Genomic DNA, 56,227 nt, shown 5'->3' on the forward strand with positions numbered 1-56,227 from the left:
GGTACGTGCCCTTGAACGCGACACCGGGCGCCGTCATGGTCAAGTCGCGGGCCGAATCCGCAGCCGCCACCCCCATCCCCCCGAAGAACAGCCCCGCGGCCACCACCGCCGTAGCGAACTTCCTCATCGATAACCCCTGTTGGATAGTGCCGACTGGTCATCACAGAAAGTATCGGCATCACTACACACCGGTGCCCGCAGTAACGTCCCTCCCTCCCATCACCCCCCGATCCGGTGAACCCGGCGCCGTCAGGTGACCAGCAGCACCACTCCCCGAGCCGGGGCTCAACCAGGACGGCTCGTGGCGGTCCAGCCCGCTCGACCCGGCGTGAGGGCGTCAACCAGCGGCAGGCATCACTCCGGATCCGGATCCGGTCGGGCGACAGGAGTAACCCCCGGTGCGCCTGCGCGAAGGACCCCTCGGCGCCCTCAAAAATTGCGCGCATGCGCTCTCACCCATCCTCATCCCTGCTCCGCCGCGCCCTCGTCCCTTTCGCCGCCGCCGTCGCCCTGCTCGGCACCGCCGGGGTCTCCGTGGCCGGGGCCGTGGAGGCCTGTGGGTCGGTCATCACGGCTCCGCTCGCCCGGCCCGTGGCCGCCGACGACCCCTGTCCCAGTGCCGACCCGGTCGTCTGCCGGATCCGGGTTCTGCCGATGGACGAGAAGGTCGAGGCGCAGCGGACCCGGATGCGGTATCACGGGCTCCTGGAGGACATGCACCGTACGGAGGCCGCCATGCGTGAGGCGGGAGCCACGGACGAGGAGATCGCCCGTGAGCTGGTCGACATGCGGAACCAGGCCAAGGAGATCACCCGCGCCGGCATGACTCCGGAGGAGGTGCGGATCCTGGAGCAGCGGAACATCGCCAAGTACGGCAATCCGCTCGGCCCCACCGCGGACCAGCTCTTCGCCAAGTACGGCACCTGGCAGCAGGTGATCGACGCGTCGATGCGGACCAGTTACGCCGTCGACCGCGAGCTCAGCCTCGAGTACCGCCCGTGCCCCGTGTAGCCGCCGAGGCGCTCGGACGCGTACGCCGGAGGGCCGGACCGCACGATGCGGTCCGGCCCTCCGGCTTATGGCGGTGTCACGGCTGCGGCGTTCAGGCTCACGAGGCCGGGGTCGCGGGGGTGACCCACTCGACGAGCTGGACGACGACCCCGTTCGGGTCGGTCAGCTGGAAGAGGCGCTCGCCCCACGGCTCCTCGCGGAGCGGCATCGTGATGGGGGCGCCCGCCGCCCGCAGGCGGGCCTCCTCCGCCGCGAGGTCGGTGACGGTGAGCGCCAGGATCAGCCCGGCCGCCTGCTCGTCGCGCTGCTCGGGCGGAAGGACGTCGGTGCCGCGGCCGAGCAGCACGATGTCGACGGCGGCGTCGTCGCGGGTCAGCGAGGCGAAGCCGTCGGCGGCCATGGCCACCTGGTAGCCGAGGTGGGTGGTGAGGAACTCCCGCGAGGCGTCCACATCGGCGACGGTGAGGGAGAGGGTGGAGGTAGAGACGTTCACGGCGGCTCCTCGGCGGGTGGACCTTCGGGTGATGGGCGACGGATACGGCGATCCGGTCGTGCGGTGCTGCTCGGTCACGCGAGGCGCAGGGACGCGCACGCGCGGAGCGGCTCCGCCGTGGCCGCATCAGTACGTACGGCGCGGCGCGTGGATCCGGGTGCGGGCGGGCGCCGGGCGGTGGCCGCCGGTGCGCGGCAGCTCGCGGGCCGGGCGCGGGATGACGGGCATCGGGCCGGTCTCCTGGGAGGCGGCGGCGAGCTTGACGGTGGGGAACGGTGCGGCGGGGGCGGTGACGGCGAGGTTCTGCTTTCGCATGCACGATCTCCGATCTCGTCCTACGAGGCGATTTTTGCGACGGACGTAACTTTACGCACGATGGATTGAGTGCGTCAAGCGTAAAGTTGCGTCGAGTGTAAGATTCCCTCATGGCCACCCAGAGCATGGGACTCCGCGAGTCCAAGAAGCAGGAGACCAGGCAGCTGATCTCCGACCACGCCACCCGGCTCTTCATCGAGCAGGGCTTCGAGCGGACGACCATCGCCGAGATCGCCACAGCGGCCCGCGTCGCCAAGAAGACGGTCACCAACTACTTCCCGAGGAAGGAGGACCTGGCCCTCGACCACCACGAGGCGTTCACCGCGAGCCTGGCCTCCGCGGTCGCCGGGCGGGGGGCCGGAGAGTCGGCACTCGCCGCGCTGCGGCGCGAGTTCGCCGCCGCGGTCGAGCAGCGCAACCCGGTCGCGGGCTTCGCCGGCCCGGAGTTCGCGCGCATGATCGCCGAGAGCCCGACCCTCACCGCCCGCCTGCGCGAACTGCACGATCAGCGCGAGGAGGCCCTCGCCGAGGCCCTCGCGGGCATCGCCCCCGCCGACGCGCCGTCCATCGCCCCCCGGGCCGCCGCGGCACTGCTCGGGGCCGCCCACCGGCTGCTCTTCCAGCGCATCCAGGAACTCACCCTCGCCGGCGAGCCCAACGACCTGATCGCCGCCGCGGTGGCCCCGGAGGCCACGTACGTCTTCGACCTCCTCGCCGTCGGCCTCGGCGACGACCCGAAGGACAGCGACTGACCGTCCCCGGGAACGCCGAAGGGCCCCACCGCGAACGGTGGGGCCCTTCAACGAATTGCCCGGTGAGAGCAATGGCGGAGGATACGAGATGCGAACTCGTGAGGGGTTGCCCCCAACACGCTTTCCACATGTTCGTATAGGGGGCCGGCGGGGACCGTGGGTGTCCTGACCTGCGGCGGAGCGTCCAGCCTTGTACGTCCGCACAGCTCTGGACGGGGGCGAACGAGGCCAGGACTGAAACCGTCAGGCCACGTTCATTTACCGGCTTCCGGGCCATACCACTGCATGGCTTGGCCTGTGACGGCGGCGATGCAGTCGAAGTCGTGGTCGCGGTGGAGAAGGGTGAGCCCCTGCAGTTCCGCCGTGGCGGCAACGACGAGGTCCACCGCGCCTGCACCGCGATGCTGTCCACGCTGGGTCAACAACTCCTGGACTCGCCAGGCGCGGTCGTAGGCCCGGTCGTCGACAGGTACCCAGCTGAATACGAGCCGCATGTCCTCGATGCCTCGCGCACGGTCCGCGGCAGAGCGGGCGCTGTAGAAGAACTCCAGCTCGGTGATCGGGCAGGTCGCGATGAGCCCGGCCGCCGCTGCTTGGTCCCAGCCGTACTGTTCGGCGTCGCCGCGCAGGAATCGCGCGAGTGCGCTGGTATCGATCAGGAACTGTGCCGCGCTCACCGCCGGTAGTTCCGCTTGTCCTCGAAGAGGTCCAGGTCGAAGGAGCCGTCTGCGGTGGCAGCCCGCAGTCTGGTGAGCGCCAGGGCCCGCCGCCGGTTCTCCAGTACCTCGCGCAGGGCGGTGTTGACCGTTTCCTTCTTGGTGCTGGTCCCGAGAGCCTGGGCCACGGCGGCCAGCAGCTCGTCATCGAGGTCGATCACGGTTCGACTCATTCAGGCACCTCCTGTGATATCAGCTCGTACGTCAAGTATATCCGGAAGGGTTCCTACGGGGGCATGACGCAGTGGACGCGGGACAGCGTGAAGACACGTTCGGCGTCACGTAGACGGCACCAGGCTTCGAGGTAGGGCGGATCGAGTTGGAGGCGGCGCACGGTGCGGCTTCCCGACGCGGCGACGTATTCGACGGTGATGGCCATACCGGTGTCGATGGCGTGGCCGAGCTGGCGGACGTCCGTGTGCGGCAGCTGCTTCGCGTACCCGGCGACGATCTCCTCGGTATCCGTACCGAAGGGGACCCCGGTGCCGAAGGGATCGGGCTCCGGGCCGGTCGGCGGGGCGGTCAGCAGCCGGGCCACCACGGCGTACCGAGCGGCGGCGGCCGATGCCTCCGCAGCTCGGTACGTCGAGCGTCCGGTGCCGACCTTGGTGGCGGTCTTCCGCGGGGCCGGAACGGCGGCGGCCCGTCGAGGGGGCACCTTCTCGATGCGTACGGTCCCGTCCGGGGCCTCGGCGACGGGGGCACAGCCTTGGTCCCGGAGCGCGGCCAGGGTCTTGTCGGGCGGGCTGTTGCTGACGAGCACCGTCGGGGCGAGCTGCCGTAGCCCGAGCGCGGAGAGTCGGGATCTCGTCCGGAGCGTGGCCGGCGTCCGGTGCGCGGCGCATGCTGTCGGCGCTGAACCGCCATAGCGAGGCCGTGCCGCTGATCTCCCGGTCCGCGGTCGCATCCAAGAACTCCGCGAGGCGTGCCGAGGGCGTGCCGGTGACGACGGCCGTGAGGTCGCCGCCGAGCCGGGCCGTGTCGGTGGCCAGCCCCAGGGGCGTCTCCCACGCCTGCCGCAACGGTGCGGCCAAGTGGAGAAGCCTTCCGTCGCTGTCCGGCCAGACCAGGGCATGATCGGCAGAGTCTCCAGCACGTCGTCCAGTTCCCGAGTGGCAGTGGCTGTCGTCGCTCCCAGCCTCCTCGTCAGGGCGCTGCGCGACATGGGCGTTCCCAAGGCGTCCAGGGCCTCGGCCACCTGGAGGCACGGCAGGGGAAGCTGCGGCAAGGCGGTTCTCCTCTTGCTCGGCGTCCCCGACGTGATCGTGGACGCGATCATGGGATGGGAGCCGGGAGGGTCGGCACGGATGCGCGCCCGGTACATGCACATCACCGGCCCGATGCTCCAGAACGTGGCCAAGCAGATCGGTGACGCGCTCTGGGGCAGAGCCGAAGAGGGGAGCGAGGTCCCCACCGAGACCAACTGAGACGGAAACTGAGACGGACAACGCCGAAGGGCCCCACCGCGAAGGGTGGGGCCCTTCCACGAATTGCCCGGTGAGAGCAATGGCGGAGGATACGAGATGCGAACTCGTGAGGGGTTGCCCCCAACACGCTTTCCACATGTTCGTACGGGCGTCCGGCGGGGGCCGTGGGTGTTCTGACCTGCGGCGGAGCGTTGAGGGTGGTTCCGCCCGGACGGAACTGGACGGGGGGCGAATGAGACCAGAACCGAGACCGGCGGAGTGGCCCGTAGGCCCCACCCGCAACGTGACAGCCCCCTGTGTAGGTCCGGTCATTCGACCGGGTTCCCTCTGGCGCCCGAGGTGATTCAGGCAGTACACACGATGCAGTGAGCCAGTAGTGCCATGGGGGAACGAGGGAACCGTATGGATCCGGAGCTTGCGGGCCTTGCTTCCGTAGCGGCTGCGACAGTGGTGCAACTGCTGACGACGGCCGGTTGGGAGCGGGCACAGACCTCGATGGGTGCGCTGTGGCGTCGCGTGTACCCAGACCGGGCGAACACGGTGGAGTCCGAACTCGAGGAATCCCGTGCGGTGCTGCTCGCTGCCCGGCAGGACGCCGACGATCCGGCCGAGGCCGAACAGGCCGAAGCGGAGCTGGTCAGCGAGTGGCGCGGGCGGCTGCGCAGGCTACTTGCGGCCGAGCCCGAACTTGCCGCGGAACTGCGCAGGATCCTCGCCGACGACCTGGGCCCTGAGCCGCCCGGCAGCGGCCCGGATGAACCGTCAGTGAGGGTGTCCGTGCGGGCCTGGGACAGCAGCCGGGTCTACGTTGCTGGACGCGATCAGCACATCACCGAAGAGGGTGATCGATGAGCCCGGAAGAGCAGCAGGCGGACCGCGGCATCGAACGCTCGGACTCCGCAGACCACCCGGCGGACGGCGCACCGCGCGCTGCGGGCGACGGCATCCATATCCAGGCATACGCCCGCGATCACGCAGGCATCAACGTCGCCGGCCGTGACCAGCACTTCCACTACGTCGATGGGGTGCGCAAACGCCGCCGCACCGAGGCAGGAAGCTCGGTGCCGGACTGCCCCTACCCGGGGCTGGCCGCCTTCGGGCCAGAGCACGAGCGTTGGTTCTTCGGACGAGAGGCGCTCGTCGCCGAGTTGACCGATCGCCTCGACCAGCGCATGGACTCGGGTCGGCTCCAGGCGGTTGTGGCCCCGTCGGGCGCGGGTAAGTCCTCGCTGCTGCGGGCCGGGCTGCTACCGCACCTGGACCAGGCCGCGCTGCCCGACTCCGACCGGTGGCCGAAGCTCTTGCTCACTCCCAGCGCCCACCCGCTCCGTGCCCTGGCTGACCAGATCGTGGCGCTCCGCGGCGTCGGCTCGGAGGCGACGGCCGCAGATCTCGTCGCAGATCCGCCGCGGTGCCTCTCGGTCCTGGCCGAGGCCCTGCGGAATGACCTGCCGGGGCAGCCCGCGCGGGTGGTCATCGTGGTCGATCAGTTCGAGGAGCTCTTCACGCTGTGTACCGACGAACAGGAACGGCGCTCCTTCGTCACACTGCTCGCCCGCCTTGCGGGCGGCCAGACAGACACCGGAACGGCGGGTACCCCGCAGGCCCTCGTGGTTCTGGGTATCCGGTCAGACTTCTACGCCGCGTGCGTCGATTACCCTCCCCTGCGCGCAGCGCTGCAGGACGCCCCGCTGGTCGTCGGCCCCATGACGGACGAGGAGTTGCGCGAGGCCGTCCTGCTGCCCGCCATGGACGTGGGGCTCGACGTAGAGGACGGATTGGTCGAACTGCTCCTGCACGACCTGGGAGCCACCACGGCGATGGGGCCCTCAGGGGAAGCGCGCTACGAGGCAGGGCGCCTGCCGCTGCTCGCACACGCCCTGCGGGTCTGCTGGCAGCAGCGGCACGGCGCCACGCTCACCGTGCGCGGGTACCGCGACACCGGAGGCATCCAAGGTGCCATCGCCTCGACCGCCGACCGCGTCTACATCGGCCTCGACGATGACGAGCGGCGCGTGGCACAGTCGCTCTTCCTGCGGATGGTGCGGGTCGGCGACAGGGCGGAGGACGTCCGCCGGCGCCTGAGCCGCGCCGAGTTGGCGGATGTCAGCGGCGGCCGTGCCGAGCCGGTAGTGGACGCGTTCACCAGGGCCCGGCTGCTCACCTGCGAGCAGGAGACTGTCGAGATCACCCACGAGGCTCTGCTGCGCACGTGGCCCCGGCTGCGCGGCTGGATTGACGCCGACCGGGCCGGGCGCCTCACCCACCAGAACCTGGAGGAGGCGGCGGCCACGTGGGACGAGAGCGGTCGTGACCCGGCGCTCCTCTATCGTGGCAGCCCCCTTGAGGTCGCGCGTACCTGGGCGCTCAACGCTCCCCCAAACAGCCTGAGTTCGGAGGCAAGGGCGTTCCTTGCCGCTGGGGAGCGGGCGCGGCGCCGCACCGCTCGGCTGCGGAACGCGGTCATCGCCGCCCTCGCTGTCCTGACCCTGCTCGCCTCGGGTGCCGCAGGCATAGCGTTCCTGCAGCAGGGCGAGGCATTACACCAGCGGGACCTCGCCGTCTACAACCGGGTCGTCGCCGAAGCCGACCGGCTGCGCGGCACGGACCAGTCGCTGGCCTCCCAGCTCGACCTCGTGGCGCACCGGATGCGGCCTAGCGACGAGACGTACACCCGGCTGCTGAACTCCGGGAACACCCCGCTGTCCAAGCAGCTGCAGGGTCACACCGAACGGGTCTCGTCGGTGGCGTTCAGCCCGGACGGGCGCACTCTGGCCACCGGCAGCGGCGATGCCACGATCCGACTGTGGGACACCTCCGACCCACGCAGCCCCCGTGCTCTGGGACGGCCGCTCACCGGCCATGCCAAGGCTGTGATGGCGGTGGCGTTCAGCCCGGACGGGCGCACTCTGGCCACTGCCGGTGATGACCGTGACCGGTGGGTCAGGCTGTGGGACGTGTCCGACCCGTCGGATCCCGAGCCTCTCGGCCGGCCCCTGACCGGCCATGACGCCGTCATCAGCGGGGTGGCGTTCAGCCCGGACGGCCACCTGCTCGCCAGTAGCTCCGGCGATGCCACGGTCCGGCTGTGGGACGTGTCGGACCCGGCCGATGCCAAGCTCGTGGGTAAACCGCTCAAGGATGGTCCGGGCAGGCTCTGGGCGGTGGCCTTCTCCCCGGACGGCAAGACAATCGCCACCGGGGCCGACGACTTCAAGGCCCGTTTGTGGGATGTGTCCGACCCGAAGGAGCCAAAGCGGCGCGGAGCCCCGCTCACGGGCCACACCAACACTGTCGCGTCCCTGGCGTTCAGCCCCGATAGCCGGACCCTCGCCACTGGCAGCGGCGACTCCACCGTACGGCTGTGGAACGTCGCGGAGCCTGACAAGCCCACGTACGCCAACCAGCTCCTCAAGGGGCGCAGCGCCGTGATCTCCTCGGTGGCGTTCAGCCCGGACGGGCGGATTCTGGCCACCGCCAGTGCGGACGCGACTGTGCAGATGTGGAGCGTCTCCGACCCGGCACGTCCCAAGGCGCTCGGGCAGCCATGGACGGGGCACAGCAACACCGTGTCGTCGGTGGCGTTCAGCCCCGACGGACTCACCCTCGCCTCCGGCAGCTACGACCAGACGGCCCGGCTGTGGGACGTGCCGCGCACGCTGCTGACCGGCCACTTCAACGGTGTGATCGGTGTGGCGTTCAGCCCGGACGGGCGGCTCTTTGCCACCGGTGGTCTGGACGGGGCGGTGCGGCTGTGGGACACGTCGGAGCCTGGCCGTCCGAAACTGCTCGGTCGGGGGTTCCAGGCTCATACCGCCGGCGTCAGGTCCCTGGCGTTCAGCCCGGGCGGGAAGTTCCTCGCGAGTGCCGGGTACGACGGCGTGATTCAGCTGTGGAACATCTCCGATCCGTCCAAACCCAAGTACTTGGGCGATCCTCTGACCGGACACGAGGGCGGCATCTGGACCATGGCGTTCAGCCCGGATGGCAAGACCCTGGCCACCGGCGGCCAGGACGCCACGATCCGCCTGTGGGATGTCACGGACCCGGGCCGCGCAGGGCCGCTCGGCCGTCCGGTGCGGCACCACGAGGGCATGGTGCTCGCCGTGGCGTTCAGCCCGGACGGCGACATGCTGGCCAGCGGCAGCTACGACACCACGGCTCAGCTGTGGGACGTCCGCGACCGGACTGGACCCGAGCGCGTCGGTCGGCCGATGAAGGGCCACATCAATGGTGTCTCCTCCCTGGCGTTCAGCCCGGACGGAAAGACCCTCGCCACCGGCAGCAACGACTTCTCGGTGCGCCTGTGGAACATCTCCTCGCCCAGCCACCCCATCAGCCTTGGCAAGCCGCTGACTGGACACACCGATTCCGTGTTCGCCCTCGCTTTCAGCCCGGACGGCAGCACCCTCGCCACGGGCAGCTACGGTCAGTCGTCGGCGCAGCTGTGGGACGTCCGCACGCCCGCCCGGCCGAGCCGTCGCGGCCTGCCGCTGAACGCCCACACCGACTCCGTGTACGCCGTTGTCTTCAGCCAGGACGGGAAGACGCTGGCCACCGGCAGCCTCGACCAGTCGGCCCGGCTGTGGCAGCTCGACGTGGACACGAGCATCGAGAGAATCTGTGCCGACACCGAGCCCCTCAGCCCCGGGCAATGGCGCCGCTTCGTCGGGGAGGGAGTGGCGTACGCCCCGCCGTGCGCCTGACGTGCAAGGGCCGAGGCGGATCGGAAGGCATGGTCACGTTGTTGGTGGGGCTGGTGAGGCGGCGTGTGAGGGAGTAATCCAGAGCCGGGGTCGTGTCGTTCAGGGAGATCACACACGTCGAAGGGCCCCACCGCGAACGGTGGGGCCCTTCAACGAATTGCCCGGTGAGAGCAATGGCGGAGGATACGAGATTCGAACTCGTGAGGGGTTGCCCCCAACACGCTTTCCAAGCGTGCGCCCTAGGCCTCTAGGCGAATCCTCCGCCGCGAACATTACATGACCGAAGAGGGTGCTCGCGAACTCGATCCAGGTGGGGGTCGGTGCGAGGTCGGTGCGGGGTCCCTGGAGGGGGAGTGGGATGGGGCGGGGGCTGGGATCGGGTACGCTGGGCGGAGCCCCTCACGCGGTGCTATCTGACTGAACTCCCCCAGGGCCGGAAGGCAGCAAGGGTAGGTCGGCTCTGGCAGGTGCGTGGGGGGCGCTTGCGTTCCCGGGGCGAGTGGGCGATTCCGGGGCTGCGGTGGGCTTCCCGTCGCTCACGTTCCTCCCCGCGCCCCCGAGCCCCCGCGCCCCCAGTGTCCCGGCCGCGCCCCCGAGCCCCCGGCGTCCCGCCCCCGCCCCCTGGCGGTTTTTCCCGGGTTGTCGGTGGGCGCCTATAACCTCGTACATGTGTCGTCTCTCGCGCTCTACCGCCGCTATCGTCCCGAGTCCTTCGCCGAGGTCATCGGGCAGGAGCATGTCACCGACCCGTTGCAGCAGGCCCTGCGGAACAACCGGGTCAATCACGCGTACCTGTTCAGCGGGCCCCGTGGGTGTGGCAAGACGACCAGTGCGCGGATCCTGGCGCGGTGTCTGAACTGTGAGCAGGGGCCGACGCCGACCCCCTGCGGGGAGTGTCAGTCCTGCCGCGACCTCGCGCGGAACGGGCCGGGGTCGATCGACGTCATCGAGATCGACGCCGCCTCGCACGGTGGCGTGGACGACGCCCGTGACCTGCGGGAGAAGGCCTTCTTCGGGCCCGCGTCCAGCCGGTACAAGATCTACATCATCGACGAGGCCCACATGGTCACCTCGGCGGGCTTCAACGCCCTGCTGAAGGTGGTCGAGGAGCCGCCGGAGCACCTCAAGTTCATCTTCGCCACCACCGAGCCCGAGAAGGTCATCGGGACGATCCGGTCCCGGACCCACCACTACCCCTTCCGGCTCGTGCCCCCCGGCACCCTCCGGGAGTACCTGGGCGAGGTCTGCGGGCGCGAGGGCATCCCCGTCGAGGACGGCGTGCTGCCGCTCGTCGTGCGGGCCGGCGCCGGGTCCGTGCGTGACTCGATGTCCGTGATGGACCAGCTCCTGGCCGGAGCCGCCGCCGACGGTGTGACGTACGCCATGGCCACCTCCCTGCTCGGCTACACGGACGGCTCGCTGCTCGACTCCGTCGTGGAGGCGTTCGCGGCCGGCGACGGCGCCGCCGCGTTCGAGGTCGTCGACCGGGTCGTCGAGGGCGGCAACGATCCGCGCCGGTTCGTCGCCGACCTCCTGGAGCGGCTGCGGGACCTGGTGATCCTGGCCGCCGTGCCGGACGCCGCCGAGAAGGGCCTCATCGACGCCCCGGTCGACGTGATCGAGCGCATGCAGGCCCAGGCCTCCGTCTTCGGTGCCGCCGAGCTCAGCAGGGCCGCCGACCTCGTCAACAGCGGGCTGACCGAGATGCGGGGCGCCACCTCGCCCCGCCTCCAGCTGGAGCTGATCTGCGCGCGCGTGCTGCTGCCCGCGGCCTTCGACGACGAGCGTTCCGTGCAGGCGCGGCTCGACCGGCTGGAGCGCGGGGCGGCCGCCGCGCCCGCGCCCGTCTTCACGCCCGGACCTCCGGCGCCCACCATGGGGTACGTGCCCGGGCCCGACGCCCACACCCCCATGGCCCCGCCCCCGCCGGCCCCCGCGCCGACCCCGGCCCCCGCCCCCGTACAGGCGCAGCCCACCCCCGCTCCCGTGCACGCGCAGTCCGAGCCCGCTCCTGCTCCCGCCGCTCCCCGGCCCGGTGCCTGGCCGGGTGCCGCCACCCCCGGTGGCGGGGCGCCCGGCGCCTGGCCCGGCGCGTCCGCACCCGCGGCGCCCGCCCCCGCTCCCGCACAGGCGCAGCCCGCGCCGCAGGCCCCCGCCCCGGCGGCCACCGGTGGCGGCGGGGACACGGCCCAGGTGCGCAGCCTCTGGCCGCAGATCCTCGACGCCGTGAAGAACCGGCGCCGCTTCACCTGGATCCTGCTCAGCCAGAACGCGCAGGTCGCGGGCTTCGACGGCACGACCCTCCAGCTCGGCTTCCTCAACGCCGGGGCCCGGGACAACTTCGCGAGCAGCGGCAGCGAGGACGTCCTCAAGCAGGCCCTCGCCGAGCAGTTCAACGTGAACTGGAAGATCGAGGCGATCATCGACCCCTCGGGCGGCGCCTCACCCCCGCCCGCCGCCACCGGCTTCGGCGGCTCGGGCGGGACCGGCGGCTTCGGCGGATCAGGTGGCCCGGGGGGATCCGGCGGCTTCGGCGGTTCGGGCGGTACGGGCGGGTCGGGAGGCTTCGGCGGTGGTCGCCCGCAGGCGCCCGCGCCGTCCTTCCAGCAGGCCCCGCCGGCCGGCCCCGCGCCCTCGCAGGCCCCGTCCGCGCCCGCTTCCGCGTTCCCGCAGCCGTCCGCGCCCGCCGCCTCGGGGCCCTCCGCGCCCGCGTACACACCGCCCGCCCCCCAGCCCGTGGCCCCCGAGGACGACGTACCGGAGGAGGACGATCCGGACCTCGTCGACTCGGCTCTCTCCGGGCACGACCTGATCGTGCGCGAGCTCGGAGCGACCGTTGTGGAGGAATACACGAACGAGTAGGGGCGTCTCGTTCAGTGGCCCGCACAAGGGGCATCCCGCCCCGCGGGCTACCCTGGCTGGCGTGAAGGTCCTCGTCATCGGCGGCGGCGCCCGCGAACACGCCCTGTGCCGCTCTCTCTCCCTCGATCCCGACGTCACCGCTCTGCACTGCGCGCCCGGCAACGCCGGAATCGCGGAGGTCGCCGAGCTGCACCCCGTCGACCAGCTGGACGGCGAAGCCGTCGCGCGCCTCGCCACCGAGCTCGGCGCCGAACTGGTCGTCGTCGGCCCGGAGGCCCCGCTCGTCGCCGGTGTCGCCGACGCCGTCCGCGCGGTCGGCATCCCCGCCTTCGGCCCGTCGCGGGAAGCCGCGCAGCTGGAGGGCTCCAAGGCGTTCGCCAAGGACGTCATGGCCGGCGCCGGCGTGCCCACCGCGCGCAGCTACGTCTGCACGACCGCGGAGGAGATCGACGAGGCGCTCGACGCCTTCGGCGCTCCGTACGTGGTCAAGGACGACGGCCTCGCCGCCGGCAAGGGCGTCGTCGTCACCGACGACCTCGCGCAGGCACGGGCCCACGCGCTCGCGTGCGACCGGGTGGTCATCGAGGAGTACCTCGACGGCCCCGAGGTCTCCCTCTTCGCGATCACCGACGGCGTCACCGTCCTCCCGCTCCGGCCCGCGCAGGACTTCAAGCGCGCGCTCGACGGCGACGAGGGCCCCAACACCGGCGGCATGGGCGCCTACTCGCCGCTGCCGTGGGCCGACCCGAAGCTGGTCGAGGAGGTCCTCGCGACCGTCCTCCAGCCGACGGTCGACGAGCTGCGCCGCCGCGGCACGCCGTTCTCCGGCCTGCTGTACGCGGGTCTGGCGATCACCAGCCGCGGCGTGCGGGTCATCGAGTTCAACGCGCGCTTCGGCGACCCCGAGACGCAGGTGGTCCTGGCCCGGCTCCGGACGCCGCTGGCCGGCGTCCTGCTGAACTCCGCCAACGGCACCCTGGAGGACCAGGCGCCGCTGAGCTGGAGCGACGACGCCGCCGTCACCGTGGTCATCGCCTCCCACAACTACCCGGACACCCCGCGGACGGGCGACCCGATCGAGGGCCTGGACGAGGTCGCCGAGAAGGACGCCCCGCACGCGTACGTGCTCCACGCCGGTACGAAGCGGGACGGCGACGCGATCGTGAGCGCGGGCGGCCGCGTCCTCTCGGTCACCGCCACCGGAACGGACCTGGAGCAGGCCCGCGAGCGCGCGTACGCGGCGGTCGGCCGCATCCGCCTTGACGGCTCCCAGCACCGTACGGACATCGCGCGGAAGGCCGCCGGAGCCTGATTTCTCGCGCGGCCGTGCGGGGGACCGTACGGCCGCGCGAGCGCCATCACCTTTGCCCAAAGCCATTCCATCGAGTGACGACTCGGCCATCCGGATGACGTCCGCCACAGCCCCAACTAGGGTGCGGCGCAGGTGTTCCGGCACTTGGCCCACCGGCATTGCGATGTCAGTGGCGGGTGCCACAGTGGGGGAGTGAGCAACACCGCCACAGGCAGTCCCGACACGGGACGTCCAGACATGGGCGCTCCCGACATGGGCAGAAGGGGGTGATGTACGGCGTGTCCGGTACCGGTTCCGTTGTCGGTGAGGAGTGGGGTGTGCGCGCCGCGCGCTCCCGGGCCCTCGGTGTCCTCCGGGTCCGCGGCAGGGCGCTGGGCCTCGCGATCCTTCCCGCCGCCGTGGCCGTCGTCCTGTACGCGGGCGGGGTCACCGGCCACTTCGCGGGCTCCGGCTGGGACGTGGCCCGCTGGGTGGTGACCGTCCTCGCGCTCCTCGTCGCCCTCGCCGCCACGGCCGTCGCCCTCGTCGTCGCCCGGGCCCGTCCGGCCGCGACGCCGACGGTGGAGCTCTCCGAGACCGCGGCACCCGATCTCTACCGGCTCGTCCGGGACCTGGCCGACCGGCTCGACGTGCCGGCGCCCGCCGCGATAGCTCTGACACCGGACTGCGACAGCTGGCTGGAGGACCGCACCCACCGGGCCCACCGCGCGCGCCGCACGACCGGCGCCGGCGACAAAGACGGCGCCCCCGTCCTCGTCATAGGGTCGCCCTTCCTGTGGTGGATGCGGGTCGGCGAACTGCGGGCGGTCCTCGCCCCCGTCGTCGCCGGCACCGGTCCCGCGGCCCATCCCGACATAGCCGCCGCCCGCCGCTTCGTCCGAGGCCTGGACGCGGCCGTCGCCGTCCCCCGGGCCCCCGGACTCGACCCGCTCCGCAGACTCGGCGCGCACGGCGTCGGGCAGGTCGCCCGCGTCCTGCTGCGCGCCTGCCGAGGGCACGCCGCCGAGATGGAGCGCGGGGTCGCCGTCGCCGGCTCGGAGCGCGCCCAGGACGTGGACTACGGCGTGCGGATCGTCGCGCAGGAGCAGGTCGGCCTGGCCTACGCGGGCTGGGACCGCCTCCTCACCCGGGTCGCGCTGCCCGCCTGGCGGATGGGCCGCTGGCCCTCCCGGCTCGACGCGGGCGTGGTCTCCGCCCTGACCGAGCTCTCCCGCCGGGACCGCCTCGCGGACGGCTTCTCCTCCCGCCTCGGCGAGCGCCCCGCCTGCGACCTCCTGGAAGAGCCGGGAGCGGTCGACGAGGCCACCTCGCTGCTCGCCGCCCGCCTCTTCCACGGCGGCCCGGCCGAAGCGGGCCCCGACTGGTCCCCGGTGGACTGGAGCCGGTACCCCGAGGAGGTCGTCGACCGGAAGTGGCGTACCGACGCGGCCCGACTGCACCAGGTCCTCGACGGCCTCGGCGCGGCCGGCTCCCCGTCCGGGAGCCCGTCCGCCGCCGACGCCCCGACCCTGACCCGGGTGATCGCCCACCTCTCCACGGCTCCCGCGGCGGCCCTCACGACGCCCACGGCTCCCTCGTCCCCCACGACGACCCCCGTAGCCGTACGAAGCGATTCCACGGACCCCACGGACCCCACAGACCCCACGGACCCCACGGACTCCACGGACTCCGCAGGCCCCGCAGACACCACCGATCCCGCCGCCGCCATCGACGCCACGGGCACCACCGACCCCCTCGACATCCACGATGGCGACCTCCACGATGTCGACGACCTCCACGACGTCGACGACGAGATGGAGCCCGTCAACCCGGCCGCCGAGGCGCTCGCCGGGGCGCTCAGCGCGCTCCTCGCGCGCGAGGAGGCCGCGCGGGAGGCGCGGGTGGCCGCCGCCACCGCCAGGACCGCCGAAGCGGCCGCCAGGGGCGGCGGGCAGGACGACCGGTCCGGCGCCGCCGTCGCCGTGAGCGGCCCCGACGGGCCGCTGCCGCTCTTCCCGCTCCAGCCGCCCCGCTCCGGCCGTGATCTGCTCGCGGACCACGTGACCGCGATGGTCTGCTGCGCGGCCGTGGACACCGCCGAGGCCACCCCGGGCCTCGACTGGCTCGACGGGCCCGCGCTCCTGGTCGGAGGCGAGCGGGCGTCGGACCTCGGCCCCCGTGTGCTGGCCCTCGTCGAGGACGGCGATCCGGAGCCGCTGCGGGTCTGGCTGGCCCGTACAGGGGTGCGCCCGGAGAAGCCCGTACGCCTGGTCTGAGAGCCGCTCGGCGGTCCGTTCACGGCGTGACGTCCCGGAGCTAAAAGTTCCACTCTCGCCAATTCGCGACGAACGGTGACGGAGTGCGTGCGTTATGTGATGTGCTGGAGACCGCCACTGACAGAAGCACGATCCAGACGCACACGGCAGAGGCACGACGCTCAGCCAGACGAAACAGCCAGACGAACCAGCCAGACGAACCAGCCAGACGACACACCCAGACGACACAGCCACGACGCGCGACACGTCAGTACGCATCAGAAGGCACTGAACAGCCGACCCGGGGGAGTCGAGGGAGGGGCGCACCATGGGGGCGGACCAGATCAGACGGTGGGAGTCGGGCGCGCTCGCGCACGCCGTCACCGATCCCTTCGGCCAGGGCCCGCTGCCCTGGCTGCGCGGGTCCGAGAACTACTTCGACGACACCGGCCAGGTGGTCCCCTGGTACGCGGACGAGATCCTGGCCCGGGGCGGCCGCGGCGGCCCGCGCACGGCCGACGACGTCCGGCGCCAGATCAAGGGGTTCGCGTCCGACGGGGCCGTGGCGCCGGGCGAGTCGATCGACTTCCACGTCACGGTGGACCCGCCGCAGCAGTTCTCGGTCGACATCTACCGGATCGGCCACTACGGCGGCGACGGCGCCGCGAAGATCACCACCAGCCCGCGTCTCGCCGGGATCGTCCAGCCGCCGCCGCTGACCGCCGACCGTACGGTCTCCTGCCACCACTGGTGGCAGTCGTGGCGGCTCCAGGTCCCCGCGTACTGGTCGATCGGGGCGTACGTCGCCGTCCTCACCACCGTCGACGGCTACCGCTCGCACATCCCGTTCACGGTCCGCGACGACCACCCGGCCGATCTGCTCCTCGTCCTGCCGGACGTGACCTGGCAGGCGTACAACCTCTATCCGGAGGACGGCCGCACCGGCGCCAGCCTCTACCACGCCTGGGACGAGGACGGCCGGCTGCTCGGGGAGGAGGAGGCGGCCGTCACCGTCTCCTTCGACCGTCCCTACGCGGGCGCGGGCCTGCCGCTCCATGTGGGGCACGCGTACGACTTCATCCGCTGGGCCGAGCGCTACGGCTACGACCTGGCGTACGCGGAGACCCGTGACCTGCACGCGGGCCGGGTCGACCCGACCCGCTACCGGGGCCTGGTCTTCCCCGGGCACGACGAGTACTGGTCGGCGCCGATGCGCAGGACCGTCGAACTCGCCCGCGACCAGGGCACGTCGCTGGTCTTCCTCTCCGCCAACACCATGTACTGGCAGGTGGAGCTGGGCCCTTCGCCGTCCGGCGTGCCGGACCGGCTCCTCACCTGCCGCAAGCGGCGCGGGCCCGGCCGCCCGGCGCTCTGGCGCGAGGTCGACCGGCCCGAGCAGCAGCTCCTCGGTATCCAGTACGCGGGCCGGGTGCCCGAGCCGCACCCGCTGGTCGTGCGGAACGCCGAGCACTGGCTCTGGGAGGCCACCGGGGCCGGTGACGGCGACGAGCTGCCCGGCCTGGTGGCGGGCGAGGCCGACCGCTACTTCCCGCGCACGGCGCTCCCGGAGCACGAGGGCCGCATCCTGCTCGCCCACTCGCCCTACCGGGACGGTGACGGGGCGCTGCGCCACCAGGAGACCTCGCTCTACCGGGCGCCCTCGGGGGCGTGGGTCTTCGCCTCGGGTACGTTCGCCTGGTCTCCGGCGCTGGACCGGCCGGGCCATGTCGACTCCAGGGTCCAGCGCGCCACCGCGAACCTTCTCGACCGGATCTGTAAGAGGGACTGACCGGGGCTGACCAGGACTGTCCGGGCCCGCCCGCTGCCGCCCGGCCCCGGTGCGAGAGAATCGAAGCGCTCCTGGATCAACCTACGCGGAGGAACCGTGTCCGGATTCGTAGAAAAGCCCGAACCTGTCCAGGTCCCGGGCCTCACCCATCTCCACACGGGCAAGGTGCGCGACCTGTACCGGAACGAGGCCGGTGACCTCGTGATGGTGGCGAGTGACCGCATCTCCGCGTACGACTGGGTCCTGCCCACCGAGATCCCCGACAAGGGCCGGGTCCTGACCCAGCTCTCCCTGTGGTGGTTCGACCGGCTCTCCGACCTGGTCCCGCACCACGTGCTCTCGACCGACCTTCCGGCCGGCGCCCCCGCTGACTGGGCGGGCCGCACCCTGGTCTGCAAGTCGCTGAACATGGTCCCGGTCGAGTGCGTGGCCCGCGGCTACCTCACGGGCTCCGGCCTCGTCGAGTACGACGAGTCCCGTACGGTCTGCGGCCTCGCGCTGCCCGAGGGGCTGACCGACGGCTCCGAGCTGCCCGCCCCGATCTTCACCCCGGCCACCAAGGCCGCGGTCGGCGACCACGACGAGAACGTCTCGTACGAGGAGGTCGCCCGCCAGGTCGGCGCCGAGACGGCCGCGCTGCTGCGCCAGACGACCCTCGCCGTCTACGGCAGGGCCCGTGACATCGCGCGCGACCGGGGGATCATCCTCGCCGACACCAAGTTCGAGTTCGGCTTCGACGGGGAGACGCTGGTCGTCGCCGACGAGGTCCTCACCCCGGACTCCTCGCGCTTCTGGCCGGCCGACCAGTGGGAGCCGGGCCGCGCCCAGCCCTCGTACGACAAGCAGTTCGTCCGGGACTGGCTGACCTCCCCGGCCTCCGGCTGGGACCGCAAGAGCGAGCAGCCTCCGCCGCCGCTCCCGCGGGAGATCGTGGACGCCACGCGCGCCAAGTACCTGGAGGCGTACGAGCTGCTGACCGGCAAGACCTGGTCCGACAGCTTCTAGGGGCCCCGCCCCCGGGGCACGAGAAAGCCCCCGGTCTATTCGACCGGGGGCTTCTTCGTGGAGCGGACGACGAGATTCGAACTCGCGACCCTCACCTTGGCAAGGTGATGCTCTACCAACTGAGCCACGTCCGCATGCGCCGTAGCGCGGAGCCAACTATACCCAACCTTTCGCCTGCGCGAGACGTACCGCCGTGTGACGGTTCTCGGCACCGAGCTTCGTGGCGGCCGACGAGAGGTAGTTCCGGACGGTTCCGGGGGAGAGCGAGGCGCGCCGGGCGATCTCCGCGACGGGTGCCCCGTCGGCGGAGAGTTCGAGGACCTCGGCCTCCCTCGCGGTCAGCGGCGAGTCCCCGGCGGCGATGGCGTCGGACGCCAACTCCGGGTCCACGTACCGGTTTCCGGCGTGCACGGTACGGATGATCTCGGCGAGCCGCTGGGCGCTGACGGTCTTCGGGACGAAGCCCCGGACGCCGGCGGAGAGGGCCCGCTTGAGGTGCCCCGGACGGCCGTGACCGGTCACGATCATGGTGCGGCAGCCGGGGAGTTCGTCCCGCAGGACCGTGGCGACCGTCACACCGTCCGCGCCCGGCATCTGCAGATCGAGCACCGCGACGTCGGGTCGGTGGGCCCGGGCCATGGCGAGCGCCTCGGGCCCCGTGGCGGCCTCGGCGACGACGACGAGGTCGTCCTCGAGACCGAGCAGCGCGGCGAGCGCGCCACGGATCAGATGCTCGTCGTCGGCGAGCAGCACGCGCACGGGAACGGTCACCGGGACACCTCACGACGGATACGAGTACGGGTACGGGTACGGGTACGAATACGAGCACGGACAGGGATACGGGCACGGGCACGGGCACGGGCACGGGTACGGATTCCGGTCACGGGGCCACCTCGGCACGGGTACGCGTACGGTCACCGGAGACGGGGACCCGGGCCGTCACGCGGAACGTACCGCCCTCGCCCGGCCCGGCCTCCAAGGTCCCGCCGACGGCCGCCAGCCGCTCCCGGAGCCCCGCGAGCCCCGACCCGGCCCCGGGCCCCGACCGCGCCCGGCCGCCCGGCGCGGGGGCGCCCGTCTTCCCCGCCACCCCGTCGTTCTCCACGGTCAGCAGCACCGCGCCGGCCTCCTCGCGTACGGCGATCGCGCAGTGCCGCGCGTCCCCGTGTCTCAGGACGTTCGTCGTGGTCTCCCGGACCACCCATCCGAGCGCCGCCTGCACCGCGTCGGGCAGGACGAGCCCGGGGATGTCGACGGCGCAGTCGATCCCGGCGGCGTCGAGGACACCCCGGGCGCCCTCCAGCTCCACCCGCAGGTCCGCCTCGCGGTAGCCGCGCACGACGTCCCGCACCTCGCGCTGGGACTCCTGGGCGATGCGCTGCACCTCGATCATCTGGTCGACGGCCTCGGGGCGTTCACGCCGGGCGAGCTGGACGGCGAGCTCGCTCTTGAGGGCGATCACGGACAGGTTCCGGCCGAGGATGTCGTGCAGGTCCCGCCCGAAACGCAGCCGCTCCTCGGCGACCGCGAGCCGGGCCTGCACGTCACGCGCCTCGCGCAGCTCGAAGAGGACCCGGAGCACCCAGAGGGAGAGCCGGATCGTGACGGCGAGCCAGCCGGTGGTGAGGCAGACCGTCAGCACGGTGGCGAGGGTGTGTCCGGCGTCCCGGCCGGTGAGCGGCACGGCGGCCAGGAGCACCGCGCCCAGGAGGGCCTGGTGCAGGACGACGGTCCGGACGGGGAAGAGCAGGCAGTGCGCGGTGAAGAAGGGGACGAGAGCCCCTCCGAGCATTCCTGGCAGCAGCCCGGTCAGGTCGGCGGTGGCCGCCTCGGCGAGGACGGCTCCCGTGGTGGCTGTCGCGGCCGCGGCGGCGGGCAGGACCTCTCGGGGGCCGAGCGCGGTCCCGGGCCGCAGGTAGACGTCCATCGCGCGGCGGAGGAAGCGGTGGCAGAGGATGCCGTTGGCGAGGTTGAGCAGCGGGGCGACGACGACGAGGAGGAGCGGGGCCTCGTGCCGGACCGGCCGGGTCAGGAGGAGAAGCGCGAGGGCGAACACGGCGCCCCACATGAGCAGGTACGCGGTGACGCGTGTGTAGACGTCCACCTTGGCGAGCCCGCTCCGGCCGCTCCAGCTCTTCACGACGGGGGTCCTCCAGGTCTCTCGGCGCACGCTCTCACTCCGTACCGGCTGTCACTTCGCACCGGCTCTCACTCCGTACCGGCTCTCACTCCGTACCGGCTCTCACTCTGTACCGGCCGTCACTCCGTACCGGCTGCACTCCGCACCGCGGCCCCCACTCCGCACCGGCTCTCACCGTCGGGGCTCCCAGCGGAACCACCGCTGGACAGCAAACACCGAGAGCACGATCCAGGCCACCGTGGTCAGGGCGGCGCCCACCAGCTCCCGCGGCTCCACGCCGCCGGTCCAGCCGGCCCGTACGAGGGTCATCACGCCGGTCAGCGGGAGCAGCTCGCACAGCGAGGCGATCCGGTCGGGGAGGAGGGAGAGGGGGACGAAGAGTCCGGAGCCGACGATCGAGACCAGGAGCAGGGGCAGCGTCGTGAGCTGGGCGCTTTCGACGGTGCGGGTGACGGCCGAGGTGGCGGCCGCGACGGCGGTGAGCAGGACGACGCCGAGGACGGTGCCGGCGAGGAGCAGGACGGGCCGGGCGGGTGCGGACACGCCGAGGACGGCGATGCCGCCGGCGGTCATGAGGCCGCACTGCGCGAGGGCGAGCACGGCGGCCGGCAGGGCGATCCCGGTGAGGATCTCGATGTCGGTGACCTCTCCGGTCCGCAGCCGCTTGAGGACGAGCGCCTCGCGCCGGGCGACGAACGCGGAGACGAGGTTGGCGTGCACGACCATGAGGAGGGCCATGCCGATGCCGCCGATCACGGCGGCCTCCGCGACGGTCGTGCCCGCCTTGCCGAGGTCGGCGTTCTGGAGGGAGCCGCGGATGCCGCCCACCATGAGGACGGGGACGAAGACGGCGACGAAGAGCGCCGTGCGGTTGCGGACGAGCAGGGTCAGTTCGGCGCGTCCGAGCGCCGTGAGCCGCGTACGGGCGGGGAAGTGGGTGAGCGAGCTCATCGGACGGCCTCCGGTTCCGGCGTGTGGGTCCGCGTCGGCTCCGTGGCCCGGGACGCGATGTCGAGGAAGGCCTCTTCGAGGGAGGCGGACCGGGCGTCGAGCCCGTCGAGCCGTACGTCGTGGTCCCGGGCCCAGCCGAGGAGCGCGGTGAGGTCGTCCTGGAGGGAGGCGGTACGGATCTCCACCCGCCCGCCGTCCTCGGCGGCCCGCAGGTGGAGCGGGAGGCGCCCGGCCGGGACGCCGTCGGGGAGGGTGAAGCGGATGCGGGCGGGGCGGGCGGCGGTGACCTCGGCGGGGGTGCCGGAGAGGACGATCCGGCCGGCGTGCATGATCGCGAGCCGGTCGGCGAGGGTCTCGGCCTCCTCCAGGTAGTGGGTGGTGAGGAGGACGGTGGTGCCGCCGTCGCGGAGTGCCCGGACGAGGTCCCAGGTGTCGCGGCGACCCTCGGCGTCGAGGCCCGTGGTGGGTTCGTCGAGGAAGAGGACCTCGGGGCGGCCGAGGAGGGCGAGCGCGAGGTCGAGCCGGCGCCGTTCGCCGCCGGACAGCTGCTTGACCCGGACCTTCTCGCGGCCGGTGAGCCCGGTGGCGGCGAGGGCCTCCGCGATGGGCCGGGCGTTGCTGGTGCACCCCGCCCACATCCGTACGGTCTCGGCCACCGTCAGGTCGCTGGGGAAGCCGCCCTCCTGGAGCATCACCCCGATGCGGGGGCGGACGGCGGCCCGCTCGCGGTACGGGTCGTGGCCGAGGACGCGGGCGGTTCCGGCGCTCGGGGCGGCGAGGCCCTCCAGGAGCTCGACGGTGGAGGTCTTGCCGGCGCCGTTGGTGCCGAGGAGGGCGAAGATCTCGCCCCGGGGGACGGTGAAGGAGATGCCGCGCACGGCCTCGAAGCCGCCGGCGTAGCCGCGGCGCAGGCCTTCCGCTTCGATCGCGTTGGTCATGCGTCCAGGCTTCCGGCGGGAGGGGCCGTCCGGCAGTGCGCTGTGTCATCGCGGCTTCTGACACATGTCATGGGCGGGGAGGCCCACACGGGCGATGAGGCCGGCGTCGGACACGGCGAAGGCCCCGGTTCGTGAGAACCGGGGCCTTCGACTTCCTGAGCGGACGACGAGATTCGAACTCGCGACCCTCACCTTGGCAAGGTGATGCTCTACCAACTGAGCCACGTCCGCATTGCTGCCGCTCGGCTTTCACCGGGCGGTGCGAGCACCACTCTACCTGATGCACCGGAGTGCTTCGGTCGAGCGATGCAGAGCGGGTGACAGGAATTGCACACTGCGCCTTCCCCCTGGAAGGGGGATGTTCTACTACTGAACTACACCCGCACGCTGCGTGAGGTGGGGCTTTGCGGCCTCGCCCCTCGGCGTGTTCCAGACTCTAGCGGATCATGGGGGGTGCAATGCAAATCGGTTCCCCCGGCCCGCGTCGTCCGGCCCGGCCGCGCCGCGCGGCCACGGCCGCGTCCGCCTCGTCGTACCGGCGCGGCCCGCTGGGCGGCCCGGCTCAGCTCGCCTCGCGGAAGGCCTCGTAGACCCGCTTCGGGATCCGGCCGCGAGCGGGCACCTCCATCTTGTTGGACTGCGCCCAGGCCCGGACCGCCGCCGGATCGGGGGCGAGGGAGGTGTGGGTGTACGTCTCCGCCGACGCGGCCCGGCCGCCCGCCGCCTTGGCCGGCAGCTTGCGTCCGGCGGCGAGGTACGGGGCGAGGGCCTTGCGGAGTTTCTTTGCATTGGCAGCATTCAGGTCGATCTCGTACATCTTCCCGTCAAGACCGAACGCGACCGTTTCAGCCGCTTCTCCGCCGTCCATGTCGTCGGAGAGAGTGACCACCACACGCTGAGCCACGGATATCGGTCCTTTCCTGCGGCCGACGCCGCGCAGGTGGCGCTTGTGACGCCTCTGACGTGCGGTGATGTCGGCCATGCGGCTGTTCCGGGACAATACTGCTTTCTTCTGGATTCCTTTGTACAGCGGCAGGTGTCGCATTGTGAAGCCCTGGCAATTGTTTCAGCGTGTCCCGGCGCAATGAGGTCCGCAATATTTCACTCGAATTTTGCGCGGGTGTGCTCGGGCGGGGGCGTGCGCGGTGTGTGCGGGTGGAGCGGCTCCGTGGCCTGGCATTTGTAGGATCCTTCAGATCTCTACCCGCGTAGAATTTGGAGGCAGGTACGCTGAGGGAACCGCCCACGCAACACACCACCGGGAGTGCCAGTGGCACGCGTCGTAGTCGACGTCATGCTCAAGCCGGAGATCCTCGACCCTCAGGGGCAGGCGGTGCAGCGTGCACTGCCCCGCCTGGGATTCGCCGGAATCGCCGACGTCCGCCAGGGGAAGCGCTTCGAGTTGGAGGTGGAGGGACCGGTCGACGAGGCCGCCCTCGCCCGCATCCATGAGATGGCCGAAACCTTCCTTGCCAACACCGTGATCGAAGACTTCATCGTGAAGGTGGAATCGTGACCGCACGCATCGGCGTCGTCACCTTCCCCGGAACGCTCGACGACCAGGACGCGCTGCGTGCCGCCCGCCTCGCGGGCGCCGAGCCCGTCTCGCTGTGGCACCGCGACAAGGACCTCAAGCAGGTCGACGCCGTGGTCCTGGCCGGCGGCTTCTCCTACGGCGACTACCTGCGGGCCGGAGCCATCTCCCGCTTCTCGCCGGTGATGGAGACGATCATCGAGCAGGCGAAGGCGGGCATGCCCGTCCTCGGTATCTGCAACGGCTTCCAGATCCTCACCGAGGCCCATCTGCTGCCGGGCGCGATGCTGCGCAACAACCACCTCCACTTCATCTGCCGCGACCAGAAGCTGCGGGTGGAGAACGCGGAGACCGCCTGGACCTCGGACTACACCGAGGGCCAGGAGATCGAGGTCCCGCTCAAGAACATGGACGGCCGGTACGTCGCCGACGAGCGCGTCCTCGACGAGCTGGAGGCCGAGGGGCGGGTGGCCTTCCGCTACCTGGACGTGAACCCCAACGGCTCGCTGCGTGACATCGCGGGCATCACCAACGCCGCGGGCAACGTGGTCGGCCTCATGCCGCACCCCGAGCACGCCGTCGAGCCGCTGGTCGGCACCGGCAAGACGGACGGCCTCGGTTTCTTCACCTCGATCCTCAAGAAGCTGGTCAACGCCTGATGAGCCTCGACACCGTCAAGCACGCGAGCGAGACGCCGGACAGCGAGCAGCCCTGGAAGGAGCTCGGCCTCAAGGAGGACGAGTACGCGCGCATCCGCGAGATCCTCGGCCGCCGTCCCACCGGCGCCGAGCTCGCCATGTACTCCGTCATGTGGTCCGAGCACTGCTCCTACAAGAGCAGCAAGGTCCACCTGAAGCAGTTCGGTGAGAAGACCCCCGAGAACGACGCCATGCTCGTCGGCATCGGCGAGAACGCCGGCGTCGTCGACGTCGGCCAGGGGTACGCGGTCACCTTCAAGGTCGAGTCGCACAACCACCCCTCGTACATCGAGCCCTACCAGGGCGCGGCCACCGGCGTCGGCGGCATCGTCCGCGACATCCTCGCCATGGGTGCCCGCCCGGTCGCGGTCGTCGACCCGTTGCGCTTCGGCGCGGCCGACCACCCCGACACCAAGCGCGTGCTGCCCGGTGTCGTCGCCGGCATCGGCGGCTACGGCAACTGCCTGGGCCTGCCGAACATCGGCGGAGAGGTCGTCTTCGACTCCTGCTACCAGGGCAATCCCCTGGTCAACGCCGGCTGCATCGGCGTGATGAAGCACGAGGACATCCACCTCGCCAAGGCCTCCGGCCCCGGCAACAAGGTCATCCTCTACGGCGCCCGCACGGGCGGCGACGGCATCGGCGGCGTCTCGGTCCTCGCGTCCGAGACCTTCGACGACACCAAGCCCACCAAGCGCCCCGCCGTCCAGGTCGGCGACCCGTTCCAGGAGAAGCTCCTCATCGAGTGCACCCTGGAGATCTTCAAGGAGAAGCTGGTCGCGGGCATCCAGGACCTCGGCGGCGCCGGGCTCTCCTGCGCCACGTCCGAGCTGGCCTCCGCCGGCTCCGGCGGCATGCGCGTCGAGCTCGACCGGGTCCACCTGCGCGACGCGACCCTCTCGCCCGAGGAGATCCTCATGAGCGAGTCGCAGGAGCGCATGTGCGCGATCGTCGAGCCCGTGCACGTCGAGCGGTTCCTGGAGATCTGCGAGAAGTGGGACGTCATCGCCACCGTCATCGGTGAGGTGACCGAGGGCGAGCGCCTGGAGATCTTCTGGCACGGCGAGCAGATCGTCGACGTGCCGCCGCGCTCCGTCGCCCACGAGGGCCCCACCTACAACCGGCCGTACGCCCGCCCGGACTGGCAGGACGCGCTCCAGGCCGACGACGCCGGCAAGCTGCCCCGGCCGCAGAACGGCGCCGAGCTGAAGGACCAGGTCCTGAAGCTGGTCTCGTCGCCGAACCAGGCCTCGAAGTCCTGGATCACGGACCAGTACGACCGGTTCGTGCAGGGCAACACGGTCCTGGCGCAGCCCGAGGACGCGGGCATGGTCCGGATCGACGAGGAGACCAACCTCGGCGTGGCCATGGCGACCGACGGCAACGGCCGGTACGCGAAGCTCGACCCGTACACGGGTGCGCAGCTCGCCCTCGCGGAGGCGTACCGCAACGTCGCCGCCTCCGGTGCCAAGCCGCTGGCCATCTCGGACTGCCTGAACTTCGGTTCGCCCGAGGACCCGGCCGTGATGTGGCAGTTCGCCGAGGCCACCCGTGGTCTCGCGGACGGCTGCCTCCAGCTGGGCACCCCGGTCACCGGCGGCAACGTGTCGCTGTACAACCAGACCGGTGAGGTCGCCATCCACCCGACGCCGGTCGTGGCCGTGCTCGGTGTGATCGACGACGTGAACCGCCGTACGCCGATCGCCTTCGCGGAAGAGGGCCAGCTCCTCTACCTGCTGGGCGACACGCGTGAGGAGTTCGGCGGCTCGGCCTGGTCCGAGGTGATCCACCAGCACCTCGGCGGTCTGCCGCCGGCCGTGGACCTCGACCGGGAGAAGCTGCTCGGCGAGATCCTGATCTCGGCCTCGCGCGACGGCATGATCGACGCGGCCCACGACCTGTCCGACGGCGGTCTCGTCCAGGCGGTCGTCGAGTCCTGCCTGCGCGGCGGGAACGGCGCGCGCCTGGTCGTCCCGGAGAACCTGGACGCCTTCACGTTCCTCTTCAGCGAGTCGGCCGGCCGTGCGGTCGTCGCCGTCCCGCGCAGCGAGGAACTCCGCTTCACCGACATGTGCGGTGCGCGGGGTCTGCCGGCGGCCCGGATCGGTGTCGTCGACGGTGACGCGGTCGACGTGCAGGGCGAGTTCACGCTCTCCCTCACGGAGCTGCGCGAGGCGCACGAGGCGACGATCCCGGCTCTGCTCGCCTGAGGTTCCGTACGTGGAGCGGCCCCCGCCTTCGGGCGGGGGCCGTTCGCGTGTGTTCCGCCGCCTACTCCGCCATGCCCCAGAAGGCGTCGGACTGCTCGATGTCCTCGACGCACTCGTCGATGTCGGTGATCTTCCCGCCGACGATGGTGAACACGAGCGCGCCCTTCATCTCGATGCCCCGGTCACCTCGCTCCGCGAAGAACTTGTTGGCCGCCACGGCGTGGCCGCGGCCGTCCACGGAGACGCAGTCCAGCTCGATCCGCATCTTGCCGCCGGTGAGCTCGAACATCTTCCGGTACATGTCGAGGACGTTGTCCCGGCCCTTGAAGTGGCCGGAGATCTGGCTCTCGCCGGGCGAGTGGTGCGTACAGTCCGCCGTCAGCAGCGTGCCGACGGTCTCCATGTCCCCACTGGTCCATGCCTCGAAGCCCCGGCGGACCAGGGCGGCGTCAGGGTGCTCAGCCATGGCCGATCGACCCCTCTCGTACGTGTGGGTGTGCGGGCGGCCCTCCCTCTCCAGTCTCCGACTACCCTCGCCCCCATGCCACCGGCCAAGAAGCGCACCCGCAGCTACGACTCCGCCAAGATCCGGGCCGCCGTGCTCGCCCAGTTCGGGCACGTGCGGGAGGCGGTCGGGGCGCTCACGCCCGGGCAGCTGGACGGGCCGACCCGGCTAGGGGAGTGGCGGGTACGGGACCTGGCGGCGCACCTCGCGTGGATGGTCGACTCCGTGCCGCAGCTCCTGGCCGCGCCGGAGCGGGGGCAGGACCGGCTCGCCCTGCTCGACTGGCCGTTCGTGACCGCCGACGCGGCCGAGCGGATCGACACGCACACCCGGGGCATCGACGCCTCCGACCTGCCGGCGCTGTACGCGCGCGTGGCGGACGACTACGGGCGGGCGGTGGCGGGCGCCGCCGACGAGCGGCTCCTGCCGGTGAGCTTCGGCGCGATGACCCTGGCCGACTTCCTCGTGACCCGGACCGTGGAGCTGGTCGTCCACACCGACGACCTGAACGCGGCGACCGGCGCGGACATCCCGTACGACCGGCAGGCCCTCGCCGCCTGCACCCGGCTGCTCGCCGACGCGCTCGCGTCGAGGGCTCCCGGCGGCGCGGTGGAGGTGCGGATCCCGCCGTACGCCGTGGTGCAGTGCGTGGAGGGCCCCCGGCACACCCGGGGCACCCCGCCGAACGTCGTCGAGACGGACCCGCTGACGTGGATCAGGCTGGCGACCGGGCGGGCCGAGTGGGCGACGGAGCTCGACGGCGCCCGGGTCCGCGCGAGCGGCGAACGCGCGGACCTGAAGGGGCTCCTGCCGTTGATGGGCTAGCCAGGTCCCCGGCCCTGCCGGCCCTCCCGGTCCTCCAGGCCTTCGGGGGTGCGCCGGAACCGGACGGCGGGGTTCTCCGTCAGACCTGCATGCCGAAGCCACGCGTACTCCTCGCCCTGGTTCCCGTCCTCCTGCTCACCGCCTGCGGTACGGAAGGCGGCGGCGGCTCCGGAGCGGACACCGTCTCCCCGGACCTGCCGGTCGCCGGCACGCACTGGACCGTGGACGCCGTCACGGTCGACGGCGTCAGGTCCGACGCCCCCGACGGCGCCCGCGTCGCCTTCGTGGAGAGCGGCCGGGCCCGGGGGAACAGCGGCTGCAACACCTTCGGGGCCACCGTCGCCGTGAACGGCGACACCCTCACCGTCTCCCCGCAGGAAGTCACCGAGATCGGCTGTCCCGCCGACCGTCAGCGCTTCGAGCAAGAGCTGCTCAAGGCCTTCTCCGGCCGGCTGAAGGGGAAGATCGACGGGGACAGCCTCACCCTCGACTCGCCCGACGGGCGGGGCGGTCTCGAGCTGACCGCCGAGCCGGCCGCCCCCCTGCGCGGCACCACCTGGAAGGTCGACGGCCTCGTCTCCGGGAAGACCGCGGCCTCGCTGCCCGCCGGCAGCGGGGGCAAGGCGCGGATCGTCATCGGCGCGGACGGGCGGGTCTCCGGAAACCTCGGGTGCAACAACTTCGCCGCGAGCTCCCGCATCGACGAGAAGGCCCGGACGCTCACCGTCGACGGCCCGGCGACGACCACCCGCATGATGTGCACGGGCCCGCAGATGACGCTGGAGACGAAGCTGTACGAGCTCCTCGACGGGCAGCTCACCTACCGCCTGGACCACCGGACCCTGACCCTCACCGATGCCTCCGGCGAGGGCCTCACCGCGGTCGCGGCCGGCGCTCAGTAGCGCAGGAGCCCCGCGTCGATCCGTTCCCAGGCCGTCCGCAGCGACGCGGTGAGCCCGGGTTCGGCGGCGGCCAGGTCCGCCTGCTCGCGGACGTCGCGGCCGAGGTGGAAGAGCTGGTCGCGGCCCGTCTTGCCCCGGTAGTACTTCCAGTCGCCCCGGCGCAGGGCACGCTCGCCCCGCACCCGCCAGAACAGGTCCCGCTCGGGGACGTCGTCGCCGCGCAGCAGGTGCCCGGCGAGGCTCGTGCCGTCGAGCGGGTAGGCGGGGTGGGGGCGGGCCCCGGCCAGTTCGAGCAGGGTGGCGGTCCAGTCGGGGGTGAAGACCGGGAGGCGGCTGACCTGGCCGCCGTCGATCCGGGCCGGCCAGCGCAGGATCGACGGGACGCGGATGCCGCCCTCCTGGAGGGAGCCCTTGTTGCCGGAGAGCGGCCAGTTGTAGGAGAAGCGTTCGCCGCCGTTGTCGCTGGCGAAGAAGACGAGGGTGTCGCGCTCCTGGCCGGAGCGGCGCAGGGCGTCCAGGACCGTGCCGAGCGAACGGTCGAGGTCCTCGACCATCTGCCCGTACTTCTCGATCGAGCCGCCGTCCTGGTGCCAGAGCGCGCGCCCGTCGCCCGCCTTGATGCGGCGGGTGATCTCGTCGCTGGTCTCCTTGTCGCCGTCGGCGACCCACGGCCAGTGCGGGGTGGTGAAGTTCAGGTTGAGCAGCCAGGGCCGGTCGTGGTCGCGGCCGATGTACTCGCTCGCCCGCTCGGTGAGGATCCGCGTGTAGTAGCGCAGGTCCTTGTACTCGGCGTCGCCCTCGTAGAGGTCGTACTCGCCGCCGAGGCCGAGCTTCGAGTAGTACTCCAGGGCTCCGCCGAAGTTGCCGAAGAACTCGTCCCAGCCGGACCGGGTGGGGGAGTAGTCGGGGAGGTAGCCGCAGTGCCACTTCCCGATCAGGGCGGTGGCGTACCCGGAGTCGCGGAGCAGCGAGGCGAGTGTCGGGTGGGTGGGTTCGAGGCCGGCGGAGCGGTCGGCGATGGGTTCGGCGAGCCCGCCCTTCGTCCGGCCGGGGTAGCGGCCGGTGTAGAGGCTGAAGCGGGTCGGGGAGCAGGTCGCGGAGCCGGAGTAGGCGTCGGTGAAGCGGACGCCCTGGCGGGCGAGCCGGTCGAGGTTCGGGGTCCGGATGTGCGGCGAGCCGTACGAGGAGAGGTCGGCCCAGCCGAGGTCGTCACCGAGGACGAAGAGGATGTTGGGCCGCCGGGAGTGGCGGCGCGGGCTCGCGGCGCGGAAGTCGCGCTCCTCCGGCGGGGCGGGCCGGGCCTGGGCGGGGGCGGCGGCGGCGCCGAGGGCGGCGGCTGCAGCGGCTCCGGCGGCGGCACCGCCGAGGGCACGGCGGGACAGGGGTGTGGGCATGCGGGGTCTCCAGACGGAGGCACGGAGGAGAAAAGGAGAAAGAGGAGTAAGGAGAAAAGGAAGGAAGAGGCGAGAGGGCCGCGGAGGCGGTCAGACGCAGCGACACACGGCGCTGGCGACACGGACGAGGTCCACGTGTCGGCGCTGGACGAGGGTGACCGAGCGGTCACGCAGGGGCTGCATGGGGCTGGAGCTTCGTCCAGCGGCCGCGTACCTGTCAACGGCCGTCTCGTACCCCGGGACGCGTGTGGCGCGGGCGTTGCGGCAGTGTTTCCCGGGCTCGAAAACGACCCGGGATTGCGAACTCCGTCACATCGCGGGGGCCCCGGGGGGCTGGTACGAGCGTCCGCTCGCCCGGTGGCCCGGGGGTCGGATCCCTTACCCCGCCTGGTTCGTAGGCCTCTCCAAGCAGGAGATGATCAATTCGGATGTTCGCACGAGTGGCGATGCCGCGGATTTCGCCAATTCGGACCAGTGGTCGAGCGCGTCTACACTCGGAAACGTGCCACGTGGTGACGGTCGACTCAATCACGACCTGCTTCCCGGTGAGAAGGGCCCCCAGGACGCTTGTGGCGTCTTCGGTGTCTGGGCTCCGGGTGAAGAGGTCGCAAAGCTCACGTACTTCGGGCTCTATGCCCTCCAGCATCGGGGCCAGGAATCCGCGGGAATCGCGGTCAGCAACGGCTCCCAGATCCTCGTCTTCAAGGACATGGGCCTCGTGTCCCAGGTCTTCGACGAGACCTCTCTCGGTTCCCTCCAAGGTCATATCGCGGTCGGTCACGCCCGCTACTCGACCACCGGGGCGTCCGTGTGGGAGAACGCGCAGCCGACGTTCCGGGCAACCGCCCACGGCTCGATCGCGCTCGGCCACAACGGCAACCTGGTGAACACGGCGCAGCTCGCCGAGATGGTCGCCGACCTGCCCAAGAAGGAAGGCCGCTCGACCCGGGTGGCCGCGACCAACGACACCGACCTGCTCACCGCGCTCCTCGCGGCCCAGGTCGACGAGGACGGCGAGCCGCTCACCATCGAGCAGGCCGCCGCGAAGATCCTCCCCGACGTCCGGGGCGCCTTCTCCCTCGTCTTCATGGACGAGCACACGCTCTACGCGGCCCGCGACCCGCAGGGCATCCGCCCGCTGGTCCTCGGCCGTCTCGAGCGTGGCTGGGTGGTCGCGTCGGAGTCCGCCGCCCTCGACATCTGCGGCGCCAGCTACGTCCGCGAGGTCGAGCCGGGCGAGCTGATCGCGATCGACGAGAACGGCATCCGTACCTCGCGATTCGCGGAAGCGAAGCCCAAGGGCTGTGTCTTCGAGTACGTGTACCTGGCCCGCCCGGACACCGACATCGCCGGCCGGAACGTGTACCTCTCCCGCGTGGAGATGGGCCGCCGCCTCGCGAAGGAGGCGCCCGTCGAGGCCGACCTGGTCATAGCGACGCCGGAGTCCGGCACCCCGGCCGCCATCGGCTACGCCGAGGCCTCGGGCATCCCCTTCGGCGCGGGCCTGGTGAAGAACGCCTACGTCGGGCGCACCTTCATCCAGCCCTCCCAGACCATCCGCCAGCTCGGCATCCGGCTGAAGCTGAACCCGCTCAAGGACGTCATCAAGGGCAAGCGCCTGGTGGTCGTCGACGACTCGATCGTCCGCGGCAACACCCAGCGAGCCCTCGTCAAGATGCTCCGCGAGGCCGGCGCGGCCGAGATCCACATCCGGATCTCCTCGCCGCCGGTGAAGTGGCCCTGCTTCTTCGGCATCGACTTCGCCACCCGCGCGGAGCTGATCGCCAACGGCATGTCGATCGAGGAGATCGGCAAGTCGCTCGGCGCGGACTCGCTCTCGTACATCTCCATCGACGGGATGATCGAGGCGACGACGATCCAGAAGCCGAACCTCTGCCGTGCCTGCTTCGACGGCGAGTACCCGATGGAGCTCCCCGACCCGGAGCTGCTCGGCAAGCAGCTCCTGGAGACCGAACTGGCAGCGGGACCGGCCGCCACCGCGGCCGCCGACGCCCTCCGTCGCCCGTAAGAACCCGCTGCGACCCGCAGTACGGCGAGCAGTACGACGACACGAAAGCTCTGAACCCATGTCTCAGACCACCGGTGCCAGCTACGCGAGCGCGGGCGTCGACATCGAAGCGGGCGACCGCGCCGTCGAACTCATGAAGGAGTGGGTGAAGAAGACGCAGCGCCCCGAGGTCCTCGGCGGCCTCGGCGGTTTCGCCGGCCTCTTCGACGCCTCCGCCCTCAAGCGCTACGAGCGTCCGCTCCTCGCCTCCGCCACCGACGGCGTCGGCACGAAGGTCGACATCGCCCGCCAGATGGGCGTGTACGACACGATCGGCCACGACCTGGTCGCGATGGTCATGGACGACATCGTGGTCTGCGGCGCCGAGCCGCTCTTCATGACCGACTACATCTGCGTCGGCAAGGTCCACCCGGAGCGGGTCGCCGCCATCGTCAAGGGCATCGCCGAGGGCTGCGTCCTGGCCGGCTGCGCCCTGGTCGGCGGCGAGACGGCGGAGCACCCGGGCCTCCTCGGCCCGGACGACTTCGACGTCGCCGGCGCGGGCACGGGTGTCGTGGAGTACGACCGGCTGCTCGGCGCCGACCGTATCCGTACGGGGGACGCGGTCATCGCCATGGCGTCCTCCGGTCTTCACTCGAACGGGTACTCGCTCGTCCGGCACGTGGTCTTCGACCGCGCCGGCATGACCCTCGACCAGCAGGTCGAGGAGCTCGGCCGGACCCTGGGCGAGGAGCTCCTGGAGCCCACGAAGATCTACTCGCTGGACTGTCTGGCCCTCACCCGGACCACCGACGTCCACGCCTTCAGCCACATCACGGGCGGCGGTCTCGCGGCCAACCTGGCCCGTGTCATCCCGGACGGTCTGCACGCCACGGTCGACCGCTCGACCTGGGCGCCGGGCGCGATCTTCGACCTGGTCGGCAAGGCCGGTCAGGTGGAGCGCCTGGAGCTGGAGAAGACCCTGAACATGGGCGTCGGCATGATGGCCGTCGTGCCGGGCGACTCCGTGGACGTGGCCCTGACGACGCTCGCGGACCGGGGCGTCGAGGCCTGGGTCGCGGGCGAGATCACCGAGCGCGGGGACCACACGACCGGCGCGGAGCTGGTCGGGGACTACGCCCGGTAGGACCGGCGGGGACAGCACGTGGCGGGGCGCTCCTGAGGGGGCGCCCCGTTCCGCGTCTCCGCCGCGAGCCCGGTCCGCGAGCGGACAGCACAGAAACCCGGCCGGGTGATCCCGGACCGGGTTTCTGTGATGCGATTCAGAAGGTCAAGCGCGACGCGGGGACGACGCGGGACCGGACTCGTCGTCCTCGTCCTCGTCGTCCGTGTTGTAGAGATCCGCGTACTGGGCGTACGGGTCGTCTTCCTCGTCGTCGTCCTCGAACGGCTCGCCATTCGGCGGCTGACTCGAAGTCGAAGCGCCCAGCTCATTGGCCAGACGCGTCAGGTCCGTCCCGCCGCTGCTGTACTTCAGCTGGCGGGCGACCTTGGTCTGCTTGGCCTTTGCCCGGCCGCGCCCCATGGCTCGACCCCCTCGGTGACGGGGCTCGGTGGCCCCAGAGTCTTGACACGCGTTCATGAGTCGGAACGGACTCTCGACAGAGAGACCGGTCCGTAGAGCTTCAACGGTACCTGTTTCCGCGGGTCTACGGTACGCCGCGCGCATCACATACCCCGGTACAGAACCATCGAGGCGCCCTTTCCTCGCTGGTCAATCGCGATTTTAACCTCTTCTGGGGGGCCGACCCGCCGAGGGGCGTGAGCGAAGTCTCTCCGCGGGTGCCGCACGGGCTCCGCACAGGCTCTCCACGCCCCGCCGGGCGGCGGGCCGGCCTCCCGTGCGGCTCAGGCGCGCCGCGCGTCCGCCATCCGCTGTTCGGCGATCCGGTCGGACGCCGCGGCCGGCGGAATTCCATCGGCCTTCGCACGTGCGAAGATTTCGAGGGTGGTGTCGAAGATCTTCGTCGCCTTCGCCTTGCAGCGGTCGAAGTCGAAGCCGTGCAGCTCGTCGGCGACCTGGATCACGCCGCCGGCGTTCACCACGTAGTCGGGCGCGTAGAGGATGCCGCGCTCCACCAGGTCCTTCTCGATGCCCGGGTGGGCGAGCTGGTTGTTGGCCGCGCCGCAGACGATGCTCGCGGTGAGGAACGGGACGGTCTCCTCGCTGAGGGCGCCGCCCAGCGCGCAGGGCGCGTAGATGTCGAGGCCCTCGACGCGGATCAGCGCGTCGGTGTCGGCGACCACGGTCACCTGCGGGTACTTCTCGGTGATCCGGCGCACCGACTCCTCGCGCACATCGGTGATCACGACCTCGGCGCCGTCCTTCAGGAGGTGCTCGACGAGGTAGTGGCCGACCTTGCCGACGCCCGCGACGCCGACCTTGCGGCCGCGCAGGGCGGGGTCGCCCCAGAGGGTCTGCGCGGAGGCGCGCATGCCCTGGAAGACGCCGAAGGCGGTGAGGACGGAGGAGTCGCCGGCGCCGCCGTTCTCGGGGGAGCGGCCGGTCGTCCAGGTGTTCTCGCGGGCGACGACGTCCATGTCGGCGACGTAGGTGCCGACGTCGCAGGCCGTGACGTACCTGCCGCCGAGGGAGGCGACGAAGCGCCCGTAGGCGAGGAGGAGCTCCTCGGTCTTGATCTTCTCCGGGTCGCCGATGATGACGGCCTTGCCGCCGCCGTGGTCGAGTCCGGCCATGGCGTTCTTGTACGACATCCCGCGGGCCAGGTTGAGCGCGTCGGCGATCGCCTCGGCCTCCGTGGCGTACGGGTAGAAGCGGGTGCCGCCGAGGGCGGGGCCCAGGGCGGTGGAGTGGAGGGCGATGACGGCCTTGAGGCCGGTGGCGCGGTCCTGGCAGAGCACGACTTGCTCGTGGCCACCCTGCTCCGAGTGGAACAGAGTGCGCAGTACGTCAGCAGGAACGCCGGTCACATCGGTCACGGTGGTGACTCCCAAGTACGAAGCGGCGGTTTCGGCCCTCCCTGCGGGTGGGGGAGGACCAGTTCGGCAAGAGAGTAAGTCCTACCTGTGCGTAGATCGGCCGCAGTGCTCAGGATCACCCCCTCCTGGAGTACCGCCGTGGAAGGATTCGCGACATGTCGGTCGCCTCCTCGGTCCTCGTCCCCTACGCGTCCTATCTGCGGGTGTACGAGCCGCTGGCCGCGTTCCCCGAGCCGGAGCGGACCCACTGGGCCCGGTACGCGCGCCGCCCGCGGACCCCTGGCGCGCAGGAGGAGCTGCGGCGGTCGCTGGCGGACCTGCTGTCGACGCCGCCGGTCCCGGTGCCGGTGCACGAGAGCGGGGAGGCCTTCGTCGCCCATCTGGACGGCGTGGTGGTGATCTGCCCGTGGCGGACCCGGCTCCGGGGGTGGCTGGCGCTCCAGGAGCTGCCGGGTCAGTTCCCCGATCCGGTGCTGGACGCGATGGTGCCGCCGGTGGTGCGCGCCCAGGTGACGAGCGACTACGAGCGGTGGCTGAGCGGGAACCCGGACGCGCGGCCGTGGATCCGGACGGCGATCTGGCAGGTGCCGCTGCGCTGGTTCGCGCTCTTCGGGGACGAGGACCGCCAGTACGAGCCGGGGGAGCCCGCGGGCGCCGAGGCGGGCCGGGCGCCGGTGCTGCGCTACCGGACGACGATGGCGCAGGCGCGCCGGCGGCTCGCGCGGGCGCTGCGGGCGCTGCGGGAGTCGATCGACGAAGGGCCCATGACGGAGGGTCTCGTCGAGGTGGGGCGCTGGCTGGAGGAGTTCCATCCGCGGGCGCTCGTGGAGCTGGACTTCGGCGGCCTGGTGCACGCGGTCACGGAGGAGTGGCTGGCGGAGGACCGGTCGGCGGCGCAGATGGCGGAGGGCATCGCGGCGCTGCGGGCCGGCGACGGCGAGGCGGCGGGTGCCGCGTACGGGCGGCTGGCGGAGCGCTGGCGTGCCGTCGGGGACCTCCGCTTCGCGAACTGACATCAGTCGGGCATCTTCGTCAGGTCGGTATCGACAAGACATGTCCGGCCGGTGTAAATGATCTTCAGGGATGTCCGGATCCCGCCGCCCGAATCTCGGCGCTCGGGGGTGCGGGTCTTTCGGCACCCGTCGAGCGGGGTCCTTGGTCCCGATCCGGGCCTTTGGCTCAAGCGTGACGGACAGCACGTAATGCACCCTTGCGCCCATCGCCCACCCTCGTGCCAAAATAGGACAAGGAGTCCGGGGAGGGTTCCTTCCGTCCATCTATGGGCGGATCGCTCGACATTGCACTCTATGGGGGGTCTGAGGACTCCTGATCGCTCTGTGACTGATCGTCACAGACGCGTGACTGTCCGTTATGGCATGGTCCATCGACTTCCGCCGCTGATGAACACCTGCGAGGGCAATTCCATCGGTTTGGCCGACGTGGCTGGACGGATGGTGTAGTTGTAGTGCCGAGGACAAGCCGTTCGTCCTATAACCGACTCGGCCCGCTTCTGCCATTTCGGGCAACGCGGGTCAAGGTGCAGAATTTAGAGGAAAGAACCGAGAAGGTTCGGTTCTCCCGAGGAGGCCGCTCATGACCGCTCGCACCCCTGATGCCGAGCCGCTGCTGACCCCTGCCGAGGTTGCCACGATGTTCCGCGTGGACCCGAAGACGGTGACCCGTTGGGCGAAGGCCGGGAAGCTCACGTCCATCCGCACGCTGGGTGGACACCGCCGCTACCGCGAGGCCGAGGTTCGCGCGCTGCTGGCGGGTATTCCGCAGCAGCGCAGCGAGGCCTGAGGTCGCGCTGACACCCCGCAGTACCCCGTAACACCGGGCCTGTCCGGATCCCCCAATCCGGTCGCCCACCCTTAGCTCTGCCGACGGATTCCTGCCCCAACAGGCCTTCGTCAACGGTCGCGCTGGACTCCGCCGGGTCCGGCGCGATCTTCTTTTGTGCCCGACGCCACTCCTTGGCGAGCGGTGCAATTGCACATATTAAATTGGGCCGGTGTAGGGAGGGTGTAAGTGAAACGGTTTCTGAAACTGCTTCAGTGACTCCCGTCACACCGGTGAGGTCTTGCCAAGAAACAGCCTCCCACTTCCGGGAAGGCGGCCAACCCGCCAATGGTCATGGGTGGGTAGGACTTTCGTCCTCCGCGGTCACGGCCGGCGCCTCGGGCCCCTCGCGCTCCTCGGGCCTCTCCGGCCCTGCCGGCTCCTCGGGCGCCTCGGGCTCCGGTAACTCCATGGCGAGCCTCAGGAGGCGGTGGCAGACCACGCAGTGGCGCGTGAGGTGCCCGTAGCGCGACGCGGCCGCCAGATGGGCGCGCAGCAGTGCTCGTGTGTCATGCCGTGCTGCGGACGCCGCGGCCATGCGCGACCACCTCCGATGTGGGCCCCCGATTCCCTGAAGTCCGGGGTACCGGCGGACGCGTGGCCGCGTCAAGACACGGGAACACAACGAAAGGCCCGCATCGCGTGATGCGGGCCTTTCGTGAAAGCGATCCTGACGGGACTTGAACCCGCGACCTCCACCTTGACAGGGTGGCGAGCTAACCAACTGCTCCACAGGACCTTGCTCGCAGCCTCTGGGAAGTGGCTGCGAGGAAGACTGTACAGCAGGTCAGCGGTCGGGTCGAACTCACCGCCGGTCGGACCGTCCGGGCCCGTCCGAGCGGGTCCGTCAGGGGGCCGCGGCGTCGATCGCCTTCACGATCCGCTTGTCCGAGACGGGGTACGCCGTGCCCAGCGCGTGCGCGAAGTAGCTCACCCGCAGCTCCTCGATCATCCAGCGGATGTCGGTCACCTCGGACGGCACCGGGCGGCCCTTCGGGAGCTGTTCGAGGAGCCAGGCGTACTCGTCCTGCATCTCCTGGACCTTCTCCATCCGGGTGGTGTCCCGCTGCACCCCGGTCGGCATCTGCTGGAGCCGCCGGTCCACCGCCACCAGATAGCGCATCAGGTCCGGGAGCCGCTTGAGCCCCGTACGGGTGACGAACCCGGCCGGCATCAGCCAGGCGAGCTGCGTGCGCACATCGGTCAGGTTGCTGATCAGCGCCAGGCTGTTCGTCGACTTCAGCCGGCGCTCGCAGGCCTGCCAGGCCGCCAGGATCTGCTGGACCTGGCCCACGGTCCGTACGGTCGTGTCGACGAGGTCCGCGCGGACCTTGTCGTACAGCTTCCGGAAGGACTCCTCGTCCCATGCCGGCCCGCCGTGGTCCGTCATCAGCTTGTCGGCGGCGGCCGTGGCGCAGTCGTCGAAGAGGGCCTGGATCGAGCCGTGCGGGTTCGAGGACAGGGCCAGCTTCTGCTGGTTGGTCAGCTTGTCGGAGGCGAACTTCGCCGGGTTCACCGGGATGTTCAGCATGATCAGCTTCCGAGTGCCCCGCCACATCGCCCGCTCCTGCTCGGCCTCCGTGTCGAAGAGCCGTACGGCGACGGTCGCGCCCTCGTCCACGAGCGCCGGGAACGCCTTGACCGGCTGCCCGCCCCGCTTCGTCTCGAAGACCTTCGTGAGCGTCCCGATGGTCCAGTCCGTGAGCCCCGTGCGCTCCAGGGACGGCCCCGAGCCGTCCGGACCCCTGGTGGCCGCCGCGGCGGCCTGGGAGAGGGCCTGACGGGCCTTGGGGCGCAGCCGCAGCCGCAGCGTCTCCAGGTCCTTGTCCTCGGCGAGCTTGCGCCGCCGCTCGTCGACGATCCGGAACGTCACCTTGAGGTGCTCGGGGACCTTCGCCCAGTCGAAGTCCTCGGCCGTGACCGGCACTCCGACCATCCGCTGGAGCTCGCGGGCGAGCGCCCCCGTCAGCGGCTCCTGCACGGGCACGACCGCGTCGAGGAAGCGGCCCGCGAAGTTCGGCGCGGGGACGTAGTGGCGGCGGATCGGCTTCGGCAGGGAGCGGATCAGCTCGGTGACGACCTCCGCGCGCAGGCCCGGGATCTGCCACTCGAAGCCCTCGTCCGTGACCTGGTTGAGGACCTGGAGCGGGACGTGCACGGTCACGCCGTCGGCGTCCGCGCCCGGCTCGAACTGGTACGTCACCCGGAACTTCAGCGACCCCTGCCGCCAGGAGTCCGGGTAGTCGTCCTTGGTGACCGCCCCGGCCTTCTCGTTGATGAGCATCTCGCGCTCGAAGTCGAGGAACTCCGGCTCCTCGTGGCGCTTGTGCTTCCACCAGGAGTCGAAGTGGGCGCCCGACACGACGTGTTCGGGGACGCGCTTGTCGTAGAAGTCGAAGAGCGTCTCGTCGTCGACGAGGATGTCCCGGCGGCGGGCCCGGTGCTCCAGCTCCTCGACCTCGGTGAGGAGCCTGCGGTTGTCCGCGAAGAACTTGTGGTGGGTGCGCCAGTCGCCCTCGACCAGCGCGTTCCTGATGAACAGGTCGCGGGAGACCTCCGGGTCGATGCGCCCGTAGTTCACCTTGCGGTCGGCGACGATCGGCACGCCGTACAGCGTCACCTTCTCGAAGGCCATCACGGCCGCCTGGTCCTTCTCCCAGTGCGGCTCGCTGTACGTCTTCTTCACCAGGTGCTGGGCGAGCGGCTCGATCCACTCGGGCTCCACGCGCGCGTTGACCCGGGCCCAGAGCCGTGAGGTCTCCACCAGCTCGGCGGACATGACGAAGCGCGGGGGCTTCTTGAAGAGCGCCGAGCCGGGGAAGATCGCGAACTTGGCGCTGCGGGCGCCCAGGTAGTCGTTCTTCGCGCCGTCCTTGACGTCCTTCATGCCGATGTGGCTGAGCAGACCGGCGAGCAGGGAGACGTGCACGGACTGCTCCGGCGCGTCCTCCTCGTTGAGGTGGATGCCCATCTGCTTGGCGACCGTCCGCAGCTGGGCGTAGATGTCCTGCCACTCGCGGATCCGGAGGAAGTTCAGGTACTCCTGCTTGCACATCCGCCGGAAGGAGCTGGAACCGCGCTCCTTCTGCTGCTCGCGCACGTACCGCCAGAGGTTCAGATAGGCGAGGAAGTCGCTCGTCTCGTCCTTGAACCGGGCGTGCTGCTGGTCGGCCTGCGCCTGCTTCTCCGCGGGCCGCTCGCGCGGGTCCTGGATGGAGAGCGCGGCCGCGATGACCATGACCTCGCGGACACAGCCGTTCCTGTCGGCCTCCAGGACCATCCGGGCGAGCCGCGGGTCGACGGGGAGCTGGGAGAGCTTCCGCCCCTGCTGCGTCAGCCGCTTCTTCGGGTCCTTCTCCGTCGGGTCGATCGCGCCGAGCTCCTGGAGGAGCTGCACGCCGTCCCGGATGTTGCGGTGGTCCGGGGGGTCGATGAAGGGGAACTTCTCGATCTCGCCGAGGCCGGCCGCGGTCATCTGGAGGATGACGGAGGCCAGGTTCGTCCGCAGGATCTCCGCGTCCGTGAACTCCGGCCGCGAGAGGAAGTCGTCCTCCGAGTACAGCCGGATGCAGATGCCGTCGGACGTACGGCCGCAGCGGCCCTTGCGCTGGTTGGCGCTGGCCTGGCTGACGGGCTCGATCGGCAGCCGCTGCACCTTGGTCCGGTGCGAGTAGCGGGAGATGCGGGCGGTGCCCGGATCGATCACGTACTTGATGCCGGGGACGGTCAGGGAGGTCTCGGCGACGTTCGTGGCGAGGACGATCCGGCGGCCCGTGTGCGCCTGGAAGACCCGGTGCTGCTCGGCGTGGCTCAGGCGGGCGTAGAGGGGGAGGACCTCGGTGTTGCGGAGGTTCCGCTTGAGGAGCGCGTCCGCGGTGTCGCGGATCTCCCGCTCACCGGAGAGGAAGACGAGCACATCGCCGGGCCCCTCGGACTGGAGCTCGTCGACGGCTTCGCAGATCGCGGTGATCTGGTCCCGGTCCGACTCCTCGCCGTCCTCCTCCAGGAGGGGCCGGTAGCGGACCTCGACGGGGTAGGTGCGTCCGCTCACCTCGACGATGGGGGCGTCCCCGAAGTGCCGGGAGAAGCGCTCCGGGTCGATCGTCGCGGAGGTGATCACGACCTTCAGGTCGGGGCGCTTCGGCAGGAGCTGGGCCAGATAGCCGAGCAGGAAGTCGATGTTGAGGGACCGCTCGTGCGCCTCGTCGATGATGATCGTGTCGTACGCGCGCAGCTCGCGGTCCGTCTGGATCTCGGCGAGCAGGATGCCGTCCGTCATCAGCTTCACGAAGGTCGCGTCGGGGTTCACCTGGTCGGTGAAGCGGACCTTCCAGCCGACGGCCTCGCCCAGCGGGGTCCGCAGCTCCTCGGCCACCCGCTCGGCGACCGTACGGGCCGCGATCCGGCGGGGCTGGGTGTGGCCGATCATGCCGCGGACGCCCCGGCCGAGCTCCAGGCAGATCTTGGGGATCTGGGTGGTCTTGCCGGAGCCCGTCTCACCGGCGACGATCACGACCTGGTGGTCGCGTATCGCCTCCAGGATCTCGTCCTTCTTCTGCGAGACGGGCAGCTGTTCGGGATACGTGACCGCGGGCACGCGGGAGGCGCGCCCGTCGACGCGCTCCTTGGCCTTGGCCGCCTCGACGGCGATCTCGTCCAGGACGGCCGCGCGGGCCTCGGGCTTGCGGATGCGGCGGGCGCCTTCGAGACGGCGGCCGAGCCGGTGGGAGTCCCGCAGCGAGACCTCGGCCAGGACGGACTGGAGGGCGGCGAAGGAAGTAGACATACGGAATCCAGGATCGCACCTGCGGCCGAGAAGCGGCGAACCGATTTACGAGCCGCCCCGCCGGAACCGGAGACGGCGGGCTCCCGGGCCGGCGCGCGGCGGCCGGGTCCGGGGGCGGCCGGGTTCTCGGGCGGCCGGGTCCCGGGGCGGCCGGGTCCCGGGGCGGCCGCCCGAGGTGCGTACTATTTCGGGCACGTCGACCGGACCGGAGAGGTTTCGCATGTTCCGCACCACCCGCGCGCCGGCGGCGTTCGTCGCGCTCGTGGGACTGGTGCTCGGCCTCCTGGTGTGCGGAGCCGCGGCCGAGGCCGCGCCCGCGAGGGGCCCGGTCCTGGTGGGCGCCGCCGTACCCGGCTGCGATCCCGGTCACCCCGCCGGCGAAGGGGCCGCGGCCCCCGTCGTACCGCCGCGCGCGCACGCCTTCGCGGAGCTGCTGCCCGCGCTCGCCGCCGACCGGACGCCGTGCGGGGCCCGGCAGCCGGACCCCGACGGGCGGGCCGCGTCACCGGGACGGGAGCCACCCGCGCGCGTACCGCCGTCTCCCGTGGAGCTGTCGGTCCTGAGGGTGTAGGCGGACGGCCTCCTCCGTCCCCCTTTCTCCGTCCCGCCCTTCCAGGAGCGCTTCCGCATGCCCAAGTCCAAGCCGGTCGTCATCGTCTCCGGCGTCGCCGTCGCCGCCGCGCTGCTCGGCCTCGTCTCGTACACCGCCACCAAGCCCTCGTCCCCCGGCGCGTCCGGCTCCTCGGCCGTCGCCGAGGTGTCCGCCGACCCGTCCGCCGGCGTCTATCCCGAACTGGAGGCCTACGCCCGCCGCGACGCCTCCGACAAGCTGGCCGTCGGCCGGGCCGACGCGCCCGTCGTCCTCATCGAGTACGCCGACTTCAAGTGCGGCTACTGCGGGAAGTTCGCCCGGGACACCGAGCCGGTCCTGATCCGGAAGTACGTCGACAACGGCACCCTGCGCATCGAGTGGCGGAACTTCCCGATCTTCGGCGAGGAGTCGGAGGCCGTCGCCCGCGCCTCCTGGGCGGCGGGGCAGCAGGGCCGGTTCTGGCAGTTCCACAAGGCCGCCTACGCGGAGGGCGCCAAGGAGAAGGGCTTCGGGAAGGACCGGCTCGCCGCCCTCGCGAAGGAGGCCGGCGTGCCCGACGCGGCCCGGTTCGCGAAGGACACCGACGGGCCCGCGGCCCGGAAGGCCGTCCGCGCGGACCAGGAGCAGGGGTACTCCCTCGGCGCCACGTCCACCCCGTCCTTCCTGGTCAACGGTCGGCCGATCGCGGGCGCCCAGCCGCTGGAGACCTTCACGGAGGCGATCGACGCGGCGGCGAAGGCCGCCGCCGCGAAGGACAGGCCGTGACCTCCGGCATCGGCTACTTCGCCGCGCTCCTCGGAGGGCTGCTCGCCCTGCTCAGCCCGTGCAGCGCCCTGCTCCTGCCCGCCTTCTTCGCGTATTCGATCGACACGCGCGCGAAGCTGGTGGCCCGGACCGGCATCCTCTACGCGGGCCTGGCGACCACCCTCGTCCCGCTCGGCGCGGCCGGCTCCTTCGCGGGCCGCCTCTTCTACGGGCACCGGGACCTCCTGGTCACCCTCGGCGGCTGGCTGATCGTCGGCCTCGGCGTCCTCCAGATCCTCGGCCTGGGCTTCGCCTCCCGCCGGATCGCCGAGGCGAGCGGCCGGATCCGCCCCACGTCCGCGCTCTCCGTGTACGCCCTCGGCCTGGTCTACGGCCTCGCGGGCTTCTGCGCGGGCCCGATCCTGGGCAGCGTCCTGACGGTGGCGGCGCTGAACGGCAGCCCAACGTACGGAGGCCTGCTCCTCGCCGTGTACGCCCTCGGCATGGCGGTCCCGCTGTTCGTCCTGGCGCTGCTCTGGGAGCGGTACGACCTGGGCCGGCGGTCCTGGCTGCGGGGGCGGCCGCTGCGCGTGGGCCGGCTGACGCTCCACTCGACCTCGCTGCTCTCGGGCCTGTTCTTCGTCGGCCTCGGCACGCTGTTCCTGGTCTTCGACGGGACGACCGCGCTGCCGGGCCTGCTGTCGGTGGACGACTCCTTCGCCGTGGAGCAGCGGGTGGCCTCGCTGGGCCGCGCGGTCCCGGACTGGGCTCTGCTCACGGGCGTGGTCGCGGCGGTGGCGGTCGCCTTCGCGGTGCGCGGGCGGAACCGGACGACCGGCCCGGACCGCGCGAAGGCACAGGGGGAGCCCTGAACCGCCCCGGTGGAACGCGCTGCGGGCCCTCCGCAACGCGCGTTCCACCGGCGTCCACCGGCGGCCGTCCCGGCCGAGTAGCGCCCGGTCGCGACCGAGGGGGTCCGGACCTAGCCTTGAACTACCGGCAGTCGTGAGTCGTCGACCCGGTTTCCCCCTCTTTCACTCCGTGGTGCGTGTCGGCCTCGTGTCCCCCACGGGAGGGTGCTTGCCGTGCGTGCCGCTCGAAGGTGCAGCCATGTCCCCCACCATGCGAAGGGCGTCGAGAGCCGCGGTGTGTCTGGCGTTCGCGGCCGCCGGTGCCCTGTCCCTCTTCCAAGCTCCCGCCGTCTCCGCCGCGCCCGACGCGCCGGTCGGCACCGGCTGGTACCAGATCAAGGTCAGGCACTCCGGCATGTGCCTGGACGTCGCCCACAAGAGCTTCGCGGCCGCCGCCCCCGTGGTGGTCGCCACCTGCGGGTCCGGCCACAACCAGCAGTGGCGTCTGCTGTCCCAGGGTGAGGACAAGTTCAAGATCAAGGCCCGCCACTCCGGCATGTGCCTGGACGTCGCCTGGGGGAGCACGGCCCATGCCGCGCGGGTGGTGCAGTCGCACTGCAACGGCGGGAGCAACCAGGTCTGGTGGTTCGTGCAGGCACCGGGGAGGGCCCCGCTGGTGAACAGCTCCATCGGAGTGGTGCCCCAGGTCGGGAACAGCGTGGGGATTGTCGCGGACCACAGCGGGGCGCTCCTCGACGTGGCCCACTTCAGCCGCGATCACGGTGCTCCGGTGGTGCAGGCCCATGCGTCCGGCAGCGGGCCGACCACCAATCAGCAGTGGCGTTTCGTGACGGCGTCGCCGTAGGAACGACGAAGGCCCCGTTCTTTCGAACGGGGCCTTCTTTTGTGGCTGGGGCCGGGGTCGAACCGGCGACCTATCGCTTTTCAGGCGATCGCTCGTACCAACTGAGCTACCCAGCCACAAGGCTGTTTCCAGCCTCAGCGATCCTGACGGGACTTGAACCCGCGACCTCCACCTTGACAGGGTGGCGAGCTAACCAACTGCTCCACAGGACCTTGCGATGTGCGAGCACTAGTCTCGCACACGTTCTTGCGTACCCCCAACGGGATTCGAACCCGTGCTACCGCCTTGAAAGGGCGGCGTCCTGGGCCACTAGACGATGAGGGCTAAGGGCCCACCTACTCGCTTCCCAGCGCGTCGGGGACGTGAGAAGCATATGGGATCTCAGCCGCTATCGCCAAAACGGTTCCCCCCGGGGGGAGAATGGGCGCGTGCTGGAGATGACGCGCGAGGAGTTCGAGGAGCTTGTCGCCGAGGCCCTGGACCGGATTCCGCCGGAGCTGACGCGGCTGATGGACAACGTGGCGGTGTTCGTGGAGGACGAACCGGCCGCCGACGACCCCGACCTGCTCGGGCTCTACGAGGGGACGCCACTGACCGAGCGCGGTGAGTGGTACGCCGGGGTGCTGCCCGACCGGATCACGATCTACCGGGGGCCGACGCTGCGGATGTGCGAGTCGCGCGAGGACGTGGTCGCGGAGACGGAGATCACCGTGGTGCACGAGATCGCCCACCACTTCGGCATCGACGACGAGCGGTTGCACGCGCTGGGCTACGGCTGAGCCGGGCGGCCGCCGAGGCCGCGTTCCGGGGGGCGGGGCGGCCGTGCGGTACGGGCCCCGGACGGGTCGAGCGGCCGCGCGGGGGCCGTGTCCCTTGTGGCGCCCGGGGAGTTGGGCAGTGCGACGCGTTCCGTTCCTGCCTGTTGTGTCCTGGAGGTGCCCCCGTGCGCCATTTGCCCACCCCGGTGAGATGGGCCGCCACCGCGCTGGCCGTCGCGGCCTGTGCCGGTCTGAGCGGCTGTATGAGTGTGAGCGACGACGGGGCGAAGCCGGCGCCCGGCGCGTCCGGCGGGAAGCGGGGCGTGGCGACCGGGTCCGGTGGCGGTGACGCCGGGGCACCGGGCGGCGACGGCGGTTCCTGGGGCGGCCGGCCGGACTCGGGCGGACCGGACGCGGCCGGCGCGGGTACGCAGTCCCCGGTGCCGAGCGGCTCGCCCTCGGGCGCCGTGAAACCGTCGGCGGGCGCCGTGGTGCCGGTGGAAGGTCCGGACGGCCGCGGGGGCCCGTCGAAGCCGCAGCCGACCGGCGGCGGCCACGACGGTCCGGGCGGCGGCACGGGCGGCGCCGCGGGGGGCAACGGGAACGGTGGGAACAGCGGCGGGAACAGCGGCGGGGGCGGCGACGGCGGGAACGGTGGCGGCGGCAGTGCCGGGGGGTCCGGCGGACCCGGCGGGGGCGGCGCCACGCCGACGCCCGAGCCGACCGAGCCCAGCCCCGAACCGACTCCGGAGCCGACCGAGCCGACCCCCGAGCCGACGCCGGAGCCCACCTCCGATCCCACCGATCCGCCGACCCCCGGGCCCGCGACCCAGATGGGTGGAGTGCGGGCCGCGGACGGGCCGGGAGCCCCGCAGGAGCCGACGGCATCTCCGCAGGTCGGACCGGTGTGACGCAGTCCGGTTTGCCATAGGTGGGGGAGGGTGCGTATGGTGGTAGATCGTTTGATCCCATTGCCCGGCGCCGACACAGAAGAGCGCCGTGTGGCGCGTACTCTCCCTAGCCGTGGCTGACCGCATTGAGGCGGTCGATTTGCGAATTCACGGAGTTGACGGGCGCGTGCCGAGACTCCGGAAGGTTTCGCATTTCGCATGTCCATTTTCAGTTCTGACCACGCCGTCATGCCCGAGAACGACGAGATCGTCGAGACCGTAGAGGTCACCGAGATCGTCTCCGCCGAGGCCGACGACATCGTCGACGCGGTCGACACCCTCGACTCGCTCGACATCGACGCGGACGACGCCGACGCCGAGCCGGCCGAGCCCACCATCACCTTCGGCGACCTCGGTCTGCCGGAGGGCGTCGTGCGCAAGCTCGCGCAGAACGGCGTCACCACCCCCTTCCCGATCCAGGCCGCGACCATCCCGGACGCCCTGGCCGGCAAGGACATCCTGGGCCGTGGCCGTACCGGCTCCGGCAAGACCCTCTCCTTCGGTCTGCCGCTGCTGGCCTCGCTGTCCGGCGGTCACACCGAGAAGAAGAAGCCGCGCGGCATCATCCTCACGCCGACCCGTGAGCTCGCGATGCAGGTCGCGGACGCCCTCCAGCCGTACGGCGACGTGCTCGGCCTCAAGATGAAGGTCGTCTGCGGCGGTACGTCCATGGGCAACCAGATCTACGCCCTGGAGCGCGGCGTCGACATCCTCGTCGCCACCCCGGGCCGCCTCCGCGACATCATCAACCGTGGCGCCTGCTCCCTGGAGCAGGTCACGATCGCGGTCCTCGACGAGGCCGACCAGATGGCCGACCTGGGCTTCCTGCCCGAGGTCACCGAGCTGCTCGACCAGATCCCCGGCGGCGGCCAGCGCATGCTCTTCTCCGCCACCATGGAGAACGAGATCGGCACCCTGGTCAAGCGCTACCTGACCGACCCCGTCACCCACGAGGTCGACAGCGCGCAGGGCAACGTCACCACCATGACCCACCACGTCCTCGTCGTGAAGCCGAAGGACAAGGCCCCGGTCACCGCCGCCATCGCCGCGCGCAAGGGCCGGACGATCATCTTCGTCCGTACCCAGCTGGGCGCCGACCGCATCGCCGAGCAGCTCCAGGACAGCGGCGTCAAGGCCGACGCCCTGCACGGCGGCATGACGCAGGGCGCCCGTACCCGCGTCCTCGAGGACTTCAAGAAGGGCTACGTCAACGCGCTCGTCGCGACCGACGTCGCCGCCCGAGGCATCCACGTCGACGGCATCGACCTGGTCCTCAACGTGGACCCGGCCGGCGACCACAAGGACTACCTGCACCGCTCGGGCCGTACCGCCCGTGCCGGCCGCTCCGGTGTCGTGGTCTCCCTGGCCCTGCCGCACCAGCGCCGCCAGATCTTCCGTCTGATGGAGGACGCGGGCGTCGACGCCTCGCGCCACATCGTCGGCGGCGCCGGCGCGTTCGACCCCGAGGTCGCCGAGATCACCGGCGCCCGTTCGCTGACCGAGGTCCAGGCCGACTCGGCGAACAACTCGGCCAAGCAGGCCGAGCGCGAGGTCGTCGACCTGACCAAGCAGCTGGAGCGCCTCCAGCGCCGCGCCGTCGAGCTCCGCGAGGAGGCCGACCGCCTGGTGGCCCGCGCCGCCCGTGAGCGTGGCGAGGACCCGGACGCGGCCGTGGCCGAGGTGACCGAGGCCGCCGAGGCCGAGGTCGCCGCCGCCGCCGTCGAGGCCGAGCGCGCCGCACGGGCCGAGGAGGCGCGCCGCGAGGAGCGCCCGGCCCGCGACGAGCGGGGCAACTACGAGCGCCGTGGCAGCTTCAACCGTGACGACCGTGGCGGCGACCGCGGTGGCTTCCGTGGCGGCGACCGCGGTGGCGACCGTGGCGGCTTCCGCCGCGACAACGAGCGTCCGTCCGGTGGCTTCCGTCGTGACGACCGTCCGTCGGGCGGCTTCAACCGTGACGACCGCGGTGGCCGTTCCTTCGAGCGTCGTGACAACGACCGTCCGTCCGGCGGTTTCCGTCGTGACGACCGTCCGTCCGGTGGCTTCAACCGTGACGACCGTGGTGGCGACCGTGGCGGCTTCCGCCGCGACGACCGTCCCACGGGCGGCTTCCGCCGCGACAACGAGCGTCCGTCCGGTGGCTTCCGTCGTGACGACCGTCCGTCGGGCGGCTTCAACCGTGACGACCGCGGTGGCCGTTCCTTCGAGCGCCGTGACAACGACCGTCCGGCCGGTGGCTTCAACCGTGACGACCGTGGCGGCCGTTCCTTCGAGCGCCGTGACAACGACCGTCCGACCGGCGGCCACCGCGGCAGCGACCGTCCGTTCAACCGTGACCGTCGTGACGACCGCCCCGCCGGCGGCTTCCGCTCGGGCGGCGACCGCCCGTTCGGCCGTCGTGACGACCACCGCGCCGGCGGCGACCACCGCGGCACCGGTTCGACCGGCGGCTCCTTCGGCCGCCGCGACGACAAGCCGCGCTGGAAGCGCAACGGCTGACCCACGGTGAACAGCTGAACGAACCTCAGGGCCCGCCCCGCACCTCGGTGCCGGAGCGGGCCCTGAGTCGTACCCGCGTACGACCCGATACGCTCGACCGGTCGACGTGGGTGAGCAGTGCCGGCCAGGGGGCCCGGCGGAGGTCTCTCCCCACATCCCGCACAGCAGGTCGCCCTGGGGAGGGACCCCTTTGTCTCGTTTCGCACGCGCGCGGCACCCCCGCGCGCGTATCGCCGTCCTCGCCACCGCGCTCGTGGCGACGGCGGCCGGCCTCTCGCCCGCCGTGGTCGCCCAGGCCTCGCCGGTCGTCGGCATCGACCAGCTGGACATCGCGCCGAACGCGCGGGCCGTGCCCCGGCAGCAGACCGTCACCGCCGTCGGCCCGACGGGCTACGCGCACGAGACGGAGGACCCCGACCGGTCGTACGGCGGGGAGCTGGAGTGGACGGACTTCACCGATCCCGCGAAGAGCGTGCGGCTGGGGTACGACAAGGGGTTCCTGCCCTTCGCCGAGTCCGGCACCGGCGGGCGCTACCTGTACGTCCAGCGCGGCATCGGCGTGCACGGCGTCCGTGACCTGGAGACCGGCACCGAGCGGACCTTCGACGTACCGGGCGACGTGAGCTACCGGGGCCTCGTCGGCGACACCCTGATCTTCCAGCGGTACGCCTCCGCCGAGGACACGAGCACGACCACCGGGTACCACCTGGTGCGCGCCGACGACCCGAACGGGACCCGCACGCCCGTCACCGGCTGGCCCGAGGGTACCGACCTGCATCTGGCGCGGCTCGCGGCCGGCGACGGCACCACGGCCGTCATCCGCTTCGGCCGGACCGGCGACGGGCAGACGGACGACTACTCCGACCTCGGCGTGATCGACCTGCGCAGCGGACGGATGACCGTGATCCCGGCCGCCACCCCGGCCGGCAGCGTCCTCGTCGCCCCGGTGGCGCTGAGCCCGGACCGGCTCGCCTGGGTGGACCGCGACCGCACGGTCCACGTGCGGGAGCGCATCGCCCTGACCGGCGCCGAGCGGACCCTCGTCCTCCCCGAGGGCGTGGACACCGCCCGTATCGCCCTCGTCGGCGACTGGGTCCTCGCCCTCGGGGAGGCCTCGGGCACCGGCGCCTCCCTGCGGCGGACGCTGGTCGCGCTGCACCCCGACCAGCCCGCGCGGACGCTCCTGACGGGCGCCGAGCCGGAGCTCACCCAGATCGCGGGCGGGGGCGCGGCCGTGGTGGGCGGCGGCTCCGCCACCGACTGGTCCCTCCTCAAGGCGGTCCCGGGCAAGGACGGCGCACCGGTCCTGGAGAAGCTCCGCCGGGTGGAGCCGCTGCCGGCCGAGGTGCGGTCGCTCGCCCTCGGCGCGGGCCGCCTCTCCACCCTGGAGTCGAACACGTCGAAGGGCAGCGGCTTCTACGGCCGCACGCTGCCGGTCGGGCCGGTGCACACCGGTGACCCGCAGCCGGTGTGGGCGGGCGCCGAGCCGAAGCGGCTGGAGAACAGCACGCCGCTGTTCGACAGCGGTGACGGCCGCACGGTCTATCTGGCCCGTGACGACTTCAAGCCGCTCGAAATCACCGCCCGTACCGCCACGGGTCAGCTCAGCCGGGTGTCCACCGGAGAGATGAACGGACGGATCACCGACGTCTTCGGCCGCCGCGCGCTCTTCCAGGGCGGCGGCAGGACGCTCGTCGTGGACCTCGACACGCAGAGCGTCGTCCGCACGCAGCCGTCCACGCCGGCCGCCCTCTGGGGCGCCGTCCTGTACACGGGGACGGGCACGGCGGGCGAGGTGGCGCGCACCGACCTGGCCACCGGCAAGGACCTCGGCAAGGTCACGACCGGGGTCGCGTGCGCTCCGACGGAGCTCCAGACCGCGGGGCGATGGCTGTACTGGGCGTGCGGCCCGGCCCTGCGGCGGGGTGTCGTCGACCTCAGGGCGGGGACCCGCCTCGGGCTGTCCCCGGCGGTCGCCGACACCGCCCTGCTGGGCGACGGTTACCTCGTCGAGCAGGACGCCGACTCGTACCTCCGGCTCACCGAGTTCGCCTCCGGCCGGGCCGTGGTGCGCCGGCTCGTCGACGCCACGGCCGTACGTGGCGCCCGCCGCGAGACCTGGACCGTCGACCGCTTCGGTGGCGCCGTCGCCTACAAGGACGCCGGGAACCGCGTCCATGTGGTCTGGCCCGAGGTGGCCACCTCCGACCTGACCGCGGCCTCGGTGACCGCGCCGGCGTCGATGCGGCTCCAGGACGGCTGGAAGGCCTCCTGGTCGCTCTCCAAGCCCGCGGCGATCTGGCAGCTGACGGTGCGCCACCGCTTCTCCGGCGACCCGGTCCGCAGCTTCGGCGCCGACGGGACCCGGGGACGCGTCGACGTCTCGTGGGACGGCAGGACGGCCGCGGGGAAGACCGTCCCGAACGGCACGTACACCTGGCACCTGCAGGCGAGCGCGGCGGACGGGATCGGCAGGGACCTCGCCCTGACCGGCACGGTCACGGTCACCGGCGGCAAGCCGGCCTGGCGCGACATGGCCGGGAACGACACGCAGGGCGACCTCCTGGCGATGGACACGGCGGGGCTGGTGTCCATGTACCGGGGTGACGGGTACGGCGGTCTGTCGGGGCGGTACGCGGGAACGGGCGCGAAGTTCGGGACCGCGTCCGTCCTGGTGCCGTACGGCGACGTGAACGGCGACGGCTGCGCGGACGTCCTGGCCCGGGTGGGCGACCAGCTGCGGGCGTACCGGCCGGGGTGCGGGACGGTGGTGTCGGCCTCGTCGCCGTACACCCTGATCAGCGCGGGCTGGGGCCAGTACGACGTCCTGACGTCCCCCGGCGACGCGAACGGCGACGGCTTCACCGACCTGATCGTGCGCCAGGCCTCGACCGGTGACATGTACTTCTTCGCCGGTACGGCCGACCACCGGCCGAAGCCCCGCGTCCGGATCGGCACCGACTGGAAGCTGTACAAGAAGGTCGTCGGCGCCGGCGACCTGAACGGTGACGGGCGCGGCGACCTGGTCGGCGTGGACGCGGCCGGTGTGATGTGGCGGTACTACGCCACGGCGACCGGCGGGCTGACCGCGCGGGCGAAGCTCGGCCCCGGCTGGGGCGTGTACTCGGCCGTGGTCGGCGTCGGCGACATCTCGGGCGACGGCCGCGCGGACCTGGTGGCGCGGGACACGTCGGGGAGGCTGTGGCAGCACAGCGGTGCCGGGGCGGGTCTGTACGGCCCGCGGGCCCTGATCGGCGCGGGCGGCTGGAACGGTTTCAAGGCCCTGTTCTGACCGTGGAGCCGGCCCTTCCCGACCCACCCGCCCCGCGGGGCGCACCCCGCACGGCTCACCGCCTCGCACCGCGGGCCACTCCTCGCACCGCACCGCGGGCCACGACGGCCCGCGGTGCGGCGCGCGGCCCGGCCCGTGTCGGATACCCGATCGGTTCGGCGGATCACTCGGGCTATGCTGCACGGGTGTGCTTGTCCACGGGCCGTTAGCTCAATTGGCAGAGCAGCGGACTTTTAATCCGTTGGTTGTGGGTTCGAGTCCCACACGGCCTACGTGTGGCGGGCGGAGGGAAACCCTCTGACCTGCTACGGAGCGCCCCGACCGGTTTCCTCCGGCCGGGGCGCTCCGTCGTTCCCGGCCGGGCGCGCCGGTGCCGCCCGAGCGGGCGGGACGTACCGTGACGTGACGTCAGGCCCTGGGGACGGGCGCCCTCTCCGGGGGAGGCGCCACGCGCGCGTGCCGACCCGGTCACGGGGTTCGACCGGCGTTTCGGGGGAAGATCTTTCTGCCGCGAAAGCCTCCGGCCCGGTCGCGACGTGCGGCACCGTGGGCGAGTCCGGACGTGGACGCGAGCGTGGAGGTGGGACGGTGACGGAGAACGGATCCCGTGATCCGATGGGGCAGGCCCGGCTGCTGGCCCGGTGGGCGCTGGCCGCGGCCGCCGCGACGGTCGTGCTGCTGCTGACCGGGCTCGGCGCAGGCGGGCTCCTGATCCTCTTCAGCGGGCTCGTCGGGATCGCCTGTTCGGCCGTGGGGATCTGGTGGTTCCTCGCCCACCGGGGGGCGGTGCGGTTCCTCGGCGCCCTGCTCGCCGTCGGCGCTCCCCTCGCGGTCCTCAGCCTGTACATCATCGGAGGCCTCTGGCTGACCGCCCTCCTGGCCCTCGGGCTGTGGGGCGTGGCCCTGCTCTGCGGGCGGGGCGCCCTGCGCCGGCTCCGGGACCTGCGCGAGGGCGGCCGGGGCGAGCGGACCGACCTGGCGCGGGGAGAGCGGCGGCCCAGGCCCCGGCGCCCCGTGCTGATCATGAACCCCCGGTCCGGGGGCGGGAAGGTCGCGCGGTTCGGCCTCGTGGAGCGCGCCGAGAAGCTGGGCGCCCGGGTCGTCCTCCTCGACGAGTCCGCCCAGACCGACGTCACCGCGCTCGCCCAGCAGGCCGTGGCCGACGGCGCCGACCTGCTCGGTGTGGCCGGCGGCGACGGTACGCAGGCGCTGGTCGCCGCCGTGGCCGCCGAGCACGACCTGCCGTTCCTCGTCATCTCCGCCGGCACCCGCAACCACTTCGCCCTCGACCTGGGCCTCGACCGCGCCGACCCGTCGACCTGCCTCGACGCCCTCGTCGACGGCGAGGAACTCCGGGTCGACCTCGGCTCCGTCTCCGGGCGCGCCTTCGTGAACACGGTCTCCTTCGGTGTGTACGCGGACGTCGTCCAGCACCCCGAGTACCGCGACGCGAAGGCGGGCACCGCGCTGGAACTCCTGCCCGATCTGCTCCAGGGCGGTGAGGGCGACCGCCTCGACGCCCTCGCCGACGACGTCCGGCTGCCCGCGCAGCAGGCGATCCTCGTCAGCAACAACCCGTACGCGGCGCCCGATCCGTTCGGGGCGGCCACGGCCAGAAGACCCCGGCTCGACGGAGGCCGGCTCGGGGTGATCGGGGTCCGCGTCGACGGGGCGGCCCAGGCCGCCGAACTGGCCGTACGAGGCACCCAGTCGACCGGCCTGAACGTCCTGACGGCCACCCGCGTCGAGGTGACGGGGAAGGCGGTCATCGGTGGGACTGGTGGGACTGGTGGTCCGGGTGGGCCTGGTGGGCCTGGTGGGGTTACCGGGACTGCTGGGGCTACCAGGGCCACAGGGGCTACCGGGCCCACCGGGGCTGCTGCCGGGCCCACCCGGCCCACCGGACCCACCGGACCCACTGGGGCTGCCGGGGCCGGCGAGTCTGGCGGGGCCGGTGAGGCCGCCCGTACCCCCAGCGCCGGTGAGTCCGCCCATACCCGCGGCGCCGGTGAGGCCGCCCGTACCCGCGGCGCCGGTGCGTCCGGCGAGGCCGGAGCGCCCGCCCCTGCACCCGGGTGTCCCGCACCCGGCAGCCTCGATCCCGGCTCCATCGCCGTCGCCGTGGACGGCGAGGCGCTGATCCTGCCCACCCCCGTCGTCTGTACCCTCCGACCCGGTGCCCTGCGGGTCCTCGTGCCCCGTGACCGGCCCGGAGCCAGCGACCCCGTGCCGCCCATGAACTGGCGGCGCGTCATCGAGATCGCCTTCCATCACCCTTCCCACCCCTACCCGAGGAGCGGCGCATGACCGGGACCACCACCGAGAGCCCTTTCCGGGCCGTACTCCGGGACATCCGCGCGATCGACGGCGCCGTGTACGCCGCCGTGGCCGCCACCCCCAGTCCCGCGCTCGACGCGGGGCTGCGCAGGCTCTCCCACACGGCCGACCATTCCAAGATCTCGTTCACCGTGGCGGCGGCGCTCGCCCTGGCCCCCGGTCGGCCGCGCCGGGCGGCCCTCGCCGGGGTCGGCGCCATCGCCGTGGCCTCGGCGGCGGCGAACCTGCTGGGCAAGCGCCTGGTCCGCCGGGAGCGGCCGGACCGGGAGGCGGCCCGGGTGGTGGCGGGCCGTCATGTGCCGATGCCCGACTCGGCCTCGTTCCCGTCCGGGCACACCGCGTCGGCGGTCGCCTTCGCCACCGCCGTCGGTGTGGTGCTGCCCCCGGCCGCGGTGCCCCTGCAGGTCCTGGCGATGGCCGTGGGCTACTCCCGGGTCCACACCGGCGTCCACTACCCGGGCGACGTCGCCGCCGGCGCCGTCCTCGGCATCGCGAGCGCCGCCGTCGCCCTGACGGCCGGAGCCTCCTGGTCGGCCGCCCGAGGGGCGACCGTCCGAGGGTCGATCGCCCGGGGCTAGGCCGATCACGGCGGTCCGGCCGCCCGGGGCGCCCGCGCGTCCGTGCCGGTCAGTACGTCGCCCGGGCCAGATCCTCCTCCGAGAGGTCGAGCGCGGCGAGGCGCTCCGGGTCCGCCAGGATGTGCAGCTCGACGATCCGGTCCCCGGCGATCGTGAACGCCATGAGCGCGCCGGGGCGTCCGTTCGCGACCGACAGGACCGCGGGCGCGCCGTTGACCAGGAGCGGCAGTGCGGCCGTACGGAACCTGGCGTACGTGAGGGCCTGGGAGACGACGGCCTCGGCGCCCCGGACGATCTTGGAGGCGGCCGCGAGGGCCTTGCCTCCGTCGGCGCGCAGCACCACGTCCGGGTCGAGGACGGCGAGCAGTCCCTCAAAGTCGCCGCCGTTCGCGGCGGCGAGGAAGGCGTCGGCGATCTCCCGCTGCCGCCGGGCGTCGGGCCCGGGGGC

Annotated in this window: 48 protein-coding genes, 9 tRNA genes, 1 other RNA gene and 1 pseudogene (2 of these 59 cut by a window edge); 31 read left to right on the forward strand and 28 right to left on the reverse strand. The window is 71.9% G+C overall.

From position 1 onward, the window contains the following. A protein-coding gene (locus tag AMK29_RS12980; RefSeq protein WP_073811978.1) for a hypothetical protein crosses the window boundary here: on the reverse strand, window positions 1-127 show its 5' end (the start). 281 nt of this gene lie to the left of the window's left edge; 127 of the gene's 408 nt are visible here — the first part of the coding sequence; it begins with the start codon at window positions 125-127; its stop codon lies off the left edge, out of view. Between the two features lie 317 nt (window positions 128-444). On the opposite strand from AMK29_RS12980, the gene AMK29_RS12985 reads away from it, so the two are divergent. Then, entirely contained in the window at window positions 445-1,011 is a 567-nt protein-coding gene (locus AMK29_RS12985; protein WP_073811980.1) for a hypothetical protein, read from the forward strand. Between the two features lie 97 nt (window positions 1,012-1,108). On the opposite strand, the gene AMK29_RS12990 is transcribed toward AMK29_RS12985, so the two are convergent. Continuing rightward, a complete protein-coding gene (locus tag AMK29_RS12990) occupies window positions 1,109-1,504 on the reverse strand; it encodes a VOC family protein (protein WP_073811981.1) in 396 nt (131 codons plus the stop codon). Window positions 1,505-1,630: 126 nt separating this feature from the next. Beyond that, window positions 1,631-1,819, reverse strand: coding sequence for a hypothetical protein (locus tag AMK29_RS12995; RefSeq protein WP_073811983.1), 189 nt, complete (start codon window positions 1,817-1,819; stop codon window positions 1,631-1,633). A gap of 110 nt (window positions 1,820-1,929) precedes the next feature. Here AMK29_RS12995 and AMK29_RS13000 point away from each other — a divergent pair, with 110 nt between their 5' ends. Beyond that, entirely contained in the window at window positions 1,930-2,571 is a 642-nt protein-coding gene (locus AMK29_RS13000; RefSeq protein ID WP_073811986.1) for a TetR/AcrR family transcriptional regulator, read from the forward strand. A 254-nt stretch (window positions 2,572-2,825) separates the two neighbouring features. Here the strand turns inward: AMK29_RS13000 and AMK29_RS13005 are convergent, their stop codons facing one another. From AMK29_RS13005 to AMK29_RS37785, 4 genes and pseudogenes are all read right to left on the reverse strand, one after another. Then, window positions 2,826-3,248 (reverse strand): PIN domain nuclease, encoded by a 423-nt coding sequence (locus AMK29_RS13005; RefSeq protein ID WP_073811989.1) that lies wholly within the window; start codon window positions 3,246-3,248, stop codon window positions 2,826-2,828. After that, a complete protein-coding gene (locus AMK29_RS13010) occupies window positions 3,245-3,460 on the reverse strand; it encodes a type II toxin-antitoxin system VapB family antitoxin (protein ID WP_073811992.1) in 216 nt (71 codons plus the stop codon). The genes AMK29_RS13005 and AMK29_RS13010 overlap by 4 nt, the downstream gene beginning before the upstream one ends. A gap of 53 nt (window positions 3,461-3,513) precedes the next feature. After that, complete coding sequence (locus tag AMK29_RS13015; RefSeq protein WP_073811994.1) at window positions 3,514-4,050, reverse strand: WYL domain-containing protein; 537 nt, start codon at window positions 4,048-4,050, stop codon at window positions 3,514-3,516. A 97-nt stretch (window positions 4,051-4,147) separates the two neighbouring features. Continuing rightward, window positions 4,148-4,495: pseudogene (locus AMK29_RS37785) on the reverse strand (hypothetical protein); the annotation flags it as partial. On the opposite strand from AMK29_RS37785, the gene AMK29_RS37790 reads away from it, so the two are divergent. The 3 genes from AMK29_RS37790 to AMK29_RS13030 all read left to right on the forward strand — a co-directional run bounded on the left by AMK29_RS37790 (window position 4,400) and on the right by AMK29_RS13030 (window position 9,420). Beyond that, a complete protein-coding gene (locus AMK29_RS37790) occupies window positions 4,400-4,714 on the forward strand; it encodes a hypothetical protein (RefSeq protein ID WP_338012731.1) in 315 nt (104 codons plus the stop codon). The pseudogene AMK29_RS37785 and the gene AMK29_RS37790 overlap by 96 nt on opposite strands. Before the next feature lie 402 nt (window positions 4,715-5,116). Next, window positions 5,117-5,566, forward strand: a complete 450-nt coding sequence (locus AMK29_RS13025) for a hypothetical protein (protein WP_073811997.1) — start codon at window positions 5,117-5,119, stop codon at window positions 5,564-5,566. Next, window positions 5,563-9,420, forward strand: a complete 3,858-nt coding sequence (locus tag AMK29_RS13030; RefSeq protein ID WP_073811999.1) for an nSTAND1 domain-containing NTPase — start codon at window positions 5,563-5,565, stop codon at window positions 9,418-9,420. The genes AMK29_RS13025 and AMK29_RS13030 overlap by 4 nt, the downstream gene beginning before the upstream one ends. Before the next feature lie 174 nt (window positions 9,421-9,594). On the opposite strand, the gene AMK29_RS13035 is transcribed toward AMK29_RS13030, so the two are convergent. Continuing rightward, window positions 9,595-9,682, reverse strand: a tRNA-Ser gene (locus AMK29_RS13035). 128 nt (window positions 9,683-9,810) lie between these two features. Between AMK29_RS13035 and ffs the strand changes: the two genes are divergently transcribed. The 6 genes from ffs (at window position 9,811) to AMK29_RS13065 (ending at window position 18,622) form a co-directional block, all read left to right on the forward strand. Then, window positions 9,811-9,909, forward strand: an RNA gene (gene ffs / locus AMK29_RS13040) — signal recognition particle sRNA small type. A 180-nt stretch (window positions 9,910-10,089) separates the two neighbouring features. Continuing rightward, the gene (locus tag AMK29_RS13045) at window positions 10,090-12,282 is read left to right on the forward strand and encodes a DNA polymerase III subunit gamma and tau (RefSeq protein ID WP_073812001.1); all 2,193 of its coding nucleotides are present in this window, start codon (window positions 10,090-10,092) and stop codon (window positions 12,280-12,282) included. Window positions 12,283-12,343: 61 nt separating this feature from the next. Continuing rightward, a complete protein-coding gene (gene purD / locus AMK29_RS13050; RefSeq protein ID WP_073812003.1) occupies window positions 12,344-13,594 on the forward strand; it encodes a phosphoribosylamine--glycine ligase in 1,251 nt (416 codons plus the stop codon). Between the two features lie 269 nt (window positions 13,595-13,863). Continuing rightward, window positions 13,864-15,849 (forward strand): hypothetical protein, encoded by a 1,986-nt coding sequence (locus tag AMK29_RS13055; protein WP_073812007.1) that lies wholly within the window; start codon window positions 13,864-13,866, stop codon window positions 15,847-15,849. A gap of 307 nt (window positions 15,850-16,156) precedes the next feature. After that, window positions 16,157-17,617 carry a N,N-dimethylformamidase beta subunit family domain-containing protein gene (locus AMK29_RS13060; protein WP_073812009.1) on the forward strand — a complete coding sequence of 487 codons (1,461 nt, stop codon included), beginning with the start codon at window positions 16,157-16,159 and terminating at the stop codon, window positions 17,615-17,617. A 96-nt stretch (window positions 17,618-17,713) separates the two neighbouring features. Then, window positions 17,714-18,622, forward strand: a complete 909-nt coding sequence (locus AMK29_RS13065) for a phosphoribosylaminoimidazolesuccinocarboxamide synthase (RefSeq protein ID WP_073812012.1) — start codon at window positions 17,714-17,716, stop codon at window positions 18,620-18,622. Window positions 18,623-18,680: 58 nt separating this feature from the next. Here AMK29_RS13065 and AMK29_RS13070 read toward each other — a convergent pair. The 8 genes from AMK29_RS13070 to AMK29_RS13105 form a co-directional block, all read right to left on the reverse strand. Further along, window positions 18,681-18,756: transfer RNA gene (locus tag AMK29_RS13070), tRNA-Gly, on the reverse strand. Window positions 18,757-18,778: 22 nt separating this feature from the next. Beyond that, window positions 18,779-19,393, reverse strand: coding sequence for a response regulator transcription factor (locus tag AMK29_RS13075; RefSeq protein ID WP_073812014.1), 615 nt, complete (start codon window positions 19,391-19,393; stop codon window positions 18,779-18,781). Between the two features lie 109 nt (window positions 19,394-19,502). Beyond that, window positions 19,503-20,762, reverse strand: a complete 1,260-nt coding sequence (locus AMK29_RS13080; protein ID WP_073812017.1) for a sensor histidine kinase — start codon at window positions 20,760-20,762, stop codon at window positions 19,503-19,505. Window positions 20,763-20,933: 171 nt separating this feature from the next. Next, window positions 20,934-21,713, reverse strand: coding sequence for an ABC transporter permease (locus tag AMK29_RS13085; protein WP_073812020.1), 780 nt, complete (start codon window positions 21,711-21,713; stop codon window positions 20,934-20,936). Next, on the reverse strand, window positions 21,710-22,651 hold the full coding sequence (locus AMK29_RS13090) for an ABC transporter ATP-binding protein (protein WP_073812023.1): 942 nt from the start codon (window positions 22,649-22,651) through the stop codon (window positions 21,710-21,712). Before AMK29_RS13090 ends, AMK29_RS13085 begins: the two co-directional genes overlap by 4 nt. Window positions 22,652-22,809: 158 nt before the next feature. After that, a tRNA-Gly gene (locus AMK29_RS13095) sits at window positions 22,810-22,882 on the reverse strand. 81 nt (window positions 22,883-22,963) lie between these two features. Next, a tRNA-Gly gene (locus AMK29_RS13100) sits at window positions 22,964-23,035 on the reverse strand. 178 nt (window positions 23,036-23,213) lie between these two features. Further along, window positions 23,214-23,555 carry a histone-like nucleoid-structuring protein Lsr2 gene (locus AMK29_RS13105; protein WP_073812026.1) on the reverse strand — a complete coding sequence of 114 codons (342 nt, stop codon included), beginning with the start codon at window positions 23,553-23,555 and terminating at the stop codon, window positions 23,214-23,216. 366 nt (window positions 23,556-23,921) lie between these two features. Here AMK29_RS13105 and purS point away from each other — a divergent pair, with 366 nt between their 5' ends. Genes purS through purL form a run of 3 tightly spaced genes read left to right on the forward strand, consistent with a single transcriptional unit; the run spans window position 23,922 to window position 27,093 of the window. Next, window positions 23,922-24,167 carry a phosphoribosylformylglycinamidine synthase subunit PurS gene (purS, locus tag AMK29_RS13110; protein WP_030221400.1) on the forward strand — a complete coding sequence of 82 codons (246 nt, stop codon included), beginning with the start codon at window positions 23,922-23,924 and terminating at the stop codon, window positions 24,165-24,167. Continuing rightward, on the forward strand, window positions 24,164-24,844 hold the full coding sequence (gene purQ / locus AMK29_RS13115) for a phosphoribosylformylglycinamidine synthase subunit PurQ (RefSeq protein ID WP_030318250.1): 681 nt from the start codon (window positions 24,164-24,166) through the stop codon (window positions 24,842-24,844). The genes purS and purQ overlap by 4 nt, the downstream gene beginning before the upstream one ends. Beyond that, window positions 24,844-27,093, forward strand: a complete 2,250-nt coding sequence (gene purL, locus AMK29_RS13120) for a phosphoribosylformylglycinamidine synthase subunit PurL (RefSeq protein WP_073812028.1) — start codon at window positions 24,844-24,846, stop codon at window positions 27,091-27,093. Before purQ ends, purL begins: the two co-directional genes overlap by 1 nt. A 61-nt stretch (window positions 27,094-27,154) precedes the next feature. Here the strand turns inward: purL and AMK29_RS13125 are convergent, their stop codons facing one another. Then, a complete protein-coding gene (locus AMK29_RS13125; protein WP_073812031.1) occupies window positions 27,155-27,559 on the reverse strand; it encodes a nuclear transport factor 2 family protein in 405 nt (134 codons plus the stop codon). Between the two features lie 75 nt (window positions 27,560-27,634). On the opposite strand from AMK29_RS13125, the gene AMK29_RS13130 reads away from it, so the two are divergent. Then, window positions 27,635-28,423, forward strand: coding sequence for a maleylpyruvate isomerase family mycothiol-dependent enzyme (locus tag AMK29_RS13130; protein ID WP_073812033.1), 789 nt, complete (start codon window positions 27,635-27,637; stop codon window positions 28,421-28,423). Window positions 28,424-28,512: 89 nt separating this feature from the next. After that, complete coding sequence (locus tag AMK29_RS13135) at window positions 28,513-29,325, forward strand: META domain-containing protein (RefSeq protein WP_073812036.1); 813 nt, start codon at window positions 28,513-28,515, stop codon at window positions 29,323-29,325. Here the strand turns inward: AMK29_RS13135 and AMK29_RS13140 are convergent. Together AMK29_RS13140 and AMK29_RS37900 are read right to left on the reverse strand one after the other, a co-directional pair. Then, on the reverse strand, window positions 29,319-30,719 hold the full coding sequence (locus tag AMK29_RS13140; RefSeq protein ID WP_073812038.1) for a sulfatase-like hydrolase/transferase: 1,401 nt from the start codon (window positions 30,717-30,719) through the stop codon (window positions 29,319-29,321). The genes AMK29_RS13135 and AMK29_RS13140 overlap by 7 nt on opposite strands. A 90-nt stretch (window positions 30,720-30,809) precedes the next feature. Then, window positions 30,810-30,902 carry a putative leader peptide gene (locus AMK29_RS37900; RefSeq protein WP_382619180.1) on the reverse strand — a complete coding sequence of 31 codons (93 nt, stop codon included), beginning with the start codon at window positions 30,900-30,902 and terminating at the stop codon, window positions 30,810-30,812. 319 nt (window positions 30,903-31,221) lie between these two features. Between AMK29_RS37900 and purF the strand changes: the two genes are divergently transcribed. Further along, on the forward strand, window positions 31,222-32,748 hold the full coding sequence (purF, locus tag AMK29_RS13145; protein WP_073812041.1) for an amidophosphoribosyltransferase: 1,527 nt from the start codon (window positions 31,222-31,224) through the stop codon (window positions 32,746-32,748). A gap of 58 nt (window positions 32,749-32,806) precedes the next feature. Next, window positions 32,807-33,874, forward strand: coding sequence for a phosphoribosylformylglycinamidine cyclo-ligase (gene purM, locus AMK29_RS13150; RefSeq protein WP_073812043.1), 1,068 nt, complete (start codon window positions 32,807-32,809; stop codon window positions 33,872-33,874). A gap of 144 nt (window positions 33,875-34,018) precedes the next feature. Here purM and AMK29_RS13155 read toward each other — a convergent pair whose 3' ends face one another. Beyond that, window positions 34,019-34,273 (reverse strand): DUF3073 domain-containing protein, encoded by a 255-nt coding sequence (locus AMK29_RS13155; protein WP_030221379.1) that lies wholly within the window; start codon window positions 34,271-34,273, stop codon window positions 34,019-34,021. 323 nt (window positions 34,274-34,596) lie between these two features. Continuing rightward, window positions 34,597-35,688 (reverse strand): Leu/Phe/Val dehydrogenase, encoded by a 1,092-nt coding sequence (locus AMK29_RS13160; protein WP_073812222.1) that lies wholly within the window; start codon window positions 35,686-35,688, stop codon window positions 34,597-34,599. A gap of 155 nt (window positions 35,689-35,843) precedes the next feature. Between AMK29_RS13160 and AMK29_RS13165 the strand changes: the two genes are divergently transcribed. Both AMK29_RS13165 and bldC read left to right on the forward strand, forming a co-directional pair. Further along, window positions 35,844-36,701 (forward strand): hypothetical protein, encoded by an 858-nt coding sequence (locus AMK29_RS13165; RefSeq protein WP_073812045.1) that lies wholly within the window; start codon window positions 35,844-35,846, stop codon window positions 36,699-36,701. Window positions 36,702-37,281: 580 nt separating this feature from the next. Continuing rightward, window positions 37,282-37,488, forward strand: a complete 207-nt coding sequence (gene bldC, locus AMK29_RS13170) for a developmental transcriptional regulator BldC (RefSeq protein WP_003949541.1) — start codon at window positions 37,282-37,284, stop codon at window positions 37,486-37,488. 331 nt (window positions 37,489-37,819) lie between these two features. Here bldC and AMK29_RS37905 read toward each other — a convergent pair whose 3' ends face one another. The 3 genes from AMK29_RS37905 to hrpA form a co-directional block, all read right to left on the reverse strand. Then, on the reverse strand, window positions 37,820-38,065 hold the full coding sequence (locus AMK29_RS37905) for a DUF6274 family protein (protein ID WP_073812048.1): 246 nt from the start codon (window positions 38,063-38,065) through the stop codon (window positions 37,820-37,822). A gap of 127 nt (window positions 38,066-38,192) precedes the next feature. After that, window positions 38,193-38,266 (reverse strand) — tRNA-Asp (locus tag AMK29_RS13180). 108 nt (window positions 38,267-38,374) lie between these two features. Continuing rightward, on the reverse strand, window positions 38,375-42,313 hold the full coding sequence (gene hrpA / locus AMK29_RS13185) for an ATP-dependent RNA helicase HrpA (protein WP_073812050.1): 3,939 nt from the start codon (window positions 42,311-42,313) through the stop codon (window positions 38,375-38,377). A gap of 220 nt (window positions 42,314-42,533) precedes the next feature. Here hrpA and AMK29_RS13190 point away from each other — a divergent pair, with 220 nt between their 5' ends. The 4 genes from AMK29_RS13190 (at window position 42,534) to AMK29_RS13205 (ending at window position 45,365) form a co-directional block, all read left to right on the forward strand. Beyond that, window positions 42,534-42,884, forward strand: coding sequence for a hypothetical protein (locus AMK29_RS13190; RefSeq protein WP_073812052.1), 351 nt, complete (start codon window positions 42,534-42,536; stop codon window positions 42,882-42,884). Between the two features lie 57 nt (window positions 42,885-42,941). Beyond that, complete coding sequence (locus tag AMK29_RS13195; protein ID WP_073812055.1) at window positions 42,942-43,670, forward strand: DsbA family protein; 729 nt, start codon at window positions 42,942-42,944, stop codon at window positions 43,668-43,670. Next, window positions 43,667-44,521 (forward strand): cytochrome c biogenesis CcdA family protein, encoded by an 855-nt coding sequence (locus tag AMK29_RS13200; protein ID WP_073812057.1) that lies wholly within the window; start codon window positions 43,667-43,669, stop codon window positions 44,519-44,521. The genes AMK29_RS13195 and AMK29_RS13200 overlap by 4 nt, the downstream gene beginning before the upstream one ends. 238 nt (window positions 44,522-44,759) lie before the next feature. Continuing rightward, window positions 44,760-45,365, forward strand: coding sequence for an RICIN domain-containing protein (locus AMK29_RS13205; protein WP_079196858.1), 606 nt, complete (start codon window positions 44,760-44,762; stop codon window positions 45,363-45,365). A gap of 42 nt (window positions 45,366-45,407) precedes the next feature. On the opposite strand, the gene AMK29_RS13210 is transcribed toward AMK29_RS13205, so the two are convergent. The 3 genes from AMK29_RS13210 to AMK29_RS13220 form a co-directional block, all read right to left on the reverse strand. Then, window positions 45,408-45,481 (reverse strand) — tRNA-Phe (locus tag AMK29_RS13210). 22 nt (window positions 45,482-45,503) lie between these two features. Beyond that, window positions 45,504-45,577 (reverse strand) — tRNA-Asp (locus AMK29_RS13215). A 39-nt stretch (window positions 45,578-45,616) separates the two neighbouring features. After that, window positions 45,617-45,689: transfer RNA gene (locus AMK29_RS13220), tRNA-Glu, on the reverse strand. 104 nt (window positions 45,690-45,793) lie between these two features. Between AMK29_RS13220 and AMK29_RS13225 the strand changes: the two genes are divergently transcribed. The 7 genes from AMK29_RS13225 (at window position 45,794) to AMK29_RS13255 (ending at window position 55,779) form a co-directional block, all read left to right on the forward strand. Further along, window positions 45,794-46,144 (forward strand): metallopeptidase family protein, encoded by a 351-nt coding sequence (locus AMK29_RS13225; protein WP_055601288.1) that lies wholly within the window; start codon window positions 45,794-45,796, stop codon window positions 46,142-46,144. A gap of 164 nt (window positions 46,145-46,308) precedes the next feature. Further along, window positions 46,309-47,034 (forward strand): hypothetical protein, encoded by a 726-nt coding sequence (locus tag AMK29_RS13230; RefSeq protein ID WP_143202893.1) that lies wholly within the window; start codon window positions 46,309-46,311, stop codon window positions 47,032-47,034. A gap of 198 nt (window positions 47,035-47,232) precedes the next feature. Further along, window positions 47,233-49,572: a DEAD/DEAH box helicase gene (locus AMK29_RS13235; protein WP_073812065.1), complete on the forward strand. Its 2,340-nt coding sequence runs from the start codon at window positions 47,233-47,235 to the stop codon at window positions 49,570-49,572. 190 nt (window positions 49,573-49,762) lie between these two features. Then, a complete protein-coding gene (locus AMK29_RS13240; protein ID WP_079196859.1) occupies window positions 49,763-52,864 on the forward strand; it encodes an FG-GAP-like repeat-containing protein in 3,102 nt (1,033 codons plus the stop codon). A gap of 199 nt (window positions 52,865-53,063) precedes the next feature. Further along, a tRNA-Lys gene (locus AMK29_RS13245) sits at window positions 53,064-53,136 on the forward strand. Window positions 53,137-53,452: 316 nt separating this feature from the next. Then, window positions 53,453-55,171: a diacylglycerol/lipid kinase family protein gene (locus AMK29_RS13250; protein ID WP_241845316.1), complete on the forward strand. Its 1,719-nt coding sequence runs from the start codon at window positions 53,453-53,455 to the stop codon at window positions 55,169-55,171. Next, window positions 55,168-55,779 (forward strand): phosphatase PAP2 family protein, encoded by a 612-nt coding sequence (locus tag AMK29_RS13255; RefSeq protein WP_073812068.1) that lies wholly within the window; start codon window positions 55,168-55,170, stop codon window positions 55,777-55,779. The genes AMK29_RS13250 and AMK29_RS13255 overlap by 4 nt, the downstream gene beginning before the upstream one ends. 49 nt (window positions 55,780-55,828) lie before the next feature. Here the strand turns inward: AMK29_RS13255 and sigJ are convergent, their stop codons facing one another. Beyond that, window positions 55,829-56,227, reverse strand: the 3' portion of a protein-coding gene (gene sigJ / locus AMK29_RS13260; protein WP_073812070.1) for an RNA polymerase sigma factor SigJ. 534 nt of this gene lie beyond the right edge of the window; only the last 399 of its 933 coding nucleotides appear in the window; its start codon lies off the right edge, out of view — the gene reads right to left on this strand; the stop codon is at window positions 55,829-55,831.

This window comes from Streptomyces sp. CB02261, assembly GCF_001905665.1.
In the GTDB taxonomy this organism is placed as follows: domain Bacteria; phylum Actinomycetota; class Actinomycetes; order Streptomycetales; family Streptomycetaceae; genus Streptomyces.

What these genes read in the sequence shown, in the direction of transcription:
- AMK29_RS12985 (WP_073811980.1), top strand. Translation starts at nt 445, where the DNA reads ATGCGCTCTCACCCATCCTCATCCCTGCTCCGCCGCGCCCTCGTCCCT.
- AMK29_RS12995 (WP_073811983.1), bottom strand. Translation starts at nt 1,819, where the DNA reads ATGCGAAAGCAGAACCTCGCCGTCACCGCCCCCGCCGCACCGTTCCCC.
- AMK29_RS13000 (WP_073811986.1), top strand. Translation starts at nt 1,930, where the DNA reads ATGGCCACCCAGAGCATGGGACTCCGCGAGTCCAAGAAGCAGGAGACC.
- AMK29_RS13010 (WP_073811992.1), bottom strand. Translation starts at nt 3,460, where the DNA reads ATGAGTCGAACCGTGATCGACCTCGATGACGAGCTGCTGGCCGCCGTG.
- AMK29_RS13025 (WP_073811997.1), top strand. Translation starts at nt 5,117, where the DNA reads ATGGATCCGGAGCTTGCGGGCCTTGCTTCCGTAGCGGCTGCGACAGTG.
- AMK29_RS13030 (WP_073811999.1), top strand. Translation starts at nt 5,563, where the DNA reads ATGAGCCCGGAAGAGCAGCAGGCGGACCGCGGCATCGAACGCTCGGAC.
- AMK29_RS13055 (WP_073812007.1), top strand. Translation starts at nt 13,864, where the DNA reads ATGTACGGCGTGTCCGGTACCGGTTCCGTTGTCGGTGAGGAGTGGGGT.
- AMK29_RS13060 (WP_073812009.1), top strand. Translation starts at nt 16,157, where the DNA reads ATGGGGGCGGACCAGATCAGACGGTGGGAGTCGGGCGCGCTCGCGCAC.
- AMK29_RS13085 (WP_073812020.1), bottom strand. Translation starts at nt 21,713, where the DNA reads ATGAGCTCGCTCACCCACTTCCCCGCCCGTACGCGGCTCACGGCGCTC.
- AMK29_RS13090 (WP_073812023.1), bottom strand. Translation starts at nt 22,651, where the DNA reads ATGACCAACGCGATCGAAGCGGAAGGCCTGCGCCGCGGCTACGCCGGC.
- purL (WP_073812028.1), top strand. Translation starts at nt 24,844, where the DNA reads ATGAGCCTCGACACCGTCAAGCACGCGAGCGAGACGCCGGACAGCGAG.
- AMK29_RS13125 (WP_073812031.1), bottom strand. Translation starts at nt 27,559, where the DNA reads ATGGCTGAGCACCCTGACGCCGCCCTGGTCCGCCGGGGCTTCGAGGCA.
- AMK29_RS13130 (WP_073812033.1), top strand. Translation starts at nt 27,635, where the DNA reads ATGCCACCGGCCAAGAAGCGCACCCGCAGCTACGACTCCGCCAAGATC.
- AMK29_RS13135 (WP_073812036.1), top strand. Translation starts at nt 28,513, where the DNA reads ATGCCGAAGCCACGCGTACTCCTCGCCCTGGTTCCCGTCCTCCTGCTC.
- AMK29_RS13140 (WP_073812038.1), bottom strand. Translation starts at nt 30,719, where the DNA reads ATGCCCACACCCCTGTCCCGCCGTGCCCTCGGCGGTGCCGCCGCCGGA.
- AMK29_RS37900 (WP_382619180.1), bottom strand. Translation starts at nt 30,902, where the DNA reads ATGCAGCCCCTGCGTGACCGCTCGGTCACCCTCGTCCAGCGCCGACAC.
- purM (WP_073812043.1), top strand. Translation starts at nt 32,807, where the DNA reads ATGTCTCAGACCACCGGTGCCAGCTACGCGAGCGCGGGCGTCGACATC.
- AMK29_RS13155 (WP_030221379.1), bottom strand. Translation starts at nt 34,273, where the DNA reads ATGGGGCGCGGCCGGGCAAAGGCCAAGCAGACCAAGGTCGCCCGCCAG.
- AMK29_RS13165 (WP_073812045.1), top strand. Translation starts at nt 35,844, where the DNA reads ATGTCGGTCGCCTCCTCGGTCCTCGTCCCCTACGCGTCCTATCTGCGG.
- bldC (WP_003949541.1), top strand. Translation starts at nt 37,282, where the DNA reads ATGACCGCTCGCACCCCTGATGCCGAGCCGCTGCTGACCCCTGCCGAG.
- AMK29_RS37905 (WP_073812048.1), bottom strand. Translation starts at nt 38,065, where the DNA reads ATGGCCGCGGCGTCCGCAGCACGGCATGACACACGAGCACTGCTGCGC.
- hrpA (WP_073812050.1), bottom strand. Translation starts at nt 42,313, where the DNA reads ATGTCTACTTCCTTCGCCGCCCTCCAGTCCGTCCTGGCCGAGGTCTCG.
- AMK29_RS13190 (WP_073812052.1), top strand. Translation starts at nt 42,534, where the DNA reads ATGTTCCGCACCACCCGCGCGCCGGCGGCGTTCGTCGCGCTCGTGGGA.
- AMK29_RS13195 (WP_073812055.1), top strand. Translation starts at nt 42,942, where the DNA reads ATGCCCAAGTCCAAGCCGGTCGTCATCGTCTCCGGCGTCGCCGTCGCC.
- AMK29_RS13205 (WP_079196858.1), top strand. Translation starts at nt 44,760, where the DNA reads ATGTCCCCCACCATGCGAAGGGCGTCGAGAGCCGCGGTGTGTCTGGCG.
- AMK29_RS13235 (WP_073812065.1), top strand. Translation starts at nt 47,233, where the DNA reads ATGTCCATTTTCAGTTCTGACCACGCCGTCATGCCCGAGAACGACGAG.
- AMK29_RS13255 (WP_073812068.1), top strand. Translation starts at nt 55,168, where the DNA reads ATGACCGGGACCACCACCGAGAGCCCTTTCCGGGCCGTACTCCGGGAC.